General features: G+C 67.3%; 51 protein-coding genes and 1 riboswitch (2 of these 52 running past the window's edge). Of the genes, 21 read left to right on the forward strand and 30 right to left on the reverse strand.

Annotated features, from left to right (window positions below):
• The 8 genes from malQ to ACTIEY_RS05245 all read left to right on the forward strand — a co-directional run.
• On the forward strand, positions 1-744 hold the 3' end of the coding sequence (malQ, locus tag ACTIEY_RS05210) for a 4-alpha-glucanotransferase (protein WP_439518026.1). Its footprint begins 762 nt before the window's first position; the window shows 744 of its 1,506 coding nt (coding positions 763-1,506); its start codon lies off the left edge, out of view; its stop codon occupies positions 742-744.
• Positions 745-825: 81 nt separating this feature from the next.
• Positions 826-2,085 (forward strand): glucose-1-phosphate adenylyltransferase, encoded by a 1,260-nt coding sequence (glgC, locus tag ACTIEY_RS05215; protein ID WP_439518027.1) that lies wholly within the window; start codon positions 826-828, stop codon positions 2,083-2,085.
• Positions 2,082-3,602: a glycogen synthase GlgA gene (gene glgA, locus ACTIEY_RS05220; protein ID WP_439518028.1), complete on the forward strand. Its 1,521-nt coding sequence runs from the start codon at positions 2,082-2,084 to the stop codon at positions 3,600-3,602. Before glgC ends, glgA begins: the two co-directional genes overlap by 4 nt.
• A gap of 56 nt (positions 3,603-3,658) precedes the next feature.
• On the forward strand, positions 3,659-6,127 hold the full coding sequence (locus ACTIEY_RS05225; protein WP_439518029.1) for a glycogen/starch/alpha-glucan phosphorylase: 2,469 nt from the start codon (positions 3,659-3,661) through the stop codon (positions 6,125-6,127).
• Between the two features lie 39 nt (positions 6,128-6,166).
• Positions 6,167-7,645, forward strand: a complete 1,479-nt coding sequence (locus ACTIEY_RS05230; RefSeq protein WP_439518030.1) for a sensor histidine kinase — start codon at positions 6,167-6,169, stop codon at positions 7,643-7,645.
• Positions 7,642-8,286 (forward strand): response regulator transcription factor, encoded by a 645-nt coding sequence (locus ACTIEY_RS05235; RefSeq protein WP_439518031.1) that lies wholly within the window; start codon positions 7,642-7,644, stop codon positions 8,284-8,286. The genes ACTIEY_RS05230 and ACTIEY_RS05235 overlap by 4 nt, the downstream gene beginning before the upstream one ends.
• Positions 8,287-8,390: 104 nt before the next feature.
• Positions 8,391-8,882: a GlcG/HbpS family heme-binding protein gene (locus ACTIEY_RS05240; protein WP_439518032.1), complete on the forward strand. Its 492-nt coding sequence runs from the start codon at positions 8,391-8,393 to the stop codon at positions 8,880-8,882.
• The gene (locus ACTIEY_RS05245; protein WP_439518033.1) at positions 8,879-9,559 is read left to right on the forward strand and encodes an ankyrin repeat domain-containing protein; all 681 of its coding nucleotides are present in this window, start codon (positions 8,879-8,881) and stop codon (positions 9,557-9,559) included. Before ACTIEY_RS05240 ends, ACTIEY_RS05245 begins: the two co-directional genes overlap by 4 nt.
• Positions 9,560-9,840: 281 nt before the next feature.
• Here ACTIEY_RS05245 and tyrS read toward each other — a convergent pair whose 3' ends face one another.
• The gene (tyrS, locus tag ACTIEY_RS05250) at positions 9,841-11,052 is read right to left on the reverse strand and encodes a tyrosine--tRNA ligase (protein WP_439518034.1); all 1,212 of its coding nucleotides are present in this window, start codon (positions 11,050-11,052) and stop codon (positions 9,841-9,843) included.
• Positions 11,053-11,297: 245 nt separating this feature from the next.
• Between tyrS and ACTIEY_RS05255 the strand changes: the two genes are divergently transcribed.
• Positions 11,298-12,656 carry a peptidoglycan DD-metalloendopeptidase family protein gene (locus tag ACTIEY_RS05255; RefSeq protein WP_439518278.1) on the forward strand — a complete coding sequence of 453 codons (1,359 nt, stop codon included), beginning with the start codon at positions 11,298-11,300 and terminating at the stop codon, positions 12,654-12,656.
• A gap of 66 nt (positions 12,657-12,722) precedes the next feature.
• Here the strand turns inward: ACTIEY_RS05255 and erpA are convergent, their stop codons facing one another.
• The 5 genes from erpA to rplM form a co-directional block, all read right to left on the reverse strand.
• Positions 12,723-13,088 (reverse strand): iron-sulfur cluster insertion protein ErpA, encoded by a 366-nt coding sequence (erpA, locus tag ACTIEY_RS05260; RefSeq protein ID WP_439518035.1) that lies wholly within the window; start codon positions 13,086-13,088, stop codon positions 12,723-12,725.
• A gap of 110 nt (positions 13,089-13,198) precedes the next feature.
• On the reverse strand, positions 13,199-13,597 hold the full coding sequence (locus tag ACTIEY_RS05265; RefSeq protein ID WP_439518036.1) for a bactofilin family protein: 399 nt from the start codon (positions 13,595-13,597) through the stop codon (positions 13,199-13,201).
• A 20-nt stretch (positions 13,598-13,617) separates the two neighbouring features.
• Positions 13,618-14,325 (reverse strand): DUF6776 family protein, encoded by a 708-nt coding sequence (locus ACTIEY_RS05270; RefSeq protein ID WP_439518037.1) that lies wholly within the window; start codon positions 14,323-14,325, stop codon positions 13,618-13,620.
• A gap of 98 nt (positions 14,326-14,423) precedes the next feature.
• Positions 14,424-14,816: a 30S ribosomal protein S9 gene (rpsI, locus tag ACTIEY_RS05275; protein ID WP_428290282.1), complete on the reverse strand. Its 393-nt coding sequence runs from the start codon at positions 14,814-14,816 to the stop codon at positions 14,424-14,426.
• A gap of 12 nt (positions 14,817-14,828) precedes the next feature.
• Positions 14,829-15,266, reverse strand: a complete 438-nt coding sequence (rplM, locus tag ACTIEY_RS05280) for a 50S ribosomal protein L13 (RefSeq protein WP_439518038.1) — start codon at positions 15,264-15,266, stop codon at positions 14,829-14,831.
• Positions 15,267-15,472: 206 nt separating this feature from the next.
• On the opposite strand from rplM, the gene ACTIEY_RS05285 reads away from it, so the two are divergent.
• Positions 15,473-16,390 (forward strand): 23S rRNA (adenine(2030)-N(6))-methyltransferase RlmJ, encoded by a 918-nt coding sequence (locus ACTIEY_RS05285; RefSeq protein WP_439518039.1) that lies wholly within the window; start codon positions 15,473-15,475, stop codon positions 16,388-16,390.
• Positions 16,391-16,402: 12 nt separating this feature from the next.
• Here ACTIEY_RS05285 and ACTIEY_RS05290 read toward each other — a convergent pair whose 3' ends face one another.
• Positions 16,403-17,047, reverse strand: a complete 645-nt coding sequence (locus ACTIEY_RS05290; RefSeq protein WP_439518040.1) for a CAP domain-containing protein — start codon at positions 17,045-17,047, stop codon at positions 16,403-16,405.
• Positions 17,048-17,212: 165 nt separating this feature from the next.
• On the opposite strand from ACTIEY_RS05290, the gene paaA reads away from it, so the two are divergent.
• Genes paaA through ACTIEY_RS05315 form a run of 5 tightly spaced genes read left to right on the forward strand, consistent with a single transcriptional unit; the run spans position 17,213 to position 21,002 of the window.
• Positions 17,213-18,235: a 1,2-phenylacetyl-CoA epoxidase subunit PaaA gene (gene paaA, locus ACTIEY_RS05295; protein WP_439518041.1), complete on the forward strand. Its 1,023-nt coding sequence runs from the start codon at positions 17,213-17,215 to the stop codon at positions 18,233-18,235.
• Positions 18,232-18,528, forward strand: coding sequence for a 1,2-phenylacetyl-CoA epoxidase subunit PaaB (gene paaB / locus ACTIEY_RS05300; protein WP_439518042.1), 297 nt, complete (start codon positions 18,232-18,234; stop codon positions 18,526-18,528). Before paaA ends, paaB begins: the two co-directional genes overlap by 4 nt.
• The gene (gene paaC, locus ACTIEY_RS05305) at positions 18,528-19,379 is read left to right on the forward strand and encodes a 1,2-phenylacetyl-CoA epoxidase subunit PaaC (protein ID WP_439518043.1); all 852 of its coding nucleotides are present in this window, start codon (positions 18,528-18,530) and stop codon (positions 19,377-19,379) included. Before paaB ends, paaC begins: the two co-directional genes overlap by 1 nt.
• Before the next feature lie 8 nt (positions 19,380-19,387).
• Positions 19,388-19,891, forward strand: coding sequence for a 1,2-phenylacetyl-CoA epoxidase subunit PaaD (gene paaD, locus ACTIEY_RS05310; protein ID WP_439518044.1), 504 nt, complete (start codon positions 19,388-19,390; stop codon positions 19,889-19,891).
• A gap of 4 nt (positions 19,892-19,895) precedes the next feature.
• Complete coding sequence (locus ACTIEY_RS05315) at positions 19,896-21,002, forward strand: 2Fe-2S iron-sulfur cluster-binding protein (protein ID WP_439518045.1); 1,107 nt, start codon at positions 19,896-19,898, stop codon at positions 21,000-21,002.
• On the opposite strand, the gene ACTIEY_RS05320 is transcribed toward ACTIEY_RS05315, so the two are convergent.
• The 6 genes from ACTIEY_RS05320 to ahcY all read right to left on the reverse strand — a co-directional run bounded on the left by ACTIEY_RS05320 (position 20,999) and on the right by ahcY (position 28,030).
• Positions 20,999-21,421 carry a septal ring lytic transglycosylase RlpA family protein gene (locus tag ACTIEY_RS05320; RefSeq protein WP_439518046.1) on the reverse strand — a complete coding sequence of 141 codons (423 nt, stop codon included), beginning with the start codon at positions 21,419-21,421 and terminating at the stop codon, positions 20,999-21,001. The genes ACTIEY_RS05315 and ACTIEY_RS05320 overlap by 4 nt on opposite strands.
• 32 nt (positions 21,422-21,453) lie before the next feature.
• Positions 21,454-22,338, reverse strand: a complete 885-nt coding sequence (locus ACTIEY_RS05325) for an alpha/beta hydrolase (RefSeq protein WP_439518047.1) — start codon at positions 22,336-22,338, stop codon at positions 21,454-21,456.
• A complete protein-coding gene (locus ACTIEY_RS05330; RefSeq protein ID WP_439518048.1) occupies positions 22,326-24,764 on the reverse strand; it encodes an autotransporter domain-containing protein in 2,439 nt (812 codons plus the stop codon). The genes ACTIEY_RS05325 and ACTIEY_RS05330 overlap by 13 nt, the downstream gene beginning before the upstream one ends.
• A gap of 229 nt (positions 24,765-24,993) precedes the next feature.
• Positions 24,994-25,824, reverse strand: a complete 831-nt coding sequence (gene metF, locus ACTIEY_RS05335; protein ID WP_439518049.1) for a methylenetetrahydrofolate reductase [NAD(P)H] — start codon at positions 25,822-25,824, stop codon at positions 24,994-24,996.
• Entirely contained in the window at positions 25,821-26,591 is a 771-nt protein-coding gene (locus ACTIEY_RS05340) for a TlyA family RNA methyltransferase (protein ID WP_439518050.1), read from the reverse strand. The genes metF and ACTIEY_RS05340 overlap by 4 nt, the downstream gene beginning before the upstream one ends.
• Before the next feature lie 5 nt (positions 26,592-26,596).
• The gene (ahcY, locus tag ACTIEY_RS05345; RefSeq protein WP_439518051.1) at positions 26,597-28,030 is read right to left on the reverse strand and encodes an adenosylhomocysteinase; all 1,434 of its coding nucleotides are present in this window, start codon (positions 28,028-28,030) and stop codon (positions 26,597-26,599) included.
• Positions 28,031-28,099: 69 nt separating this feature from the next.
• Positions 28,100-28,187: riboswitch (S-adenosyl-L-homocysteine riboswitch) on the reverse strand.
• A gap of 55 nt (positions 28,188-28,242) precedes the next feature.
• Here ahcY and ACTIEY_RS05350 point away from each other — a divergent pair.
• From ACTIEY_RS05350 to ACTIEY_RS05360, 3 genes are read left to right on the forward strand one after another with little or no spacing between them, the layout of a single operon-like run.
• A complete protein-coding gene (locus tag ACTIEY_RS05350; protein WP_439518052.1) occupies positions 28,243-29,043 on the forward strand; it encodes an HAD-IIB family hydrolase in 801 nt (266 codons plus the stop codon).
• Positions 29,040-30,305, forward strand: a complete 1,266-nt coding sequence (locus ACTIEY_RS05355; protein WP_439518053.1) for an MFS transporter — start codon at positions 29,040-29,042, stop codon at positions 30,303-30,305. Before ACTIEY_RS05350 ends, ACTIEY_RS05355 begins: the two co-directional genes overlap by 4 nt.
• A gap of 44 nt (positions 30,306-30,349) precedes the next feature.
• On the forward strand, positions 30,350-30,730 hold the full coding sequence (locus tag ACTIEY_RS05360) for a hypothetical protein (protein ID WP_439518054.1): 381 nt from the start codon (positions 30,350-30,352) through the stop codon (positions 30,728-30,730).
• Here ACTIEY_RS05360 and ACTIEY_RS05365 read toward each other — a convergent pair.
• Together ACTIEY_RS05365 and uvrA are read right to left on the reverse strand one after the other, a co-directional pair.
• On the reverse strand, positions 30,727-31,047 hold the full coding sequence (locus ACTIEY_RS05365) for a hypothetical protein (RefSeq protein ID WP_439518279.1): 321 nt from the start codon (positions 31,045-31,047) through the stop codon (positions 30,727-30,729). The two genes, ACTIEY_RS05360 and ACTIEY_RS05365, sit on opposite strands and share 4 nt — an antisense overlap.
• A gap of 94 nt (positions 31,048-31,141) precedes the next feature.
• Positions 31,142-37,084 (reverse strand): excinuclease ABC subunit UvrA, encoded by a 5,943-nt coding sequence (gene uvrA / locus ACTIEY_RS05370; RefSeq protein WP_439518055.1) that lies wholly within the window; start codon positions 37,082-37,084, stop codon positions 31,142-31,144.
• Between the two features lie 132 nt (positions 37,085-37,216).
• Between uvrA and ACTIEY_RS05375 the strand changes: the two genes are divergently transcribed.
• On the forward strand, positions 37,217-38,350 hold the full coding sequence (locus ACTIEY_RS05375) for an ABC transporter substrate-binding protein (protein WP_439518056.1): 1,134 nt from the start codon (positions 37,217-37,219) through the stop codon (positions 38,348-38,350).
• Positions 38,351-38,366: 16 nt separating this feature from the next.
• On the opposite strand, the gene ACTIEY_RS05380 is transcribed toward ACTIEY_RS05375, so the two are convergent.
• From ACTIEY_RS05380 to ACTIEY_RS05395, 4 genes are all read right to left on the reverse strand, one after another.
• Complete coding sequence (locus tag ACTIEY_RS05380; protein WP_439518057.1) at positions 38,367-39,494, reverse strand: hypothetical protein; 1,128 nt, start codon at positions 39,492-39,494, stop codon at positions 38,367-38,369.
• Positions 39,495-39,522: 28 nt separating this feature from the next.
• Positions 39,523-39,960, reverse strand: a complete 438-nt coding sequence (locus ACTIEY_RS05385) for a universal stress protein (RefSeq protein WP_439518058.1) — start codon at positions 39,958-39,960, stop codon at positions 39,523-39,525.
• A gap of 97 nt (positions 39,961-40,057) precedes the next feature.
• A complete protein-coding gene (locus ACTIEY_RS05390) occupies positions 40,058-42,874 on the reverse strand; it encodes a molybdopterin-dependent oxidoreductase (protein WP_439518059.1) in 2,817 nt (938 codons plus the stop codon).
• Entirely contained in the window at positions 42,871-44,601 is a 1,731-nt protein-coding gene (locus ACTIEY_RS05395) for an NADH-ubiquinone oxidoreductase-F iron-sulfur binding region domain-containing protein (RefSeq protein WP_439518060.1), read from the reverse strand. The genes ACTIEY_RS05390 and ACTIEY_RS05395 overlap by 4 nt, the downstream gene beginning before the upstream one ends.
• 79 nt (positions 44,602-44,680) lie before the next feature.
• Here ACTIEY_RS05395 and ACTIEY_RS05400 point away from each other — a divergent pair, with 79 nt between their 5' ends.
• Positions 44,681-45,748 carry a substrate-binding domain-containing protein gene (locus ACTIEY_RS05400; protein WP_439518061.1) on the forward strand — a complete coding sequence of 356 codons (1,068 nt, stop codon included), beginning with the start codon at positions 44,681-44,683 and terminating at the stop codon, positions 45,746-45,748.
• Here the strand turns inward: ACTIEY_RS05400 and ACTIEY_RS05405 are convergent.
• Genes ACTIEY_RS05405 through ACTIEY_RS05425 form a run of 5 tightly spaced genes read right to left on the reverse strand, consistent with a single transcriptional unit; the run spans position 45,745 to position 48,742 of the window.
• Entirely contained in the window at positions 45,745-46,413 is a 669-nt protein-coding gene (locus ACTIEY_RS05405; protein WP_439518280.1) for a 2-hydroxychromene-2-carboxylate isomerase, read from the reverse strand. The genes ACTIEY_RS05400 and ACTIEY_RS05405 overlap by 4 nt on opposite strands.
• Before the next feature lie 20 nt (positions 46,414-46,433).
• Entirely contained in the window at positions 46,434-46,667 is a 234-nt protein-coding gene (locus ACTIEY_RS05410) for a DUF1289 domain-containing protein (RefSeq protein WP_439518062.1), read from the reverse strand.
• Positions 46,664-47,176: a YbaK/EbsC family protein gene (locus ACTIEY_RS05415; protein ID WP_439518063.1), complete on the reverse strand. Its 513-nt coding sequence runs from the start codon at positions 47,174-47,176 to the stop codon at positions 46,664-46,666. The genes ACTIEY_RS05410 and ACTIEY_RS05415 overlap by 4 nt, the downstream gene beginning before the upstream one ends.
• 2 nt (positions 47,177-47,178) lie before the next feature.
• Positions 47,179-47,820, reverse strand: a complete 642-nt coding sequence (locus ACTIEY_RS05420; protein ID WP_439518064.1) for a LysE family transporter — start codon at positions 47,818-47,820, stop codon at positions 47,179-47,181.
• Between the two features lie 13 nt (positions 47,821-47,833).
• On the reverse strand, positions 47,834-48,742 hold the full coding sequence (locus tag ACTIEY_RS05425) for a hydroxymethylglutaryl-CoA lyase (protein ID WP_439518065.1): 909 nt from the start codon (positions 48,740-48,742) through the stop codon (positions 47,834-47,836).
• Positions 48,743-48,806: 64 nt separating this feature from the next.
• On the opposite strand from ACTIEY_RS05425, the gene ACTIEY_RS05430 reads away from it, so the two are divergent.
• A complete protein-coding gene (locus ACTIEY_RS05430; protein ID WP_439518066.1) occupies positions 48,807-49,298 on the forward strand; it encodes a cupin domain-containing protein in 492 nt (163 codons plus the stop codon).
• Between the two features lie 8 nt (positions 49,299-49,306).
• Here the strand turns inward: ACTIEY_RS05430 and ACTIEY_RS05435 are convergent, their stop codons facing one another.
• The 6 genes from ACTIEY_RS05435 to ACTIEY_RS05460 all read right to left on the reverse strand — a co-directional run.
• Positions 49,307-50,227, reverse strand: a complete 921-nt coding sequence (locus tag ACTIEY_RS05435; protein ID WP_439518067.1) for a 2-hydroxyacid dehydrogenase — start codon at positions 50,225-50,227, stop codon at positions 49,307-49,309.
• Between the two features lie 35 nt (positions 50,228-50,262).
• Positions 50,263-52,281: an acetyl/propionyl/methylcrotonyl-CoA carboxylase subunit alpha gene (locus ACTIEY_RS05440; RefSeq protein ID WP_439518068.1), complete on the reverse strand. Its 2,019-nt coding sequence runs from the start codon at positions 52,279-52,281 to the stop codon at positions 50,263-50,265.
• A 9-nt stretch (positions 52,282-52,290) separates the two neighbouring features.
• Positions 52,291-52,911 (reverse strand): DUF4126 domain-containing protein, encoded by a 621-nt coding sequence (locus tag ACTIEY_RS05445; RefSeq protein ID WP_439518069.1) that lies wholly within the window; start codon positions 52,909-52,911, stop codon positions 52,291-52,293.
• A gap of 23 nt (positions 52,912-52,934) precedes the next feature.
• The gene (locus tag ACTIEY_RS05450; RefSeq protein ID WP_439518070.1) at positions 52,935-53,726 is read right to left on the reverse strand and encodes an enoyl-CoA hydratase/isomerase family protein; all 792 of its coding nucleotides are present in this window, start codon (positions 53,724-53,726) and stop codon (positions 52,935-52,937) included.
• An 8-nt stretch (positions 53,727-53,734) separates the two neighbouring features.
• Entirely contained in the window at positions 53,735-54,871 is a 1,137-nt protein-coding gene (locus ACTIEY_RS05455; protein WP_439518071.1) for an acyl-CoA dehydrogenase family protein, read from the reverse strand.
• A 135-nt stretch (positions 54,872-55,006) separates the two neighbouring features.
• Positions 55,007-56,295, reverse strand: the 3' portion of a protein-coding gene (locus tag ACTIEY_RS05460; RefSeq protein WP_439518072.1) for a carboxyl transferase domain-containing protein. It continues 334 nt past the right edge of the window; only the last 1,289 of its 1,623 coding nucleotides appear in the window; its start codon lies beyond the right edge, outside the window; the stop codon is at positions 55,007-55,009.

Consider the following 56,295-nt stretch of genomic DNA (forward strand, 5'->3'; position numbering starts at 1 on the left):
CCGGACTATTTCAGCGCCACCGGCCAGCGCTGGGGCAACCCGCTCTACAACTGGCCGGTGATGGCACAGGACGGCTATCGGTGGTGGAAGGACCGCGTGGCCCACCTGTTCAAGCAGGTGGATGTGGTTCGGCTTGATCACTTCCGCGGCTTTGAGGCGCACTGGGAAATCCCGGCCAGCGAGCCCACGGCCGTGGCCGGGCAATGGCAGAAGGGTCCGGGCCTCTCGCTCTTTGCCGAGCTGCAGCAGGAGCTCGGTCCGCTGGCCATCATTGCGGAAGACCTCGGCCTGATCACACCCGAAGTGACGGAGCTGCGCGTGGCCTGCGGCTTTCCGGGCATGCGCATCCTCCAGTTCGCCTTCGGTGGTGGCCCGGGCAACCCGTACCTGCCGCACAACCTGGAGCGCCATTGCGTGGCCTACACCGGCACGCACGACAACGACACCACGCTGGGCTGGTGGCGCAGTGCCGCCAGCCACGACAAGTCGGAAGCACGCGCCTACCTGGGCCCTGCGGTGGACACCGAGCCGCACTGGACGCTGATCACCGCTCTGTCACAGACCGTGGCCAACATCGTCGTGCTGCCCTTACAGGACGTGGTGGGCCTGGACGGCAAGCACCGCATGAACACGCCCGGGCAGGCCACCGGCTGCTGGGAATGGCGCTTCGACTGGCGCCAGATCGACCACCGCCCGGCCGAACGCCTGCTGGCCATGACCCGTGCGCACGGCCGAATACCCTGAATTGCAACGGCCTGGCCGATTCCCGTTTCAATGTCCAAGTGCGCACCCAGACGCATGGCCCCACCCCCACCGGAGACACGCATGGAAAAAACCTCGCCTCAGCAACTGGCCAAACGCACCATTGCCCTGGTGCTGGCGGGCGGGCGCGGCTCGCGCCTGCACGCCCTCACCGACCGGCGCGCCAAGCCCGCCGTCTACTTCGGTGGCAAGTTCCGCATCGTCGACTTCACACTGTCCAACTGCCTGAACTCCGGCGTGCGCCGCATCGGCGTGCTCACGCAATACAAGTCGCACAGCCTGCTGCGCCACCTGCAGCGCGGCTGGAGCTTCCTGCGCAACGAGTTCAACGAGTTCATCGACCTGCTGCCGGCCCAGCAGCGCATGGACGACGAGAGCTGGTACCTGGGAACGGCCGACGCGGTGTACCAGAACCTGGACATCCTGCGCGCCCACAAGCCCGACTACATCCTGGTGCTCGCGGGCGACCATATCTACAAGATGGACTACGCCGACCTGATTGCCGACCACGTGGCGATGGGCAAGAAGTGCACGGTGGCCTGCATCGAGGTGCCGCTGGGCGAAGCCACCGCCTTCGGCGTGATGGACATCGATGCCGACCGCAACATCGTTCGTTTCCTCGAAAAGCCGGCCCAGCCGCCCCACATGCCGGGCAATCCCGCCATGGCGCTGGCCAGCATGGGCGTGTACGTGTTCAACACCGAGCACCTGTTTGAAGCGCTCAAGCAGGATTCGGGCACCGCCGGCTCCAGCCGGGACTTCGGCAAGGACATCATTCCGGCCATGGTGGCCGCGGGGGATGCCGTGGCGCACCCGTTCGGCATGTCGTGCGTGAAGAGCTCCCCCGAAGCACCGGCCTACTGGCGCGACGTGGGCACGGTGGACGCCTACTGGGCGGCCAACCTCGACCTCACCAACACCGTGCCCGAGCTCGACATGTACGACCGCGAATGGCCGATCTGGACCTACCAGGAACAGTTGCCACCGGCCAAGTTCGTGTTCGACGACGACGGCCGCCGCGGCTGTGCGGTGGACTCGCTGGTCTCGGGGGGCTGCATCATCTCGGGCGCGCTGGTGCGCCGCTCGGTGCTGTTTTCACGGGTGCGGATCCACTCGTACGCCACGGTGGAAGAATCGGTGATCCTGCCTGAGGTCGACATCGGCCGGGGTTGCGAACTGCGCAAGGTCGTGATCGACAACGGCTGCGTGATCCCGGACGGCATGAAGATCGGCGTGGACCCGGACGAAGACGCGCGGCGCTTCTTTCGCACGCCCAGTGGCGTGGTGCTCGTCACCCGGGCCATGCTCGAAAAACTGGAATGAACCTGAAAGTCCTTTACGTCTGCTCCGAAGTCTTCCCTCTGCTCAAGACCGGGGGCCTGGCCGACGTCAGCGCGGGCCTGCCGCCTGCACTCAAGGCCCTGGGGGCCGACGTGCGCCTGCTGTTGCCGGCTTTTCCCAGCGTGGTGGAGGGCGTCTCGCCCGAAGGCCCCACGCTGCTGGTACCCGCCGGTGGCAGCCCGGGTCTGCCGGCGGGTGTCGGTCCACAGGCCACGTCGGCCCATGGTCCGACCCCATGGCTGCGCGCCGGGCGCATCACCGAAAGCGGCATGCCGGTGTGGCTGCTGCACGCACCCGGCCTGTACGAGCGCCGGGGCAATCCCTACCTGGACGCGTCGGGCCAGCCCTGGCCCGACAGCGCGGAGCAGTTCGCCTGGCTGGGCTGGGCCGCGGCCCTGCTTGGGTCCGGCCTGAACGCCGCCTGGCGACCCGATGTGGTGCACGGCCACGACTGGCACACCGGCCTGGCTTTCGCCTACCTGCGCGAACTCGCCCGCACCGGCGAGCACCGCCCGGGCACGGTGTTCACCGTGCACAACCTGGCCTACCAGGGCGTGTTCAACGTCGGACTGCGCCCGCGCCTGGGCCTGCCCGACGGCCTGTTCCACCTGCAGGGACTGGAGTTCCACGGCCACATCAGCTTCATGAAAGCCGGACTGAAATACAGCGACGCCATCACCACCGTGAGCCCGACCTACGCGCGCGAGATCACGGGCGCCGAGCAGGGCTGCGGGCTCGATGGCGTGCTGCGTCAGCGCCAGGCGCAGCTGCACGGCATCCTCAACGGCGTGGACGACGCGGTGTGGAACCCCCAGACCGATCCGCTGGTGCAGCCCGGCTTCGATGCCGAACACCTGGAGGGCAAGGCCCTGGCCAAGGCGCGGCTGCAGCAGCGCATGGGGCTGGAACCCCGGCCCGACGCGCTGCTGTTCTCGGTGGTGAGCCGCCTCACCGAGCAAAAAGGACTGCACCTGCTGCCCGAGGTCGTGGACGAACTGGTCCAGCGCGGCGGCCAACTCGCGGTGCTCGGGTCCGGCGATGCGGCCATCGAGCACGCCCTGCGCGCCTGCGCCGAGCGCCACCCAGAGCAGGTGGCGCTCACGGTGGGCTACGACGAGGCGCTGGCGCACAGCGTCATTGCCGGCGCCGACGTGATCCTGCTGCCCTCACGCTTCGAGCCCTGTGGCCTGACCCAGCTCTACGGCCTGCGTTACGGCACCCTCCCGCTGGTGCGCGCCGTGGGCGGTCTGGCCGACACCGTGGTCGATTGCAGCCTGGAGAACCTGGACGACGGCAGCGCCAGCGGTTTCGTGTTCCACGCCCTCGACGTGCCGGGTCTGCGTTCGGCCATGCGCCGAGCCTTCGCGCTCCAGCGCCGCCCCGCGGAGTGGCGCGCCGTGCAGCGCCACGCCATGGCGCTGCGCTTTGGCTGGGCGCGCGCGGCGGCCGACTACCTGCGCGTCTACGAATCGGTCACGTCCCCTGCGGTCGTCACCTGAACGGCCAGCACGTTTATTGCTTCTGCCTTCAGCATCCCCACGCACACCCCACTGCCATGCCCGACACCACGCCGACCACCGACCCCGTGCCTTTCGAATACGACCATCTGGAGAACGGCGTGGACGCCCTGCGCAAGTCCATCGCCAACCGCCTGATCTACTCGGTGGGTCGCGATCCGCGCTCGGCCACCCGCCGCGACTGGCTCTTTGCCCTGTTCCACGCGGTGCGCGACCGCATGATGCACCGCTGGCGCGAAACCCTGGCCACGGCGCAGGACAGCGACGCCAAGCGCGTGTACTACCTCTCGATGGAGTTCCTCACCGGGCGCGCGCTCACCAACGCGCTGCTCTCGGTGGGCATCCTGGACGAGGCCCGCACCGCCTGCACCCAGCTTGGCGTGGACTTCGATGCGCTGATCGACCTGGAGACCGACGCCGGCCTGGGCAACGGGGGCCTGGGACGCCTGGCGGCGTGCTTCCTCGACTCGATGGCCACGGTAGGGGTGCCCGGCATGGGCTACGGCATCCGTTACGACTACGGCATGTTCGCGCAGCGCATCGTGGACGGCCGGCAGGTGGAAGAGCCTGACTACTGGTTGATGAACGGGAACCCGTGGGAATTCATGCGGCCCGAGTTCAGCTACACGGTGCAGTTCGGCGGGCGCCTGGTGCAGTCCAACGACCAGGTGCGCTGGGTCGAGACCGACGACGTGATCGCCACCGCCTACGACACCGGCGTGCCCGGCCACGAGCTCAGCAGCGTGGCCACCATGCGGCTGTGGACCGCGCGCGCCACCAGCGGCATCAACCTCGACGCCTTCAACAAGGGCGATTACATGCGCGCGGTGGAGGCCAAGAACGCGTCGGAGAACGTCTCACGCGTGCTGTACCCCGACGACAGCACCGACCACGGCAAGGAACTGCGCCTGCGCCAGGAGTATTTCTTTGTCAGCGCCTCGCTGCAGGACATCGTGCGCCGCTTCAAGAAGCACCAGGGCGACTTTGCGATCTTTGCCGACCGCGTGGCCATCCACCTCAACGACACCCACCCGGCGCTGGCCGTGCCCGAACTCATGCGCCTGCTGGTGGATGAGCAGGGCCTGGAGTGGGACGCCGCCTGGGACACCTGCAAACGGGTGTTCAGCTACACCAACCACACGCTGATGCAGGAGGCACTGGAGACCTGGCCGGTGGAGCTGATGGGCCGCCTACTGCCGCGCCACCTGCGCATCATCTATGACCTGAACGCGATCTTCCTGGCCGAAGTGCACGAGCGCTTCCCGGGTGAAAACGAATTGCTGCGTCGCGTGTCGCTGATCGACGAGCGCGGCCAGCGACGCGTGCGCATGGCCTACCTCTCGGTGCTCGCCAGCCACAAGGTCAACGGCGTGTCGGCCCTGCACAGCCAGCTCATGGTGCAGACCATCTTTGCGGACTTCGCGCGGCTCTACCCCGAACGCTTCTGCAACAAGACCAATGGCATCACGCCCAGGCGCTGGCTTTCGCAGGCCAACCGGCCCCTGGCCAGCCTGATCGACGCGCGCATCGGCACCACCTGGCGGCGCAACCTCGACGAGCTGGCGAAGCTGCGCGCCTTCGCCACCGATCCCGAGTTCGTCAGCGCCTTCCAGGACGCCAAGGCGCAGAACAAGCGCCGACTGGCCGAGCGCATCGGCACCGAGACTGGTGTGATCGTCAACCCGAACAGCCTGTTCGACGTGCAGATCAAGCGCATGCACGAGTACAAGCGGCAACTGCTCAATGTGCTGCACGTGGTCACGCGCTACCAGCAGATCCTGGCGCATCCGCACGCCGACTGGGTGCCGCGCACCGTGGTGTTCGCCGGCAAGGCGGCGTCGGCCTATTTCATGGCCAAGCTGGTGATCAAGCTCATCAACGACGTGGCGCGCGTGGTCAACCACGACAAGCGCATCGGCGACAGGCTCAAGGTGGTGTTCATCCCCAACTACCGCGTGTCGCTGGCCGAGGTGATCATTCCCGCCGCCGACCTCTCCGAGCAGATCTCCACCGCGGGCACCGAGGCATCGGGCACCGGCAACATGAAGTTCTCGCTGAACGGCGCGCTGACCATCGGCACCTGGGACGGTGCCAACATCGAGATTGCCGAGAACGTGGGGCTGGAACACATCTTCATCTTCGGCCACCGCACCGAACAGGTGGCGGCCCTGCGCGCCAGCGGCTACAACCCGCGCCGCTACTACGACCACAACTACGACCTCAAGACCGCCATCGACCGCATCGCGGAGGGCGCCTTCAGCCCGGAGGAACCGGGGCGCTTCCACGACATCACGCGCACGCTGCTGGAGTCCGACTACTACCTGCTGCTGGCCGACTACACCGACTACCTGGCCACGCAGCACAAGGTGGACGCGCTCTACCGCAACCCGGCCGAATGGACGCGCCATGCCGTGCTGAACGTGGCCGGCATGGGTGCGTTCTCGTCCGACCGGACCATCCGCGAATACGCCAGCGAGATCTGGAACGTGAAGCCGCTGTTTCCCTGAAGGGGCGCCGCCACGAAGGCGCGTGCCAGAATCCGCCGCATGCGACGGCCCTTGCGACTCTCTGTGTGGTGGCTGCTCGGCGGGGCGGTGGTCGCCCTGGCCGGCGCAGCAGCGATCGCGCGCCAGTCGCTCGAGCAGCAGCGCGCCTTGTTCGAGACCGACGCGCGCATCGTGCACCGACTGCTGAGCCAGCAGGTGGTGCAGCACGACGCCATCCTGGCCACCCTGGCGCTCCTGCAGCCTGACGCCACAGGCCCTTCCGGCACGCCGCCCGAGCAGCGCCTTCCCGCGCTCTACCCGCAGATCCTGGCGGTGCAGCGGCGCGACGCCGACCAGGCCTGGCCCGACGCCGCCCTTGCCACCGCCGAGGCCGCTTCGCGATCCGCCCGGCGCGCCGCGCTGGCCTCCCCCGACCTGCAAAGTGGCCGCTACCGCATGGTGCTCGCGGCCACGCCCACGAGCTACGCGCTCACCATCGACCTGCGCGCCATGGTGCCCTGGGCGGAATGGCCGATGCCGCGCGAGGGCAGCCCGGTGCGGGTGTCGCTGGTGCATGCGGGGAGCGAGCATGTGATCCAGCCCGGCGACGTGTCGCGGACCACGGGCCCCGGCTGGCGCTTCGAGTTTCACAAGGTGGTGGCCGCCGAGAGCCAGCCTTTCGACGTGGTGGCCGTGCGCGAGCTGGGCGGGCGCCATCTGCCCTGGGGTCGCATGCTGGCCTGGGTGCTGGCGGTGGCGGTGTTGCTCGCCGCGCTGCGGCACCTGCAGCACTTGCGCGGCGAACGCCGCCGTGCCGAGGAGCTGCTGCGCCTGGGCCAGGTGGGGCGGCTGAACACACTCGGCGAACTGGCCGCGGGCATGGCCCACGAGCTCAACCAGCCCCTGACCGCGGTGCTGGCCAACACCCAGGCCGCGCAACGCCTGCTGCAGGACGATCCCCCCGAGATGGCCACCGCGCGCCACGCGATGGCCCAGGCCGTTGAGCAGGCCCGGCGCGCTGCCGACGTGGTGGGCCGGCTGCGCCGCGCGGTGGAGCGTCCCGACACCGACGGCCAGCGACAGGCGGTGGAGTTGGTCGACGCGGTGCGGCGTGCGCTGTACCTGCTGGAACCCGAATGCCGACGCCGTGGCGTGGAGCCCGTGCTGGAAGGTCCGCCCAGCCTGTGGGTGCAGGCCGACCCGGTGGCGCTGGACCAGATCGTGCACAACCTGATCCTCAATGCCCTGCAGGCGATGGAGCGGGTCGACGCAGCGAAGCGCAGGCTGGTGCTGACGGTGGACGCGCAGGCCCACCACGTGGAACTCACGGTGGCCGATAGCGGCCCCGGCATCGCACCCGACGTGCTGCCCCGGCTGTTCGAACCGTTCTTCTCCACGCGCGAAGGCGGGCTGGGCCTGGGGCTGAGCCTGTGCGAGTCGCTGGCCCAAGGCATGGGCGGCTCGATCACGGCCACCAACGCACCCGCGGGCGGTGCGGTCTTCAAACTGCGCCTGCCGATGAAGGAGCCCATCCCATGAGCACCGACACCCTGTCGCCCACGGTGCACCTCATCGACGACGATCAGGCGGTGCGTGAGAGCCTGTCGCTGCTGATCGGCACGGTGGGCCTGCGGGTGCAGCCCTGGAGCGACCCGCAAGCGTTCCTGCGCGATTTCGATCGCGAGGGCATTGGCGCCATCGTGCTGGACGTGCGCATGCCCGGCATCAGCGGCCTGAGCGTGCTCGACGCGCTGGTGGCGCAAGGCGTCGACCAGCCGGTGATCATGCTCACCGGACACGGCACGGTGGACATGTGCCGCCGCGCCTTCAAGGCCGGCGCGGCCGAGTTCCTGGAGAAACCGGTGAACGACGAAGCCCTGGTGGAAGCCTTGCAGAATGCCGTGCGCCAGCACGTGCGCTCGCGCCAGCGCAACGAGTCCGACCGCAGCGCGCGCGAGCGGTACGCCCAACTCTCCGAGCGTGAACGCGAAGTGCTGGGCCTGATCGTCGAAGGCCTGACCAACAAGGAGATCGGCCGCGCGCTGGGCCTGTCACCGCGCACGGTGGAGACCCACCGCGCCAACCTGTTCGCCAAGCTGCAGGTGCCGTCGCTGGCCCACCTGATTCGGCACTACGCGGCGCTGGTGGATGCGGACGCCGCGCCGGGTGGCACTGCGTAGTTCTACGGAGGCTTGCGCGTAGCCGCCCGAATGGTGATGTGAAGCGCGAATTTCTACAGTTGTCCCACGGTTGATCGAACCGTTTCACAACACCGGAGAACACCATGAAATTCATCGCCCAGGCCTCACTCCTTTCCCTGTCCGTCATCGCCACTGCCGCCAGCGCGCAGGCCGTGCGCGTGGAAAAGAACATGTCGCTGGACCTGGCCAACCAGATCGCTGCCGCCACGGTGGCGTCGTGCAGCGCGAGTGGCTACAACGTGACGGCCGCCGTGGTGGACCGCGCCGGTTCCTTGCGCGCGCTGCAGCGCGCCGACAACGCCGGCCCGCACACGGTGGGCGCCGCACAGGGCAAGGCCTACACCTCGGCCTCGGCACGCAACACCACGGCCGCGATGCTGGAGAACGTGCAGAAGAACCCGGGCGCCGCGACGCTGGTGGACATTCCGGGCTTCCTGGTGCTGGGTGGCGGTGTGCCGGTGAAGGTGGGCAACGAGGTCATCGGCGCTGTGGGCGTGGGCGGCGCGCCGGGTGGCCATCTGGACGAGCAATGTGCCAACGCGGGCATTGCCAAAGTGGCAGAGCTTCTGAAATGAAAAGCCTGCTGTTGGCACTGTCGCTGGTTTTCACCGGTGCAAGCACTCAGGCGCAGGTCGGGCCGAGCCCAGCCGAAGCGGCGGCCTACACCGGCCTGCACGCAGCGGCCTACCAGGGCGACACGGCCAAAATCGCGCGTCTGACGGCTGCAGGCTCACCCCTCAACGCCACCGACGCCCATGGACGCACCCCATTGCATGTGGCCACCTTCGCGCGTCAACGCGAGGCCATCCGCGCGCTGGCCAAGGCCGGTGCCGACATCAACCGGCTGGAGAACGACCGCTACGACGCCGTGACCATCGCTTCGGTGGCGGACGACGAGGAAACGCTGCGCGTGCTGCTGCAACTGGGCGCCAGCGCGAAGCAGACCACCAGCCGCTACGACGGCACCGCGCTCATTGCCGCTGCGCATCTGGGACACGACGGGGTGGTGCGTCAGCTCATCGCGGCGGGCGCGCCGCTGGACCACGTGAACAACCTGCACTGGACGGCGGTGATCGAGTCGATCGTGCTGGGCGATGGAGGTGCGCGGCATCAGGCGACCTTGAAAGCTCTGATCGATGCGGGAGCCAGTTTGCAATTGACGGACCGCCAGGGACAGACGCCTTTGCAACTCGCCCGTTCGCGCGGGTATTCGGTGATGGTCGCGATGCTGGAGAAAGCAGGGGCGCGGTGAGCATGTTCGCTGGCTGAGGCGGTGTGCCCGGCTCCGCGAATGTCCCCCGGTGGCCTTCGGCCCCCTCCTCCTTTATTTCGCTGCGCCGGACACACCACCTCAGCCAGCAGCCGACACCCTGGCGTTCCTATGCAGGTGCGCCAACATCTCATCAGATCGAAGAGGCTGGGCGTTCTGTGGAGCGAAATAAAGGAGGAGGACCGGCGAAGCCGGTCCGGGGGACATTCGCGGAACAGATCGCCCAGCCTCTTCGATCCCGCGAGGTCAATGCGCGAAACATCTCACCCCAATGAAACCCGAGCAAACTTCCGCTTCCCCACCTGCACCACATAAGTCCCGGCAGAGAGCTTCAAACCCTTGTCGCTGACCACCGCGCCGTCCACCCGCACGCCGCCCCCATCGACCAGGCGATTGGCCTCGCTCGAAGAAGGCGCCAGGCCGGCCGACTTGAGGAGCGACGCAATGCCCAACGGTGCGCCCGACAAAGACACTTCGGGAATCTCGTCCGGCACACCGCCCTTGGAGCGGTTGATGAAATCCTGCTCCGCCGCATCCGCCGCCGCTGCGCTGTGGAAACGCGCCGTGATCTCCTTGGCCAGCGCCACCTTCGCATCTTTCGGGTTGGCACCCTCGGCGATCGCCTTCTTCAACGACTCGATGTGCGCCAGCGACTTGAACGACAGCAGCGTGTACCAGCGCCACATCAAGGTGTCTGAAATGCTCAGCACCTTGGCGAACATCGAATTCGCATCTTCCGTGATGCCGATGTAGTTGTTCTTGCTCTTGGACATCTTGTCCACGCCGTCGAGCCCCTCCAGCAGCGGCATGGTCAGGATGCATTGCGGTTCCTGCCCGTATTCGCTCTGGAGATGGCGTCCCATCAGGAGGTTGAACTTCTGGTCGGTGCCACCGAGTTCCAGGTCGCTCTGGAGCGCCACCGAGTCGTAGCCCTGCATCAGCGGGTACAGGAACTCGTGCACGCTGATCGGCGTGCCGGCCTTGAACCGGTCGTGGAAATCGTTGCGTTCCATCATGCGCGCCACGGTGTACTTGGCCGCGAGCTGGATCATTCCCATCGAGCCCAATGGCAGGCTCCATTCGCTGTTGTAGCGAATCTCCGTGCGCGCCGGGTCCAGCACCAGGCTGGCCTGCTTGTAGTACGTCTCGGCGTTGGCCTTGATCTGCTCGGACGTCAGCGGAGGACGCGTGTTGTTGCGCCCCGAGGGATCGCCGATCAGGCTGGTGAAGTCCCCAATCAGGAAGATCACCTGGTGCCCAAGGTCCTGCAGCTGGCGCATCTTGTTGAGCACCACCGTGTGTCCGATGTGGATGTCCGGCGCGGTCGGGTCCAGCCCCAGTTTGATGCGCAGCGGCCGCCCGGTGCTTTCAGCCTGTGACAATTTTTTGACCCAGTCCGCCTCAGGTATCAATTCTTCGCACCCCCGCAGCGTCACGCTCAGCGCTTCCTTCACACCGTCCGTCAGGGGAGCCATTTTTTGAGAACTTTCGGCGTCGTTTGTGTGGGCGTTCATACGGGTAATTTCAGATGCGAAGGACGGCACGCTGGCTATACTGCGCGGCCAGGGTGACAGATTTTAGTTGGCGCGGTTTTTGCACGATAGCAAGGGCGTCTCGTCCCCCACCGAGCGATCGAGTGAACTTGTTCCGATTCGACCGCTCTTTTTTGTGTGCCATTGCTCCACAGACCGTGGGCAAGCCCTTGCCGGGAACCCTGATTTTGATCCGTTCGCTACTTCACACGCTGGCACAACTTCTTGATGCCACGAGCCAGAGCCTCGCCAGGCACCCACGCCGCATCATGGGTGGCGTCGGTGTGCTGCTCCTGGGCACGGGCGTCACCGCCTTCGGCATCGCACCGCTGGCACCAGACGCTTCCGACCTCCCGGTGCGCCAGGTCATCGAAGCCCTCGACACCTCCTCCCTGATTCAGACCCACGCCGCCAGCGATGTCGTCGCCCCGGCGTTGGTGCTGTTCCGCAGCGAGACCACCCGCCGCGACGACACCGCCCAGAGCCTGCTGCAGCGCCTGGGCGTGAACGACGGCCAGGCGCAGGCATTCCTGCGCAACGACCCCGTGGCTCGTCAGCTCGTCAATGGCCGCGCAGGACGACTGGTCACGGTGGAAACCTCGGATCGCCAGTCGCTATTGCGGCTGACCGCGCGCTGGCTGGCCTCGGATGAAGGTTCCTTCACGCGCCTCGTCGTCGAACACACGCCCTCCGGCTTTGCTGCTCGGCTCGAACAAGCCCCGCTCACCGCGTCCCCCCGGCTCGCCAGCGGCGTGATCCGCAGCTCGCTGTTCGCCGCCACCGACGAGGCAGGCATCCCCGACCCCGTCGCCATCCAGCTCGCCGAGATGTTCGCCAGCAACATCGATTTCCGCCGCGACCTGCGCCAGGGCGATCGTTTCAGCGTGGTCTATGAGAGCCTCGAGGCGGACGGCGAAAGCCTGCGCACCGGCCGCGTGCTCAGCGCCGAATTCGTCAACAACGGCCGTGAGCACGAAGCCGTCTGGTTCGACGAAGCCGGCCACAAGGGCGGCTATTACGACTTCAATGGCCAGAGCGCACGCCGCTACTACCTGTCATCGCCGCTGGAATTCTCGCGTGTGAGCAGCGGCTATGGCATGCGCTTCCACCCCATCTCGGGTCAACGCAAGGCCCACATGGGCGTGGACTACGCCGCTCCCACCGGCACACCGGTGCGAACCATCGGCGACGGTGTGGTGGAGTTTGCAGGCGTGCAGCGCGGCTATGGCAACGTGGTCTATATCCGCCACCGCAACAACCAGATGACCGTCTACGCCCACCTCAGCCGCATCGGCGTGCGCGACGGCCAGCGCGTCAATCAGGGCGAATTCATCGGCAACGTGGGCTCCACCGGGGCCTCCACCGGGCCACACCTGCACCTGGAGTTCCGCGACAACGGTGTGCATGTCGACCCGCTCGAGATCGCCCGCCAGAGCGAGTCCATCCCGGTGCCCGCCGAACTGCGCCAACGCTTCGAAGCCGTGGCCCAGATGCAGCGCGTGCAACTCGATGCGGCGGCCAGTGTCCAGCAGGCCAGTGCGCAGTAGCCGGCCAACCGGCCAAAGAAAAAGGGAGCCGAGGCTCCCTTTTTTGTTTCTGGCGGTTCGTCTGGGTCAGACGCTGAAGCTGGAACCACAACCGCAGGTCGAGGACGCGTTCGGGTTCTTGATCACGAACTGCGCGCCTTCGAGGTCTTCCTTGTAGTCGATCTCGGCGCCAACCAGATACTGGTAGCTCATGGCATCGATCAGCAAGGACACACCGTTCTTGCTCATGGTCGTGTCGTCTTCGTTGACCACTTCGTCGAAGGTGAAGCCGTACTGGAAGCCAGAGCAGCCACCGCCCTGCACGAACACGCGAAGTTTCAGTTCGGGATTGCCTTCTTCGGCGACCAGCTCGGCGACTTTGGCTGCCGCGCTGTCGGTAAAGACCAGCGGTGCAGGCATTTCGGTCTGGATGTTTTCGGCCACAGCACTCATGGATCACCTCTGGGGATGGGTGTGGCCGCAAGACGGGCCACGAAATCGAGGTGGGTGCGAATCACCCACGGACAAAGGGCTATGCTAAAGCAAATCGCCCCTGAGCGGGCTCAGCCGTTGTTTGCCGCCAGTTTCAGTGTGGGTTTGTCCTCGACACCACCGGCCATCGGCTTGAGCTGCCCGCTGATGGTGGCACCCTGGTGCATTTCCAGCGCCTTGTAGGACACATCGCCCTCGATGCGCGCCTTAGGTTGCAGCTCAAGCAGGTCGAACGCCAGCACGGGGCCCTTCACATGGCCGTTGATGATGACGTGGTCGGCGTGGATCTGCCCGGTCACGGTGGCCACTTCGCTCACCACCAACAGACTGGGCTTTTCGTCGCTGGCGCGAATATCGCCCACCACTTCGCCGTCGATGCGCAGGCCGTCGTGGAAAAGCACGTGGCCCTCGATGCGGGTGCCCTGCGCGATCAGGCTCTTGATGGGCGGCTGCTTCTTCTTGTTGAACATGGGAGGCTCCTGAGGTCGGGTTACAGGTTGAAGCTTTGCATGGACCTGACTGAACTGCCCTGCAGGATCTTGGCGGTCACATTTTTTACCACGGCCTGGGCCGGCACGTCCACCAGGCCCTCCATGCGGAGGTAGCCTTTGATGAGCACCGGTTGCGGGCTCGGCGCCTGCGTGGTCGTCCAGGGTTTGCCGGCCAGCGTGCCAACAAAGGTGATTTCGAGGGCGCCCTTGAAGTCGGGCGCGTTCTTGCTCGCCTGCATCATCAGCACCTGCCAACGCAGTTGTGTTTCAGACACACGCTCTGCCTGGAGCCCGCGGATGCTCAGCGCATCGGTGCCGGAACCCGGTATGAGGCGTTCGAAGAAGCCGAGGTCGCTGCGCAGCGCCTGGTTGTCGGCCTGCAAATGGCGGATCTGCATCAGCAGTTGTTCCTGCGTCGCGCGCTCGGCGATCAGGAGGCTCTCCGACGTGTTGGACACCGACTGCGATTCATTGAGGTTGGAACGCAGCACCTGGACTTCCCGGCGCAACTGCTGCAGTTCCTGCGCAGCGTGTCGGTCCAGACCGGCAATGTCCTTGCCGAACTCGAAGGCCCAGACCGCGAGTGCGCCGGAAAAGCCCAGCACGATCGCGCCGAGCAGCCAGCGCATGGGCCAGGGCAGCCTGCTGCGCACCGACACCATCGGTGCACTGACCGTGAGTCTTCGACGCAACAGGCGAAAACGCATTCAAACCTTTCATGTGCAAGCAAAAGAAACCCGGGCCCAGAAAGCAAAAACCGCCCCAAGTCTGACTTGAAGGCGGTTCTTGCTGGTTGCCAGGGCGCTTAGCGCTTGCTGAACTGCTTGCGACGGCGTGCCGAACGCAAACCCACTTTTTTCCGTTCCACTTCGCGGGCGTCGCGCGTGACAAAACCGGCTTGCGACAGTTCCGACTTCAGCGTGGCGTCGTAGTCGATCAGCGCGCGCGTGATGCCGTGGCGCACCGCGCCGGCCTGGCCGGACTCGCCGCCACCGTGCACGTTGACCTGGATGTCGAAGGTCTCGGCATGGTTGGTCAGCAGCAGGGGCTGCTTGGCGATCATGATGGAGGTCTCGCGGCCGAAGTAGGCCTGGATGTCCTTGCCATTGACCGTGATGTGACCACTGCCTTTTTTCAGAAACACGCGGGCGACGCTGGATTTGCGACGGCCGGTGCCATTGTTCCATTCACCAATCATCTCAAGGCTCCTTTAGGCGTTGATTTCCAGCACTTGCGGCTGCTGGGCGGTGTGCGGATGCTCCGCGCCACCATACACCTTGAGCTTCTTGATCATGGCGTAACCGAGCGGGCCCTTGGGCAGCATGCCCTTGACGGCCTTCTCGAGTGCGCGGCCGGGGTGCTTGGCCTGCATGTCGCGGAAGTTGGTGCCATAGATACCGCCGGGGTAACCCGAGTGGCGGTAGTACACCTTGTCGAGGGCCTTGGTGCCCGTGACGCGGATCTTGGCTGCGTTGATGATGACGATGAAGTCACCGGTATCGACGTGAGGCGTGTAAATGGCCTTGTGTTTGCCGCGCAAACGGAGAGCAACTTCACTGGCTACTCGTCCGAGGACCTTGTCGGTCGCGTCAATCACAAACCACTCGTGCGTCACGTCAGCGGGTTTGGCGCTGAACGTTTTGGTCATGAGTTTTCTCTGGGAGAGGTGGTTTGGCGGCTCTTTTCCACGGTCGGTCGTTCTCTGACGGAACGCTCTTAGGTGGGGTCTGGGTACTTCGCCGCGGAGCCAGCAAGTCGCTGCGAAGCCCTCGATTGTACGAAATATCCAGGCGGGCTGGCAAATGCAGCCGCCCGAGCGGTCGGATCCCGTGGCCGAACCGCTACCATCGGGCGATGTTCAGCTACCGCCACGCCTTCCACGCCGGCAACCACGCCGACGTGCTCAAGCACCTCACCTTGATCGCGACCCTGCGCCACCTGATGCAGAAGGACGCCGGCATCACGCTGATCGACACCCATGCCGGCGCCGGGCTGTACCGCCTGGACGGGGACTACACCGAGACCGGCGGCGAAGCCAAGGATGGGGTGGTCAAGCTCATGGCGGCCCTGCGACCGGCCGGCCAGGAACCTGCTGCGGCGGCCCCGGCCATTGACGATTACCTCGACGTCATCGCCAGCTACAACCCGTCGGGCACGTTGCGGGTGTACCCGGGTTCGCCGTTCGTCATCCACCACCTGATGCGTGCCGAATCGCGCGACCGGCTCAAGCTGTTCGAACTCCATCCCACCGACAGCCGCACGCTGTCGGCCAACATCGCCCAGCTGGAGGCCGGGCGTCAGATCGCCGTGGCGCGGGAAGATGGATTTGAGGGCGTGAAGCCTTTGCTGCCGCCACCGCCTTCGTCCACCGGCTCCAAGCGAGCGCTCGTGCTGATGGACCCGAGTTATGAGATCAAAAGCGACTACGGGAAAGTAAGTGCCTGCATACAAGAGTGCATGAGGCGTTTCCCGACAGGCACGTTCCTGGTGTGGTACCCGGTGATCCCGCGTCCCGAGGCCCACGACCTGCCGCGCCGTTTGAAGACCCTGTCCAACCAGGCACAACGCCCCTGGCTCCACGCCACGCTGGCCATTGGCCAGGACCCGACCCACGGCCCGGACGATCGGCCGGGTCTCACGGCGAGCGGCATGTTCGTGGTCAACCCGCCGCACACGCTCAAGCCCGTGCTGGCAGAGGCCCTTCCCCAGTTGCTCCTGCACCTCGGCCGCGGCCGGGGCAAGTCACAGGCCCTCGAATCGGGCGGCGGCTGACGCCTACCCGGCTCACTGCGGCCGGGCCAGGGCCATGGTCCAGTACTTGCCGTAGGTGCTGCCGGTCTGCTGAACGCAACTCACGCCGACGTCTCGGTACTCGGCCCGCATGATGTTGGCGCAGTGACCAGGGCTCGCCAGCCAGCCGTTCATGACCACGGTGACGGTCTGTTGCCCCGCTGCGATGTTCTCCCCGGCCCACGACCAGGCGTATCCCTCCGCGGCAATGCGCTGCGCAGGCGTGGTGCCGCTCAGGCTGGTGTGGGAAAAATAGTTGTTGGTCGCCATGTCGCGCGAGTGGCGGGCTGCCGCGGAAAACAGCCGGTCGTTCCAGGCCAACGGGCCCACCGCCGGCATGGCGGTGCTGCCGCAGGTGCGGGGGGTGGCGCGCGCGGCATTGATCTGCTGCAGCAGGCTGTTCTGGAAATCGGCCAACCCGCAACTGGTGCCCGCGTCCAGCGCGAGCAAGCCCGGCGTGGCGGTGGAGCCGGACGAACCCGTGACGCTGGTGGGTGCGCCGCTCACGCTGCCGGTGGGTGCCGCGGGCGCCGGGGCATCCGAGCCGCCCCCGCCGCCACAGGCAGTGAGGGTCAGGCAGATGGTGCCGGCGGCGATGCCGAAGGCCAGGCGGGATGACGGGGTTTTGCGTGAATCCATGCCAGCCACTTTAGGGTGCCTGGGCGCGGCGGCGGTAAGCGAATGTGCGAACGGTGGCTGGCTCCGGACAAACCCGGACCCGGCACCGGTAAATTAACCGACCGCTCGGTCGGGTAACTGGCTATACTGCCCGGAACGCGCACCGATGCCGCTCAGGAGACGCCCATGTACACCCAGTCTTTCAATGTTCCGGACAAGGCCGATGGCAAGTCGGGCCCGCTCAAGGCGGTGCCGCTGGACGAAGCCAGTGCCGCGCTTCAGGCCCATTTCGATGCGGTGATCGACGCCGACGGCAAGATCGAGCCGCGCGACTGGATGCCAGAGGCCTACCGCAAGACGCTGGTGCGCCAGATCAGCCAGCACGCGCACAGCGAGATCGTGGGCATGCTGCCCGAGGGCAACTGGATCTCGCGTGCGCCGAGCCTCAAGCGCAAGGCCATTCTGGTGGCCAAGGTGCAGGACGAAGGCGGCCATGGCCTCTACCTCTACAGCGCGGCCGAAACGCTGGGCACGAGCCGCGACCAGATGTTCGACGCGCTGCACAGTGGCCGCGCCAAGTACAGCTCCATCTTCAACTACCCCACGCTGACCTGGGCCGACGTGGGCGTGGTGGGCTGGCTGGTGGACGGCGCGGCGATCATGAACCAGATTCCGCTGTGCCGTTGCAGCTTCGGCCCCTATGCGCGCGCCATGATCCGCGTCTGCAAGGAGGAAAGCTTCCACCAGCGCCAGGGCTACGAGGCGCTGCTGGTGATGATGCAGGGCACAGACGAGCAGAAAGCGATGGTGCAGGACGCCGTGAACCGCTGGTGGTGGAAGTGCCTGGCGATGTTCGGCCCGCCCGACGCCGACAGCCCCAACAGCGTGCAGGGCATGCGCTGGGGCATCAAGCGCATCTCCAACGACGACCTGCGCCAGAAGTTCGTCGACGCCACCGTGCCGCAGGCCGAGGTCCTGGGCGTCACGCTGCCAGACCCCGATCTGAAGTGGAACGAGGCGCGCGGCCACCACGACTACGGCCAGATCGACTGGGACGAATTCTGGGCTGTGGTCAACGGCGACGGGCCCTGCAACAAGGAACGGCTGGCCACGCGCGTGAAGGCGTGGGAGGAAGGCGCATGGGTGCGCGAAGCGGCCCTGGCGCACGCGCGCAAGCAACAGGAACGCGCCATGAAGGAGGCCGCATGAACACCGCTGCACTGAAGGAATGGCCGCTGTGGGAAGTCTTCGTGCGGAGCAAGCAGGGCCTGGAGCACAAGCACTGCGGCAGCCTGCACGCCAGCGATGCGCAGCACGCGCTGCATCTGGCCCGCGATGTGTACACGCGCCGCCAGGAAGGCGTGAGCATCTGGGTGGTCCAGTCCAGCGGCATCACCGCCAGCGAGCCCGACAGCAAGGACAGCTTCTTCGATCCCGCGGCCGACAAGGTGTACCGGCATCCCACCTTCTATGAGATCCCGGACAAAGTGGGGCACATGTGATGGTCGCAGCCAAGACACACGCGCCGGTCGACTACCTGCTGCACCTGGCCGACAACGCGCTGGTGCTGGGGCAGCGCAACGCCGAATGGTGCGGCCACGGCCCCATCCTGGAGGAAGACCTGGCTCTGGCCAACAACAGCCTGGACCTGCTGGGCCAGGCGCGCCTGCTCTACCAGCACGCGGCGGCGCTGATCAATGACGACGCCGAAGAAGCGCGGCGCTTTGCGCATCTGAAGGGCGCGCGACAGGACGGCCGCGTGACCGAAGACACGCTGGCCTACTTTCGCGATGTGGCCGAGTTCCGCAACCACACGCTGCTGGAGCTGCCGCACAGCGGCCCGCTGGCCGGCACCGCGGCGGGCAACCGGGACTACGCCACCACCATCGCGCGCAATTTCCTCTACAGCGCGTTCATGGTGCTGGTGTGGGACCGGCTGCGAGCGTCGGCCGATGCGCAGCTCGCGGCCATTGCCGAGAAATCCATCAAGGAAACGCGATACCACCTGCGCCACGCCAGCGACTGGCTGGTGCGCTTCGGCGACGGCACCGCCCAGTCGCACGCCCGCGCGCAGGCTGCGCTGGACCATCTGCTGCCCTATGCGCAGGAATTCTGGATCGGCAGCGAAGCGGAAACGCAGGCGGTGAAGACGGGCACGGGCGTGGATGCGGCCAGCCTGGAGGCCGACTGGAGCGCGCTGCTGGACGACACGCTCAACGAAGCCACCCTGCAACGACCCACCGGAAAGGGCTACGTGCCGCAGGGCAAGCACGGCGTGCACTCGGAACACATGGGTTTCCTGCTGGCCGAGATGCAGAGCCTGGCCCGCGCGCACCCGGACGCGGTCTGGTGAAGACGGACATGCACGCCGATATCTGGGACGCCCTCGCCGACCTGGCCGATCCGGAGATTCCCGTGATCAGCCTGCGCGAGCTCGGCATCCTGCGCGACGTGCGCACCGGCGCCGACGGCACACCCGAGGTGGTGATCACCCCCACCTACAGCGGGTGCCCGGCGATGGGCCAGATCGAGGACGACGTGCGGGCTGCGCTCACGAACGCCGGCCATTCGGCGCGCGTGGTCACGCAGCTCTCGCCCGCCTGGACCACCGACTGGATGAGCGAGGCCGCGCGGGACAAGTTGCGCGCCTATGGCATCGCACCGCCGCAATGCGGCAGCAGCGAGCCATCGGGCACCCGTGTCCTGAAGTTCTCGCGCCAGGCGCTGGCGACGGAGACCGTCCCGTGCCCGCAGTGCGCATCGACCCACACCACCGAGACTTCGCCTTTCGGCTCCACCGCCTGCAAGTCGATGTACCGCTGTCTCGACTGCCTCGAACCCTTCGACTACTTCAAGCCCTATTGACGCCATGAGCACCGCCGCCCGTTTTCATGAGTTGCCGATTGCCCGCGTCACGCCCGAGGCGGCAGGCGCCGTGGCCGTGACGCTCGCGGTACCGCCCGAACAGCGCGCGGCGTTTGCCTTCCAGCCCGGCCAGTTCCTCACGGTGCGTGCCACCATCGGCGGTCAGGATGTGCGGCGGAGCTATTCGATCAGCAGCCCGCGCAGCCTCTACACCCACCAGGGTGAGCTCACGCTCGGCATCCGGCCGGTGGAAGGTGGCGTGTTTTCCAACTGGGCAGCATCTGCGCTGAAGGCGGGCGACACGCTTCGCGCCATGCCACCGGACGGCCGCTTCACGGTTCACAAGCCGCGCGCGTTGCACCGCGTGGGCTTTGCCGCGGGATCGGGCATCACGCCCATCCTCTCGCTCATGGCCAGCACGCTGGAAGAATCCGAGGACAGCAAGTTCACGCTGGTGTATGGCAACCGCCGCATGGGCAGCGTCATGTTCAACGAAGCGCTGCAGGATCTCAAGGACCGCTACGCCAGTCGGCTCACGCTGATCCACATCCTCTCGCGCCAGGCACAGGAAGTGCCTTTGCTCGAAGGCCGCATCGACGGCGACAAGGTGCGCGAACTCATCGGCACGCTGCTGCCGGTGGCCAGCATGGACGAGGTCTTCGTCTGTGGTCCCGAGGCCATGATCGAGGCCACCGAAAAGGCCCTGCTCGACGCTGGCGTGCGGCCCGACCGTGTGCACACCGAGCGCTTCACCTCGCCCACGCTGGAAGGGCTCTCGCCGGACCAGCGGCACGCGGTGGTGCTGGGGCACCCGGCGGTTCGCACCGAGGGCGACGTGGCCCTGACGGTGGTGCTCGACGGCAAGCCCCATGAATTGCGCATGAACCGCGATGAACGTGTGCTGGATGTCGCCCTCAACGCCGGGCTGGACCTACCCTGGTCTTGCCGCGGCGGTGTGTGTTGCACCTGCCGCGCCAAGGTGCTGGAAGGCACGGTGGTGATGGAGAAGAACTTCACGCTCGAACCCTGGGAGACCGACAAGGGATTCGTGCTGAGCTGCCAGGCCCGACCCCACACCGACCGCGTGGTCGTGAGCTACGACGAACGCTAGTCTGCGAGCACGACGACCGGCGCCACGCCGGACTGCAACAGTCCGATCGACGCCGCCGCGGCGCGGCTGAGGTCGATCACGCGGCCCCTCACATGCGGCCCCCGGTCGTTGATGCGCACCCGCACTTCCTGCCCCGTTCGCACATGCCGCACGCGCACCTGCGTGCCGAAAGGCAGCGTCCTGTGCGCAGCGGTCATGGCGTTCATGTCGAAGGCTTCACCGCTGGCGGTGCGCCGGCCGTGGAACCGTTCGCCGTACCAGGAAGCCATGCCGCGGTCGATCTCTGCCTGGCCTTGAGGTTCGGCGGATGGCGCATCGGGCAGGCCGGGCATGTCGGGCGTGGATGGTGCGCGCGTGGCACAACCACCGAGCCACAACACCGTGGCCAGCATGAGGGTGAGCGCGGGCTTGAAACTCATGCGGCCCGTTTTACCAGAACGGGCCGGACCGGTCATTCCTTCAGGTTCTGCCCGGCGAAGCGCCGGCTGAGTTGCGACCACGCGTCGGCCCAGCAGCACGCGTGATCGAATCCTGGCAACGATTCCACGTGGGGTGTGGGTGGCGTCCCCTTGCGGTCGTGACCTTCAGCGGCGCCGAGAAAGCTGGTCAGCACAGCGCGTGACACCACCGGGTCTTTCTGGCCGATGAAATGCCACTGCGGCAGATGCGCCACCCTGGCAGCCACGTCCTTTGGATTGAGCGAACCCTGCAGCGCCGACAGTCGTTGCTCCTGCGTCCACACCTCGATGTCCAGCGTGCCCGCCACGCTCACCAGCGCCACCACATCGGAGCGGCGCGCCGCCACGAGGGTTGCCACGGCGGCACCACCGGAGTACCCCACGAGCACCAGCTCGGCGGCAGCGTGCCGTTGCCTGAGTTGTTCCACCGCCTGGTCCATCGCGTCGATCACCTCGGGCGCAAAGCGGTGACTGCCCCAGTAACGGGGTCCGCACCCCTTGAATGCGGCGCCCCGCGTGTACTGGCAAGGACGGGCCAGATAGACGGCGGTCGCGCTCGCGTCGGCCATCGCCAGACGAAGGCCCAGGGGGTCGACCGGTGTGGGCGAAAACGAAGGCGTGTGCGGATCCAGCCAAGCGAGGCCATCGCCTTCGATGTAGACGGTCAATCGGCGCGTGTCGCGCAAATGGGCGGGCGCGAAGGCCTGCAGATCGAAAACAGGCCCTGGCAGCTGCGCGGACTGCCAGCCCTGCGCCTCTGCCAGCCTCTCGATGCTGGCGCTGCGCGATTCGGGCGTTGGCACCGCGCAGCCACTCATCACCGCCACCGCGGCGGCGACGATCCACCCGCGAAGGGAGTGGCAGGTCAGAAAACCCAACCCAGTCGCACGGTGGCGCTCTGGTCGCGAAGGCCCTTGCGCAGACGCACGTCGTAGCGCGCGGTGACGTCCATGCTTTCGGTGGCGCGGTAGCGGATGCCCACGCCCAGCTCCGCAACCGCCCTGGCGTGCGGAAGGCCCTCGGTGGTGAAGGCCACGCCACCACCCGTGAAGCGCGCCGTCACGGCGTTGCGCTGGCTGTTGAGGTCGTAGCCCACGGCAGCCCGTGTCAGCCATTGGGTTCGCGCAGTCAGATCGCCCTGCACGTGCGCACCCACCTTGAGGATGAGTTCCCGCGCCTTCTGCGCGTTCACCTGCAGGTTCAGCGCGCCGGCACCGGTCTCGGTGTAGCCGTCGCTGCGGAACTGTCGCCAGTCCAGCGCCACCAGCGGCTTCACAGTGATCCCGTTGATCTCATAGGCCTTGCTCACGCCAACGCCCAGGTGCCAGGCATCGCCGTCGTAGTCGCCCTCGGCGGTGCGCCCGATGAAGCCCATCGCGCGTTGCGATTCGATGTTGCTGCGGGTGTAGTCAGCCTGCCAGTCGAGTTGCAGGCCGGCCTCGTTGAGGAAGTGGCGGCCGTAACCGATCAATTGCACGCTCTCGATCTGGCTGCGGTGGCTGGCCGCGAAGTCCTGGCCATCCACCGTGCTCTTGAGATAGCCCAGGCCGAACCCCAGTCGGGTCGCGGCATTCAGGTCGCTCCGCACACCGCCCACCAGGCCGTACGTGTCCATCTCGTAGCCGCTCGCGCCATTCACCGCATCCTGGTCAACCCAGTTGCCGACCGGCTTCACCCAGAGGGTCTTGCCACCTGCCTGGGCGCCGCCGGACTGGCCGGTGGCGGCGCGCTGCTGCTCGAGCGCCGCGCCCGAACTCGCCCCGTGCATCAACGCCGCCAGCGCCGCATTGCCGTGCAGCGACGGCATGATCTGGCCGACCGCGACCGCCACGTCCCGGTTGGTGGGCAGTTGGCCCAGCGCGGTGGTCACCGCGTCCCAGTCGGTACCGGTGGTGCCACCCTGGATGTAGCCATCGAGCACCGTGGCGGCAGGCAGGCCGTTGTGAAGACCTTGCTCGGTGACCGCCGACGCGATGCCACCGCCCTGTGACGGGGATGCCACGGCAACAATCCGAAGATCCACTGCGTTGCCGTTGGTGACGGATTCGAAATTGAACAGGGCGCTGTCGTCGCTCACGTTGCTGGCGGCCGCGCTGTTGGTCAGGGTCCCGGTGGCCGCGACCACGCCGGCGAGCGTCTGTCCATTGGCCAGTGAATTGACCGTGTTGACGTCGACGACGAACGTGGCACTGGAAGTCAACTCCGCATTGCCCTGCACAGCCACGCGCCCGTGGCTGGACGTACCGCTGGCGCCCAGGCGCACGGCGCCGCTTTGCGAGTAGTTGCCGATGATGTTCGCAACCACACCCTCATCCACGCGCAACGTGCCCGCGTTGCTGAAAGCGTTGGCAGCAACGCTGTTCACGGTGACCGTGTGAGCGGAGCTGCCCACGCGCAAGGTGGCGCCGCTGGCCACGCCAAATGTGTCGCTGCTGAACGTGTTCTCGGTGGTGAAGCTCGCGCCGCTCAGCAGGTTGACCGCACCGCCTGCGTTGGTCACCGCGCCGGAGATCCGCCCGCTGGCGCCCGAGAAGTTGATGGTGGTGTTGCTGGTGCTCACGCTGCCCAGCAGCTGGCCACTGTTGTTGAGGGTGGTGAGGATGTTCGTGTTGAGGATGGCGCCTGCAGGCCCGGTGATCACGCCGGTGTTGTTCAGCACGCCCAGTGTCCCGGTGGTCTCGATGCCGTAGCCGCTGGTCAGCGCCTCGATGGTGCCGGCGTTGTTCAGCTCCACCACGTTCGAGTAGTTGAAGATGGCCGTGTTGGTCTGGCCTTCCATCCGCCCGCCGCTGCCGTTGTTGAGCAGGGTGATGATCCCTGAGTTTTCCATCGAGTGGACCTGGCCGCGCATGAGGCCGGTGTTGTCGAGCAGGTCGATCGTTCCATAGTTTCGGAACGCGTCGTAGCTGCCTTCGATCTGGCCCTGGTTGACCAGCGACACCCCGATCGGCGGCGTGCTGTTGATGTCCGGAATGCCGACCTGCACGCCATTGAAGCCCCCGCTGATGCTGCCGGTGCTGGTCACGGTGAGCTGGTCGTTGTCGATCAGTTCGCACATGGGTGAACGGGCGGTGGAGACGGTGATGACGCCCACCTCAGGGCACGAACCGGCTCCGCCGAGCACGGGCCCCGGTCCCGACAGCGCAGGACCTGCGCCGCCCATCACGGCCAGGGCCACCAAAGCGGCCCGGGTTCCTCGAATCCCGGCGGTGGAGCCACCGCCCCGGCGCTGGCGCGCAGTCTCGGGGACGGCCTGGGTTTGCTGGGTGGATGCAATGCGGACGATGGAGTAAATGTGGTTCATGGAAATGCCGGGTGCAAGAGCGCCCCGTGGGCGCGAGAAACCACGTCGTCGACAACTGGGGAAATACACGAAAGGCCTCAGAAAGGTCTTCGTTTGGGGTCAACTGGCGCGTGTTTGACCCAAGGATAGGTCACAACTTCTTACATTTCACGCACCGGGCGCGAACAAGTCAGGGTTGTGTGCACTTTGACACCATCGCACGCCGCCTGACGTGCGCGGTGACACGCCTTCAGTGGCCAGCGAGGCGGCGCATGAGCTCGGTCGTCGCGCCGCTCTGGTTCATGGTGTAGAAGTGCAGGCCGGGCACACCGGCGTTGCGCAACTGATCGCACAGGTCGGTCACCACATCCAGGCCGAAGGCCTTGATGGAAGCGGTGTCGTCACCAAAGGCCTGCAGGCGCATGCGGATCCACCGCGGGATCTCGGCGCCGCACGCGTCCGAGAACCGCATGAGCTGCGTCGAGCTCGTGATGGGCATGATGCCCGGCACCACGGGCACGTCCACCCCCTGCTTGTGCAGGTCGTCGACATACCGGAAGTAGGCATCGCTGTTGAAGAAATACTGCGTGATGCCCGAGTTGGCGCCGGCTTTCACCTTGGCAGCGAAGGCCTCGAGGTCGCTCTGCGGCGACTTCGCCTGCGGATGCGTCTCGGGGTACGCCGCCACTTCGATGTGGAAGCGGTCGCCAGTCTCGGCGCGCACAAAAGCCACGAGGTCGCTGGCGTAGCGGAACTCGCCGCCGCTGCCGTAGCCACTGGGCAGGTCACCACGCAGCGCCACGAGACGGCGGATGCCCGCGGCCGAATAGGCCGCGAGGCGCTCACGGATGCTCTCGCGCGACTGGCCGATGCAGCTCAGGTGCGGCGCAGCGGGCCAGCCCTCGGACATGATCTCGGTCACCGCCTGCAAGGTGCCGTCCTGCGTGGAGCCGCCCGCCCCGAAGGTGACGGAGCAGAACTCGGGCTGGAGCGCATACAGCTGCTGGCGCACCGCGCGCAGCTTGACCGCGCCTTCGGGCGTCTTGGTCGGGAAGAACTCCAGGCTGATTGGAAGACTCACGGTCCTCTCCTTGAATCAAGTTTCGCAAAGACAAAAAACTCGCGGTTCCCGTCACCCCCCGTGATCGGGCTTTCGAAGTAGTCACCCATCGACAGACCGTTGCCGGCACAGGCCTGTTCGATGCGTTCACGGACGATGGCGTGACTCGCCACGTCCTTCACCAAACCACCCTTGCCGATGTGCTCAGGCTGCAGCTCGAACTGCGGCTTGACCAGCATCAGCAGGCTGGCGCGCTCCGCCAGCAACGGCACGAGCGCTGGCCACACCAGCGTCTGCGAGATGAACGACAGGTCACCCACGATCAGATCGAACGGCGGCGCGCCGCCGGCATCTTCCAGTGCGTGGGCCGACACCTCGCGCGCGTTGCACTTCTCGATGCACACCACGCGCGGATCGGCGCGCAGCTTCGGGTGCAACTGGCCCTGGCCCACGTCCACACCCACCACCCGGGCCGCGCCCTGCTGAAGCAGGCAGTCGGTGAAACCACCGCTGCTCTGCCCCACGTCCAGGCACCGCAGGCCGCGCACGTCCAGTGCGGTGTGTCGCAAGGCACCCTCGAGCTTGAGTCCGCCGCGCGACACATAGCGCGTCTCGGCGGTGTCCAGCAAGCGCAGCTCGACCACGTCGCGAAGTTCTTCGCCGTTCTTGGCCACCGCCCTCCACTCGCCGCCGGGCAGCCGCCATTGCACGCCAGCGGCAACGAGCCGCTGGGCCTGCGAACGGGTGGCCGCGAGGCCGCGCTCGACCAGCAACTGGTCGACCCGCATGCCGATCAGTACCGGTACGTGTCGGGCTTGTACGGGCCTTGCTTGGGCACGCCGATGTAGGCGGCCTGCTCGTCGGTCAGCTCGGTCAGCATGGCGCCGACCTTCTTCAGGTGCAGGCGCGCGACCTTCTCGTCCAGGTGCTTGGGCAGCACATAGACCTTGCCAATGTCGTAGCTGTCGGGGTGGGAGAAGAGTTCGATTTGCGCAATCGTCTGGTTGGCGAACGAGCTCGACATCACGAAGCTGGGGTGGCCGGTGCCGCAACCCAGGTTCACCAGGCGGCCTTTGGCCAGCATGATGATCTTCTTGCCATCCGGGAAGATCACGTGATCCACCTGCGGCTTGATCTCTTCCCACGTGTACTTCTCGATCGCAGCGATGTCGATCTCGTTGTCGAAGTGGCCGATGTTGCAGACGATGGCCTGGTCCTTCATGGCGGCCATGTGGTCGTGCGTGATGATCGACTTGTTGCCGGTGGTGGTCACGAAGATGTCGGCCTTGTCGGCGGCGTATTCCATGGTCACGACCTTGTAGCCTTCCATCGCGGCCTGCAGCGCGTTGATGGGGTCGATCTCGGTCACCCACACCTGGGCGCTCAGGGCGCGCAGGGCCTGGGCCGAGCCCTTGCCCACGTCGCCGTAGCCGGCGACCACGGCCACCTTGCCGGCGATCATCACATCGGTCGCGCGCTTGATGCCGTCGACCAGCGATTCACGGCAGCCGTACAGGTTGTCGAACTTGCTCTTGGTCACCGAGTCGTTGACGTTGATGGCGCGGAACGGCAGCGTGCCCTTCGCGCTCATTTCCTTCAGGCGGTGCACGCCGGTGGTCGTCTCTTCGGTCACGCCGATGATCTGCGCGGCCTTGCGGCTGTACCAGGTCGGGTCCTGGGCGATCTTCGCCTTGATGGCGGCGTACAGGCAGGTCTCTTCCTCGCTGGTCGGGTTGGCCACCACGGAGAGGTCTTTCTCGGCCTTCTGGCCCAGGATCATCAGAAGCGTGGCGTCGCCGCCGTCGTCCAGGATCATGTTGGGGCCTTCGCCTTCGGTGCCGGCGGCGCCGAACTCGAAGATGCGGTGCGTGAAGTCCCAGTATTCGGTCAGGGACTCGCCCTTGTGCGCGAACACCGGCGTGCCCTTGGCCACCAGAGCGGCGGCGGCGTGGTCCTGGGTCGAGAAGATGTTGCACGAAGCCCAGCGCACGCTGGCACCCAACGCCTGCAGCGTTTCAACCAGCACCGCGGTCTGGATGGTCATGTGGATGCTGCCGGTGATGCGCGCGCCTTTCAAGGGCTGCTTGGCGGCGAATTCCTCACGGATGGCCATCAGACCGGGCATTTCGGTCTCGGCAATCTTGATCTCCTTGCGGCCCCAGTCGGCCAGGGCAATGTCGGCGATCGCGCAATCGGTGAAGGTGGGGTTGTTCAGACGGGCATTCATGGTTCGCTCCAGTAAGGATGGACAAACCACATCTCGCAGGGGAGCCAAAAATGAACTCATCGCACGGGATGTGGATGAGCGTCGTTGCATGGATGGTCCGAGCCTCACGCCCCGCTGCCGAACAAGTCGGTGGGACGCTGCAACGCTCCTCGGATCGCTGGATTCTAGCCGACCCAGCCGTTTCAAGGTGTATGAGAAACTGCCCGGCTTCCATGGACAAAACTCCTATCAGCCTCTGGCCCGCGCCGGCGCGCGCGCGCATCCGGGGCGTGTTGACCGACATCGACGACACCCTCACGACCGACGGCGCCATCACGCCCGACGCGCTGGATGCGCTGCACCGCCTGCGCGCGGCGGGTCTGCCCGTGCTTGCCATCACCGGCAGGCCCGCCGGCTGGAGCGAGGGCTTTGCGCTGGCCTGGCCACTGGACGCGATCGTGGCGGAAAACGGCGCCGTGGCGCTGTGGCGCGGGGAAGACGGCCAGCTCTGCCGCGCCTACCTGCAGGACGCCGGGACCCGCGCGGCCAACTTCCAGCGCCTGCAGGCGGTGGCGAAACGTGTGCTGGCCGAGATGCCGCAGGCGCGGCTGGCCGAGGACAGCCCCGGGCGCGAGACCGACATCGCCATCGACCACAGCGAGTTCGCCCACCTGGACGGTGAGGAGATCGCCCAGGTGGTGCGGATCATGAAGTCTGAGGGCCTGAACGCCACGGTGAGTTCCATCCACATCAACGGCTGGATGGGCGATCACGACAAGCTCGCCGGCGCGCGCTGGATCGTCCGGGAGCGCCTGGGCCGGGTGCTCGACGCCGAGCTCGACCACTGGGTCTATGTGGGCGATTCCACGAACGACGCGCGCATGTTCGGCCACTTTCCGCACAGCGTGGGCGTGGCCAACGTGGCCCGGTTCTGGGACGCGCTGTCGCACCACCCGGCCTACGTGACGCGCGGTGAACGCGGTGCCGGTTTTGCCGAGGTGGCAGCGGCGGTGCTGGACGCTCATCCGCCATGAGCGAGCACCCGCTGCCGGCCAGGAACGCAGGCCTGGGCGGTTCACAACCCAGCCCCATTCCCCACGCGCCGCTGGGTCTGTTCGCGATATTCGGATCCACCTTCTTCCAGCTGGTGGGTTACTTCATGCTCATGCCGCTGCTGTTGCTGCGCTTGAAGGGCGATGGTGTGTCCACCGCGCTGGCCGGCGTGTTCGTGGCCACGGGCTGGCTGGGCATCTTTGCCATGACCCCGTTTGCCTCGGCGATCACGCAGCGGCTGGGCCGGCGTCCGTCGCTCTGGCTCGCCGCCTTCGTGCCGGTGCTCGCCATCGGTGGCTTCCTGTTCAGCGATTCGCTGGCCTTGTGGTTCGTCTGCATCTTCATCGAAGGCATGGCAGCCGGCTTGCGGTGGGTGCTGGCAGAAGCCGTGGTGGCTGAGTTCTCGCCATCCCACCAGCGCGGGCGCAACGTCGGCATCTTCGAGACCATGGTGGGCACCACCTTCGTGCTCGGCCCGATGGTGCTGGCCTGGGCCGGCGCTCAGAGCGATGCGGCGTTGTGGATCGCCCTCGGCTTCACGGTGCTCGGCCTTGGCTGGAGCCTACTGATTCCGCGCGTGCCGGTGGCGGCCGATGCGCACAGCGCGCGCGTGGGGCTCTCCGGCGTGTGGCATGCGCTGCGCGCGCACCCGCTGATCATGACGGTGGGCTTCGTCGGTGGATTCTTCGAGAGCGGCCTCACGTCGATCCTGCCGCTGTATGGCCTGGCGCTGGGCCTGGGCGCCACGCTGGCGGCGCTGCTGGTGTCGGCCAGCGGCCTGGGCAGCGCCGTCATGATGCTGCCTGCCGGCGTGCTCGCCGATCGCATGGCTCAGCATCCCGAGCGGCGCTGGGGCGACGACCGCTCCGCGCGTCTGACGCTCATGCGCGTCTGTGCGCTCGTGACGTTGGCCGCGACGCTCGTCATCCCTTTCGTCGCCGGCACGCCCTGGCTCGCCGCGCCCGTGGCTTTCCTCTGGGGTGGCGCCGGCGGCTGCCTTTACACATTGGCGATGATCGACATCGGGTCGCGCGAAGAGGGCATCACGCTCGTCAACAGCACCGCGGTGCTGGTGCTGTCGTACACGCTGGGCGGTGTGATGGCGCCCGCATGGGGCGCGGCCGCGCTGCAGTGGGCCCCCACCCTCGGCTTTCCCGCCCTTTTGACGCTGGTGGCGGGGGCCGGCTGGTGGCTGTTGAGACGGGCCCGATCGGCCCCACCTGCGGGAACCCACCCGGGTTAAGCTGGTCCCACCGATTGCTCCCCGATACCAAGAGAGGATTCCCCATGGCCCTTCCCTGGCTGCTGGCCCTGAAAGTGATTCCCTGGGGCGACGTGATCGAACACGCGCCCAAGGTGCTCAACGCCGCACGCAAACTGATGGACCGCGACAGGACGGCCCTGCCCCCGGGACCGCGCGCCGAGCCGCTGGACCTGGGCCAGGCGCCGCCGAGTCTGGGCGAACTGAAAAACCGGCTGGTGGAAGCGCGCCAGTTGATCGACCAGCAGGCCGTGGTTCAGGAACAGATGGCGCAGACGCTGGCCGAACTGGCTGAACAGAATGCGCGCCTGGTGAGCGCGGTGGATGTGCTGCGCAAGCGCACACGCCTGCTGCTGTGGGCGGCCGCGCTGCTGGCCGTGGGCGTGGTCTGGGCGTTGCTGCGCTAGCTGCTGCTGGTTTCCATCGAAGCGTCGCAGCCCACGCCGGCGGCGATCCAGCGGCGCGCGAGCCGCCGCACCAGGGGCGCTGCCCAGCGCCAGCGCGCGCCCAGCAACGCTTCGGTGTGCGTGATGGCGCCACAGCGGTAGATCCGCTGCCCCGCATCCCACCTGAGTGCATCGCACGCCCCGACGCGCCTGCGCGAGATCACACGGCCGAGCGGACAAGGCTCGGCCAGGCAGCACACACCGCAGCCGTTGCACGGCGCGCCCAGCGCTGGCTTGGCCGGCGCCTCGGCGTGGATGTGGATGACCTGGTGCTGGATCAACACATGCCCCGTTCGCCCTGAGCCTGTCGAAGGGCATGCGGGCGTGGAGGGGCTTCGACAAGCTCAGCCCGAACGGAGAGAAATTCGCGCATCACGTCCGCGCCAGCACCGGCCCGAGGACCCGCCCGGTGTGCGTGTCCAGTCGCACCACCTCATCGGGCGGTGCCGCGGCCACGATGCGGCCGCCACCCGCGCCGCCCTCAGGACCCAGGTCGATGATCCAGTCGGCTTCGGCCATCACGTCCAGGTCGTGCTCGATCACCACCACGCTGTGGCCGCCGTCCACCAGGCGGTGCAGCACGCGGATGAGCTTCTCCACATCGGCCATGTGCAGGCCCACCGTGGGTTCGTCGAGCACATACAGCGTGTGCGGCGGCTTCTGCCCGCGCCGCGTGACGTCGTCGCGCACCTTGCTGAGCTCGGTCACCAGCTTGATGCGTTGCGCCTCGCCACCCGACAGCGTGGGGCTGGGCTGGCCGAGCGTGAGGTAGCCCAGGCCCACGTCCTTGAGCAGTTGCAGCGGATGGGCGATGTTCGGCATGGAGGCGAAGAATTCCACCGCCTCGTCCACTTCCATGCGCAGCACATCGCCGATGCTCTTGCCCTTCCAGGTCACGGCCAGCGTCTCGGGGTTGAAGCGCGCGCCGTGGCAGACCTCGCAAGGCACCTTCACATCGGGCAAAAAGCTCATCTCGATGGTGCGCATGCCCTGGCCTTCGCAGCCCGGGCAGCGTCCTTCGCCGGTGTTGAAGCTGAAACGGCCCGGCGCATAGCCGCGCGCCTTGGCCTCCAGCGTGTCGGCGAACAGCTTGCGCACCGTGTCCCAGAAGCCGATGTAGGTCGCCGGGCAACTGCGCGGTGTCTTGCCGATGGGCGTCTGGTCGACCTCGAGCACGCGGTCCACCACCTCGGAGCCCAGCAGCTTCTGGCAGCCGATCCAGGTGGGGCGTTGACCCTTGTCCCAGGCAGTGCGGCCTGCAAACGTGCTTCGCTGGCTCACGGCGTTGGCCACGTTGGTCAGCAGCACGTCGCGCGCCAGCGTGGATTTGCCCGAACCCGAGACGCCGGTGATCACCACCAGGCGCTGCAGCGGCACGGACGCGTCGAGTTGCTCCAGGTTGTGGAGCTGGGCGCCCTTGACCTGGAGCCAGTGGGCGCTCTCGCTGGGCGGGAGCACCGGGCGCCGGGCCTGCAACGGGTGCTTCATCGCATGCAGGAGGTAGCGTCCCGTCACCGACTCGGCATTCGCCGACAGATCGGCCACCGAGCCCTGTGCCACCACGCGCCCACCGCGTTTGCCGGCGCTGGGACCGATGTCGATGATGTGGTCGGCGCGGCGGATCGTGTCTTCGTCGTGTTCCACCACCACCAGCGTGTTGCCTTGCTCGCCGAGCTTGTGCAGTGCGTTGAGCAGAATGGCGTTGTCGCGCGCGTGCAGGCCGATGGTGGGTTCGTCCAGCACGTAGCAGACGCCCTGGAGGTTGCTGCCCAGTTGCGCGGCGAGGCGGATGCGCTGCGCCTCACCGCCCGACAGGGTGGGCGCGCCGCGGTCCAGGGTGAGGTAGTTCAGGCCCACCTCTTCCAGGAAGGCGAGCCGACTTTCGATTTCGGGCAGCAGGTCGCGCGCGATGTCGGCTTCGCGCGCGCTCATCACGACACGCCGTTCGGGCTGAGCTTGTCGAAGCCCTATCGCGCCAGGATGCCCTTCGACAAGCTCAGGGCGAACGGGGACATTCATCAGCGACCGCACCCACTGCCGCACGTCGTGCACGGCAAGGCGGGCCACATCGGTGATGCCCACACCCGCAAACCGCACGGCACGTGCCTGCGCATTCAGGCGCGTGCCTTCGCAGGTGGGGCAGGCCTCGTCCACGATGTCCTCCACCTCGGGCTCCGCAAAGCTTTGTTCGCGTCCGCGTTCCTGGTCGTCGCGCACCGAGTCGTCGAGCACCTTGCGCTGGTCGCGCGAAAGCTTCACGCCGGTGCCCACGCAGTCGGGGCACCAGCCGTGCTTGCTGTTGTAGGAGAACAGCCGCGGGTCGAGCTCGGGGTAGCTGGTGGCGCAGACCGGGCAGGCGCGCGTGGTGGAAAAGACTTCCAGCGTGCCCAGTTCGCGGGTGGACACGCCGTCGGCCAGTGCCTGGGCCAGGCCATCGAGCGGCGTGAGCACGTGCACCACCCCCTTGCCGATCTCCAGCGCCTTGTTCAGTTGCTGGCGCAGGGCGGCTTCAGCGTCGGCGCTCACCACGAAGTCGGCCACGGGCAGCTCGATGGTGTGTTCCTTGAAGCGGTCGATGCGCGGGAAACCGGTGGTGGGCAGGAACTCGCCGTCCACGCGCAGGTGGCTGTGCCCGCGCGGGCGCGCCCAGTCGGCCAGCTCGGTGTAGACGCCCTTGCGGTTGACGACCAGCGGAGCGAGCAGGCCGATGTGCTGGCCCTTGTAGCGCGAGAGGATGGCGGCTGCGATGCTGTCGGCGCTTTGCGGCATCACCGCCGCACCGTCGTGCACGCAGTGCTGCGTGCCGAGCTTCACGTAGAGCAGTCGCAGGAAATGCCAGACCTCGGTGGTGGTGCCCACGGTGCTCTTGCGCCCGCCGCGCGAGAGCCGCTGCTCGATGGCCACCGTGGGTGGAATGCCGTACACCGCGTCCACCTCGGGCCGGCCGGCCGGCTGAACGATGCTGCGCGCATAGGCGTTCAGGCTCTCCAGGTAGCGGCGCTGGCCCTCGTTGAACAGGATGTCGAACGCCAGCGTGGACTTGCCCGAGCCGCTCACGCCTGAGATCACGTTGAACTTCCCGCGCGGGATGTCCACGCTGAGGTTCTTGAGGTTGTGCTCCTTGGCATTGACGATCTGGATGGCGCTCGAATGGCGCGTCTGGCGTCGCGGGCGAACCGCCGCGCGGTAGCGTTGGGCTGCACCCGGTTCGTTCACCGCGTGCACCTCGCCCATGGACAGCGCATAGTCGCGCAGCGCCCTGGCGGTGTGGCTGGTGGGATGCTCACGCACCGCTTCGGGCGGGCCCTCGGCCACCACCAGTCCACCCGCGTCGCCACCCTCGGGGCCGAGGTCGATCAGCCAGTCGGCGGCTCGGATCACGTCCAGGTTGTGCTCGATCACCACCAGCGAATGGCCGGCGTCGAGCAGCTTGCGCAGCGAGCGCATGAGCTTGGCGATGTCGTCGAAATGCAGGCCGGTGGTGGGTTCGTCGAACAGGAACAGCGTGCCCTTGCGCGAGAGCGGCTGGCGGCTGGCGCTGGCGGACCTGGCGGCCTCGGCCAGGAAGCCCGCGAGCTTGAGGCGCTGCGCCTCACCGCCCGAGAGCGTGGGCACCGGCTGGCCGAGCTTCACGTACTCCAGCCCCACATCCACGATGGGCTGCAATGCCCGGATGACTTCACGGTCGCTCGCGAACAGGGCGGCGGCCTCGCTCACGGTGAGATCGAGCACGTCGGCCACATTGAAGTGGCGGCCTGCGCGTTCGATCTTCACTTCCAGGATCTCGGGCCGGTAGCGCTTGCCGTCGCAGTCCGGGCAACGCAGGTAGACGTCGCTCAGGAACTGCATTTCCACATGCTCGAAGCCCGAACCGCCGCAGGTGGGGCAGCGCCCGTCGCCGCTGTTGAAGCTGAACTTGGCGGGCGTGTAGCTGCGCTGGCGCGCCAGCGGCAGGTCGGCGAACAGCGCGCGCACGGCATCCCACGCGCCCACGTAGCTCACCGGGTTGGAGCGCGCGGTCTTGCCGATGGGCGACTGGTCGACGAACACGACTTCGCTCAGAAGGTCCGCCCCGAGCAGGCGGTCGTGCGCGCCCGGGCTGTCGGTGGCTTTGCCGAAGTGGCGCAGCAGCGCGGGCGCGAGCACGTCCTGGATCAGGCTGGACTTGCCCGATCCTGAAACGCCTGTGACCACCACCATGCGCTGCAAAGGGAACTCGACCGACACGTTCTTCAGGTTGTGTTCCCGAGCGCCTTCCAGAATCAGCCGCGGCGTGTTGTCGGTGACCATGCGCTTGAAGCCCATGCCCACGGTCTTGCGCGAGCCGAGATAGGCGCCGGTGAGCGTGTCGGCCGAGCGGATCGCCTCGGGCGTGCCGTCGAACACGATCTCGCCGCCGCGTTCGCCGGGGCCCGGGCCCATGTCGATCAGGCGATCGGCCGCGAGCATCACGGCCGGGTCGTGCTCAACCACCACCAGTGTGTTGCCCGCATCCCGCAGGCGCAGCATGGCGTCGACGATGCGCGCCATGTCGCGCGGATGCAGGCCGACGCTGGGCTCGTCGAGCACGAACAGCGTGTTCACCAGCGATGTGCCCAGCGCGGTGGTGAGGTTGATGCGCTGCACCTCGCCACCCGACAACGTGCGGCTCTGGCGGTCGAGCGTGAGGTAGCCGATGCCGACCTCGCACAGGTAACGCACGCGGGTGTTGATTTCGTCGAGCAGCAGGCGCAGCGCCTGGGCCTGGCCGGACGCGTCGGTGCCGACCGCCGGCAGCGCTTCGTCGAGCGTGCTGAAGAAGGCGCGCAGCCGGTCCAGCGGCATGAGCATCAGGTCGTGCAGGCACAGGCCCGGCAGCGCCTCGAGTTGCGCCCGGCTCCACTTCACCCCTTGCGGCGCGTATCGGCTTTCCGCCGGGAGCACCGCATCGGCCTGCGACTTCGTGCCGATGCGCCAGAGCAGGCTGTCGTTCTTGAGCCGCGCGCCCCGGCAGCTCGGGCATTCGGTGTAGCTGCGGTACTTGGACAGGAGCACGCGGATGTGCATCTTGTACGCCTTGCTCTCCAGGTACTCGAAGAAGCGCGCCACGCCGTACCACTGCTGGTTCCACTTGCCGTTCCATTGCGGGGAGCCGCCCTTCACCCATTGCTGCTGCTCGGGCGTGAGCTTGGCCCAGGGCGTGTCGCGCGGGATGCCGGCGGCTTCCGCGTGCCGCATCATGTCGTCCTGGCATTCCTTCCAAGCCGGCGTCTGGAACACCTTGATCGCACCCGCGCGCAGCGTGAGCTTGTCGTTCGGAATCACGAGCCCGTAGTCCACCCCGATCACGCGCCCGAAGCCCCGGCAGGCTTCGCAGGCGCCCACCGCCGAGTTGAACGAGAACATCGACGGCGTCGGCTCGGCATAACGGATGTCGCTCTCCGGGCAGTGCAGGCCGGTGCTGAACCGCCAGATCTCGGGTTCGCCTTCGCCCTGGATCGCATACACCATGAGCTTGCCCGCGCCCCGCTTCAATCCCACCTCGATGGCTTCCATCACCCGGGCGGGCTCGGTGTTGCTCAGGCGAAACCGGTCGGCCACCACGTCCAGCAGTTTCACGGCTTCGATCACCGGCTTCGCCTTCTTCTTGCCTTTGACCTCGGTGTCCGCACTGGCTTCGCGCTGCACGGTGCGCTCGGCCTGCACGCGCGTGTAGCCACTGGCCGACAGCCACTGCTCCACCTCCTCCGGTGTGGTGCTGGCAGGGAGTTCCACCGGGAACGTGACCACCAGCCGGGGATCGCCGGACGCGGCCGCGCGGGCCTGCAGTTCGGCAAAGATCGATTCGGGCGAATCGTGCCGCACCGGGGCCGCCGTTTCGCGGTCGAACAGCTCGGCTCCGCGCGCAAACAGCAGCTTCAGGTGGTCGTTCAGCTCGGTCATGGTGCCCACCGTGGACCGCGAGCTGCGCACCGGGTTGGTCTGGTCGATGGCGATGGCGGGTGGAACGCCTTCCACGCGGTCCACCGCGGGCTTGTCCATGCGGTCCAGGAACTGGCGCGCATAGGCGCTGAAGGTTTCCACATAGCGCCGCTGGCCTTCGGCGAACAGGGTGTCGAACACCAGGCTGGACTTGCCCGAACCGCTCGGCCCGGTGACCACGGTCAGTTCACCCGTGCGCAGGTCCAGGTCCAGGTTCTTCAGGTTGTGCTGGCGCGCACCCCGGATGCGGATCAGGCCAGAACCACCTTCTGTCGATTGCTCGGCCCCGTCGGCGGGAGAAGCGGTTGAAATCGCGGCCGCAGACAGCTCAGCGGGCAGGAAGGCGTCGGACATGCAGGGGCTCCAGAGGGGGAGCCGAACATTCTACGGAGGGGTGTGACAAAGCCGCGGCGCGGTACGTCATATCCACAATTTCTTACCTCGGGGCGCTGCCTAGACTCAGGCCACCTCTGGAGACCTCCCCCTATGAAAAAAAGCCACATGCATCTCAACAAGACCCTGGCCGTGCTCGGCCTTTCTGCTCTGATCGGATTCGCCTCGCCCGCCTGGGCGCAATGGCGCATCGGCATGCCCTCGGGCTTCACCGGCTCGGTGGCGGCGGGTGTGAAGGAAAACCACGAGGGCGCGAAGCTGTATTTCGACACCATCAATGCGCGCGGGGGTGTGAACGGCCAGAAGATCGAACTCATCACCGTGGACGACAAGTTCGATCCGAAGGTGACCGTGGAGGTGGCGCGCGATCTCGTGACGAAGCAGCGCGTGCTGGCCTTGTTCCTGAACCGCGGCACGCCGCATTCGCAGGCGCTGCTGCCGGTCCTGACCGAGCTCAAGGTGCCGCTGGTGGGGCCGAGCACCGGTGCGATGGTGCTGCACGAACCGGTGCACCCCTGGGTGTTCAACGTGCGTGCCACTTACCAGCGCGAAGCCGCCAAGGCGGTGGAGCACCTGGCCAGCATCGGCATCACCCGCATCGCGGTGATCGAGACCGACGATTCGTTCGGCGCGGACTCCGCCGTGGGCGCGCTCAAGGGTTTTGCCAAGGTGAACCAGAAGCCGGTGCTGCACGAGAAATCGCCGCGCGACAAGCCCGACTTCACCGATCTGGCCAAGCGGATAAACGACAGCAACGCGCAGGCGGTGCTGGTGATCGCATCGGCCGGCAACACCGCCAACGCCGTCAAGGCGATCCGCACCGCCGGCTCACGGGCTCAGGTGGTCACGCTCTCCAACAACGCCTCCGATGGGTTCATCAAGCTGCTCGGTGAGCACGCCCGCGGCGTGATCGTGACGCAGGTGTTCCCGAACGAGCGCTCGGTGGCGTATCCGCTGATCAAGGAGGCGCAGGAGTTCGCCAAGGCCAAGGGCCTGGCCGGCGTGTCGCCGGCCATGATGGAGGGCTACGCAGCCGCCAAGGTGCTCACCGAGGGCCTGAAGCGCGCCGGGCCGGGCGTGACGCCGGCCAGCCTGCGCGATGCACTCGAGGGTCTGCGCAACTACGACCTGGGCGGTCTCACGGTCAGCTATGGTCCGGCCAACCACACCGGGCTGGATTTCGCGGATCTGTCCATCATCGACGCCAGCGGGAAGTTCCGGCGTTGATCCAGGATCCCGGCAGCTACAACGCGAGTGATCGCGACGCGGATGCTGACGGCGAGCCAAGCTCGCTTCGCGCGAGAACCTGGGTGTAGTGCAGCGGGGAAGCCCGGACCGACGCCACGCTGTGCAAGCCGTCCAGGTGCGCTGCATAGGCGTCGATGACCTTGCCATAGCCGGGGACCTGCAGGTACGACTCACCCAGCGCCCCCGAAGGACGGACCACCACCGGGATGCCGGTCATTTCCTCAAAGCGGCGGAAGGCGTCGAGTCGCTCACGCACCGCCGCCTCATCGACCCGCGAGCCCCTGCCCAGGCGACCTTCAGGGGTCACGAGTTCATCGAAGTCGACGCAAACCATGGCGATATCGCGCGGGTGAAGACATCCGTCGGGGGTGAACATCCTCGCCTCGACTGGGAACCCCGCGTCGACCACGTTCCACGGAATGGGGGTGCGCTCCCGGCCTGCCAGTGCGGTCCAATGCGTCTGGAAGAAGGACCTGTTCACCCAGTCCTCGATGATGGGAAGCAGATGGCGGGGGGTGCCATCCACGGGCCGGATCCAGCCATCAGGATCCCCGGAATCGCGACTGCCGAGCGTCGCCTGGTCCAGCAGGTGCGGCTTCAGGACGAGGCAGGAATCGCCCCAGCCCTTGTGCCCGCGCAAGCTGAAGTTGAGCGCGCCGTACAGGGGCTGCTCGCGACCGAGCCTGAGCGAATCGATGGTGCGGTCCCTTCTTTCGGGCGGCAGCTCCTCGGCATTTCCGCCGCGCACGTAGGTGTTTTCGTAGACCCCCGTGGCGAAGAAAGCTTGCGACCCCGTGTACAGGTTTGCCCTGTTGCTGAGGAAGCCGATGTGCACGGGCGAGGTGCGCAGCGCCCGTTCGATGCGCCGCACGCCGAGCGCCACTTCGGCGTCGGTGGGTGGCCGCTCCCCCGGTTGGAGGGCGCGCAGCCTGGCCTGAATGGCTTGCATGAGGCCCGCATGCGTGTCTCTCCTCGTGCGCGCCAGACCTTCGTCGAACTGCTGCAGAAGCGAGCGCTGATCGGACGAGAGTGCCTTGAATGCTGGAGCGGCGCGCTGGAGCTCAGGCCATGCGGCCCTTGGCGGCAGGCGCGCTGCGCCCAGCCCGGCGATGGTGCTGGTCAACCCAGGCATCGTTGGGCGACTGCAGGGCTCAGCTCTTGACGATCAGCACCGGCACCTTGGCGTGTGTGAGAACTTTCTGCGCGACGCTGCCCAGGATCAGCGCCTTCACGCCCTGGCGACCGTGCGAGCCCATCACGATGAGGTCGCAGCCTTCCGCGTCGGCGGTCTCGATGATGCCCTCGTAGACCACGTTGCGCTCGATGGTGTCGCCTGCAAAGGGCACGCCGTCCGCCGCGCACGCGAGCTTGACGGCGTCCAGTGCCTGGGTGGCAGCGCTCTTGGCTTCGGTCAGGTAAGCCTGCAGGCCCACGGCCGAGGCGTCGCCGATGCCGATGTAAGGGAACGGATCGATCACGTACACGCCCACGATCTGTGCGTTCTGGCTTTTGGCCAGTTGCACCGCGGTGCGCGTGGCCAGCGCAGCCAGGCCGGAGCCGTCGGTGGGCAGAAGGATTTTCTTGAACATGGCATATCTCCTTGAATCGGGTTGTCTTCAGGAATGGCGCACCCGGTAAGGTGCGATGCCATCTTACCGGCCGAAGTTCAGGTGAATTTGCGCCAGCTCAAGCGGGCGTCAGGTCCGCGCTCACGTCCACCGCGCAGTACTTGAGTTCGGCGATCTTGCCCACCGGGTCCAGCGCGGGATTGGTGAGCAGATTGGCGGCCGCCTCGGCGTAGGCGAAGGGAATGAACGCGGCGTTGAGCGGCATCGCGTCGTCGACCCGCACCGCCAGCGCCACCTGCCCCCGTCGCGAACGCACCCGCGCGAGCGCCCCGGCGCTCAGGCCCAGTCGCCGCGCCGTGGCCGGGTGCAGGCTCACCACCGGGCCGGGTTCCAGCGCGTCGAGCACATCGCTGCGCCGCGTCATGCTGCCGGTGTGCCAGTGCTCGAGCTGTCGACCGGTGATCAGTACCATGGGGAATTCGGCGTCGGGCACCTCGGCGGGCGGCGTCACGCCCGCGCCCACCAGGCGCGCTCGGCCACTGTTGGTAGGGAAGCCCTCGGTGAACACCACCGGCTGGCCGGGGTCGTCCTCGCTGGCCACGGGGTAGGTCACCGCCCCTTCGCGCCGCAACCTCGTCCACGACAGGCCAGCGATGCTGGGCATGAGCGCGCGCATCTCCTCGAACACGGCGCCGATGCCAGTGTGCGCGTCGTCGGTGCCGCTGCCGTCGGCAGCCACGTCGTAGGTCCAGCCCAGCCCCAGGCGGCGGGCGAGTTGCTCGGTGATCCAGGCGTCGGCGCGCGCATCCCCGGGCGCTGGCACGGCCTTGCGACCGAGCTGGACGCACCGGTCGGTGTTGGTCACGCTGCCGGTCTTCTCGGGCCAGGCGGTGGCCGGCAGCACCACGTCGGCCAGGCTGGCGGTCTCGGTGAGGAAGATGTCCTGCACCACGAGGTGGTCCAGCCCCGCCAGCGCTTCGCGGGCGTGCGCCGCGTCGGGGTCGCTCATGGCCGGGTTCTCGCCCTGGATCAGCATGGCGCGGATCTCCCGGCGATGGGCCGCATCGATGATTTCCACCACCGTGAGGCCGCCCTCGCCCAGCAGCGTGCCGGGCGCGAGGTTCCACAAGCGCTCGGCCTTCTCGCGCGCCTGCGCGTCACCCACTTTCTGGTAATCGGGCAACACCATGGGGATCAGGCCGGCGTCGCTCGCGCCCTGCACGTTGTTCTGACCACGCAGCGGATGCAGGCCGGTACCCGGGCGGCCGATCTGGCCGGTGATGAGCGAGAGGGCGATGAGGCAGCGCGCGTTGTCGGTGCCGTGCGTGTGCTGGCTGATGCCCATGCCCCACAGGATCATGCTGTTCTTGGCCGTGGCGTAAGCCCGGGCCACCTCGCGCAGCGTGGCCGCGTGGATGCCGCAGACCGGCGCCATCGCCTCCGGCGAGAAGTCCGTCAGGTGCGCCTTGAGTTGCGCGAAATCCAGGGTGTGCGCCTCGATGTAGGCCGGGTCGGTGAGGCCTTCGAACACGATGGTGTGCAAGAGGGCGTTGAGCAGGGCGACGTCGCTGCCGGGTGAAAACCCGAGGTGTTTCCACGCGTGTCGCGCGAGCTCGGTGCGACGCGGATCGGCCAGCACCAGCTTCATGCCGCGCCGCGTGGCGTTCTTGATCCAGGTGGCGCCCACGGGGTGGTTCTGCGCCGGATTCGCACCGATCAGCAGCACGAAGTCGGCGTGCTGCACGTCGCGCAACGGGTTGGTGACGACCGCCGAGCCCAGCCCCTCCATGAGCGCGGCCACGCTGGACGCATGGCACAGGCGCGTGCAGTGGTCCACGTTGTGCGTGCCGAACGCGGTGCGGACCAGCTTCTGGAACAGGTAGGCCTCTTCGTTGGTGCCCTTGGCCGAGCCAAAGCCCGCCACGGGGCCCTGGCGGCCGCGCGCCGGGGTGCTGGCCATGGCGCGCTGGAAACCGGCGGCGGCGGCGTCCAGCGCCTCGTCCCAGCTGGCTTCGCGGAACAGCTCGCGCCAGTTGCGGCGTTCGATGGAGAGCGGATCCTTGGGCGCATCGGCGCGGCGGATCAGCGGCCGCGTCAGGCGGTCGGGGCTGTGCGCGTAGTCGAAACCGAAGCGACCCTTGACGCACAGTCGACCTTCATTGGCCGGACCGGCAATGCCTTCAACGTGCTCGATCCTGCCGTCACTCACGTGGTAGGTGAGCTGGCAGCCCACGCCGCAATAAGGACAGACCGAGTCCACCTGCTGCTGCGACGGCTTCTGGAACGAACCATTGGCCGGCGCGATGGCACCCGTGGGGCAGGCCTGCACACATTCGCCACACGCCACGCAGGTGCTCTCACCCATCGGGTCGTGCTGGTCGAAGACGATCTGCGCATGGCCACCGCGAAACGCAAGACCGAGCACGTCGTTGCCCTGCGTCTCGCGACAGGCGCGGATGCAGCGCGTGCACTGGATGCAGGCGTCGAGGTGGACCGCCATGGCGGGATGGGAGAGGTCCTGTTCGGCGGGCGCCCGTGTCGGGAAACGTCCACTCCGCGCATTCTCCAACTGCGCCCAGCGCGTCAGTTCGCTGTCGTGCTTGAGCGCCTGGGTATCGGGAGCGTCAGCCAGCAGCAGTTCCAGCACCGTCCTGCGCGATGCAGCCGCGCGCGTGCTCTGCACCTGCACCACCATGCCCGGCGTGGGCGAGCGGCAGCACGAAGGCGCCAGCACGCGCTCGCCTTCGATCTCGACCACGCAGGCCCGGCAGTTGCCCGGGCTGCGCAGGCCGTCCATGTGACAGAGGTGCGGAATCTCCACACCCACGCGCTGCGCGGCCTTGAGGATGCTCTCGCCGGGCGCGGCTTCCACCGCGCGCCCGTCGAGGGTGAATGCCACCGGCGTGGCGTCTTTCGGGAGGTCGTCGGTTTTCATGCCACGCCCTTTCCATCCACTTCGTGTGCGAAGAAACGCAACACGCTGTCCACCGGGTTGGGCGCGGCCTGGCCGAGCCCGCAGATGCTGGCGTCGCGCATCACCTGCGAGAGTTCACCCAACAAGGGTGCATCCCACACCCCGGCCTGCATGAGCTGGACCGCCTTGGTGGTGCCCGAGCGGCACGGTGTGCACTGGCCGCAGGATTCGTGTTCGAAGAAACGCATGAGGTTGAGTGCCGCATCGCGCGCGGTGTCGTGCCGGCTCATCACCACCACCGCCATCGAACCGATGAAACTGCCGTGCTCGAACAGCGTGTCGAAGTCCAGCGGCACATCGGCCAGCGACGCCGGCAGGATGCCGCCCGAGGCGCCACCGGGCAGCCATGCGTAGAGCTCGTGGCCATCGGCCATGCCACCCGCGAACTCATCCACCAGCTCGCGCAGCGTGATGCCGGCAGGCGCGAGGTGCACACCTGGTTTCTTCACGCGGCCCGAGACAGAGAAACGCCGCAAGCCGTTGCGTTCGCGCCGCCCCTGGCCGGCAAGCCACTCGCCGCCCTTCTCCAGAATGGTGGGGATCCACCACAGCGTCTCGGGGTTGTGCGCCAGCGTGGGCCGGCCGAAGACGCCTTGCACGGCCACGATGGGTGGCTTGAGCCGCGGCAGCCCCCGCTTGCCTTCCACCGATTCGATCAGCGCCGACTCTTCGCCGCAGATGTAGGCCCCTGCACCCCGACGGAGTTCGACGACCGGTGGCGTGTAACCAGGGTGCGCTGCCGCCAGCATGAGCAGGGTGGCGTCGAGCCGCTGAAGTTCGCGCGAGAGCAGTTCGCGCACGTCGTGGTATTCGTCGCGCAGGTAGATCCACACGCGGTCCACACCCACCACCTGCGCGGCGATCAGCAGGCCTTCGAGCATCTGCGGTGCCCCCGCCTGGGCGCTGCTCAGCACCTGCCAGTCCTTGAAGGTGCCCACCTCGCCTTCGTCGATGTTCACGACCATGTGGCGCGGGCCGGGTTGTGCGCGCACGGTTTCCCACTTGCGCCAGGCCGGGAAGCCTGCACCGCCCAGGCCGCGCAGGTTCGAGGCCTTGAGTTGGGCCAGCACCTGTTCGCCACTGACCTCGCCCGCCAGCAGGCGACGCAACTGCACCAGCCCCGAAGGCGCGGGGGCGGGCAACTGGCGCGGCTGTGTCTCGCCGCGCGCGAGCAGGTCCTGCACGGCGGCCACACTGGCGTGAGGCAGCTGCCGCTTTCCCACGCAGGCCGCGGGTGCCACGTGGCACTGGCCGATGCAGGGCGCCTCCTGGGCGCGCACGCTGTCATCGCCGGCCAGTGCTTGCTGCAGGTCGGCAAGCAAGGGTTCGGCCCCCGCCATGGCGCACGAGAGGCTGGTGCAGACGCGCACCACCGTGGCCGGCACCGGCGTGTCGTCGTCCACGATCTCGAAGTGGTGGTAGAAGCTCGCCACTTCGAACACCTCCACCTGGCTCAGCCGCAGGCGCTCGGCCAGCGCCGCCAGGTGCCCCTGTCGCAAGGCGCGCTCGCCGTCCTGCAGACGGTGCAGGTGTTCGATGAGCAAGTCGGCGCGTGGCGCCAGACCCGCGCACAGGGCCTCGACCCGCGCGCGCGCTTGCGGCTGCACCTGACGGCCCTTGGGCGTGTGTCGCGGGCGCGCGCGGCCCTGGAGCGTCTCCAGCGGGCGAATGGGGATGACAACGTTCATGGTTTCAGCGTAGCACCGTATGGGCGCCGTTAATATGTTCACCATTGCATGAACTCTGGCATTTCACCAGCCCTTCGCCATGTTGCGCATCACCCTGGAACCCCAATGGCTCATCCGCCCGGACGATGGTCCCGCGCTCCCCGCCAACGCGCTGCTCGACCTGCTCGCCACCGTGGAGAGTTCGGGCAGCATCTCCGAAGCAGGTCGCGAACTGGGGCTCTCCTACCGCCACGCCTGGGGCCTGCTGCAACAGGCCGAGCAGGTGTTTGGCCAGCCCCTGCTGGTGCGCGGTCGCGGGCGCGGTTCGGTGCTCACCGAACTCGGCCAGAAACTGATCTGGGCCGATGCCCGGATCGGCGCACGACTGCAACCGCTCCTGGAGTCGCTGGCCTCGGAACTGGAAGGCGAGCTGGGGCGCGTGCAACGGCGCAGGCGCGCCGTGCCACGCCTGCATGCCAGCCACGGCTTTGCGGTGGCCGCCCTGCGCGAACAACTCGCCGCGCGCCAGGTGAACGTGGACCTGCGCTACCGCAACAGCCTGGAGGCCGTGGCGGCGCTGGCGCAGGGCGACTGTGAACTAGCGGGATTCCATGTGCCACTGGGCGAGTTTGAAGCCGCGGCAGCTGCCCGCTACCTGGCCTGGCTCAAACGCGACCAGCACCTGCTGGTGCAACTCGCCGTTCGCACGCAGGGCTTGTTCGTGGCGCCCGGCAATCCCCTGCGGCTGAGCAGACTGAAGGACCTCACGCGCAAGGGTCTTCGCTTCGTCAACCGGCCCGAAGGCTCGGGCACGCGGGTGTTGACCGAACTGTTGCTGCAGCGCGAAGGCATTGCACCGCGCGCCGTGGCCGGCTACGACAACACCGAACTCACCCACGCGGCGGTGGCCGCCTTTGTCGCCAGTGGCATGGCCGACGTCGGCATCGGCGTGCAGACCGCCGCGCACCGCTTCGGCCTGCACTTCATCCCGCTGCTCAAGGAACGGTACTTTTTTGCGCTGCCAGCGGATGCACTGGAGCGCGAGGAACTCAAGCCGGTGCTGACCGTGCTGCGTTCACCGGCTTTTCGCGCGCGCGTCGCGGCCCTCAAGGGCTACGAAGCGGCCGACACCGGGCGCGTGATGTCGGTCGCCGACGCCTTCGGCTAGGTCCGTCGCACACCTTCGGGCCGCTGCGCCACGGCGTCCCAGTGCCCGTCGAACCAGGCGTCGCCGTCCAGGTACGCGCGCAGCATGGGCAGCGCGTCCTGGCCCCAGAACACGTGGCCCTCCACCACCATGGCGGGCACACCGAACAGGCCCAGGGCCAGCGCTTCGTCGGTGTTGCTGCGCAAGCGCTGCTTGACCTCGTCGCTGTCGGGCGCGGGCCAGGGCCGCTCGCGCTCGGCCATGTGCGCCTGGAGCAAGGCCTGCAGCGCGGCGAGGCGTTGTGGATCCGAGGCGTCCAGGCCGCCGTGCCACACGTGGTGGAACAGTTGCTCCGCCACGAAGCGGCTGGTCTCGCCCGGCGCCTCAGCGCTTGCGCAGGCCAAACCCAGGCGCAACAGCGGCAGCGGGTTGAAGGGATGGTTCGCGGGCATCTCCAGCGGCACGCCGTGGTGGTGACCCAGCCAGCTCACCTGCCGGTAGGTCCAGTCGCGCTTGCCGGGGATTTCCGCAGGTCCGAGCTGGCCGTGGGCCTTGAGCAGGGCGGCGAACAGCACCGGCTTGTAACGCACCAGCACACTGTGTCCCACCAGTACCTCGGGGAGGCGCTCGAAGGCCAGGTGGGCATAGGGCGAGATGGGGTCGTAGAAGAATGCGATGTCGCGCAGCGGGGGGGCCATGGCTTGCCTCAGGTGTCAGCGGGGAAGTCCTGCCGGGCCTCGATGCGCTGCCAGACCAGCAACTTGTCGGCGTCGGCCGCGCGGCTCCACTGGGCAATTTCCTCGAGCGTGCGGAAACATCCCTGGCACCAGCCCGTTACGGCGTCCATCCGGCAGATCGAGATGCAGGGCGAGGGCACACCCGGCGCAAGGCCCGATCGGCGTCGAGCGGCCTTGAGGGTGACCACGGGCGTGGGGATCATGCGGCGCGCACGGTGACGTCGCACACCGGCGCGGCGGTGAGCAGTTGCAGGGCTTGCGGTGTCAGCCGGAACACCGCATGTGGGTGGCCGGCGGCGGCCCAGATCTCGGTGAAGCGAAAGAGCTGTTCGTCGATCAGCAGCACCGGCGGCATGAGATGCGCCAGAGGCGACACGCCACCGATGGAGAAGCCGGTGCGGGCCTTGACGAATTCGGCATCGGCGCGACCCAGCTGGCTGCCCTCGCTGCAGACCAGCGCCTGCACCTTCTTCTCGTCCACGCGCAGGTCGCCGGAGGTCACCACCATCACCGCCGCATCGTCTTCCTTGCGGCGGAACACGATGCTCTTGGCAATCTGGCCCAGCGCCACGCCCAGGGCATCGGCCGCCTGCTGCGCGGTGCGCGCGGCGTCGTCGAGCATCTGGGGGGCGTGGGGATGGCTGGCGTCCTGCAACGCACGGGCCACGCGTTGCACGGTCTCGGGCAGGGCATGGAGTTCGGCGCCGCACATGATCAGGCCGCCCGCTTCACCATCAGCAGGCTGGCGCCCATGGCTATGAGCACACCGCCAAACACCCGGTTCTGCGCCCGTCGAGCGCGCGCGGTGGCCAGCCAGCGCTGCATGCGCGAAGCCAGGAACGCATAGCCATGCATCACCACCAGGTCCACCAGGATCGTGGTGACGAGCAGGATGAGCAACTGCAGCCAGAGGACACGCGCCGGGTCGAGGAACTGCGGCAGCACGGCCACCATGAACACGATGCCCTTGGGATTGGTCACGTTGGTGAAGAATCCGGTCACGAAGCGCTCGCGCGCCGACGGCAGCGCCACTTGAACCTGCGGTTCGGGTCCAGGTCCATCGGCTTCCTGCACGCGCGAACGCCACTGCTTCCATCCCAGCCAGATCAGGTAGCCGGCACCGGCGAACTTCACCACCGTGAACGCCGTGGCCGAAGCCAGCAACAGCGCACCGACGCCCACGCCAGCCACCAGCAGGATGACCGACAGGCCCAGCTGCAGCCCGGCGATGGTGGCACCGGTTTTCTTCACGCCGTAGGCCAGGCCGTGCGTCATCGACAGCACGGCGCCGGAACCGGGCGAGAGCGCGATGGCCCACGAGGCCACGAAATACGCCATCCAGACCTGCAAGTCCATGAGAGATTCCTTTTCAGCCTGCGCGCTTGGCCAGCAGGGCGCGCGCGACGCGCGAGCCACTCGGGCGACCCAGCTGTTCGCTGATGTATGCGCCCGCGTCCACCAGCGCATCGAGGTCGATGCCGGTCTCGATGTCCATGCCGTGCAGCAGGTAGACCACATCCTCGGTGGCCACGTTGCCGGTGGCGCCCTTGGCGTACGGACAGCCGCCCAGACCCGCCACGGACGACTGGAAATTCCACACACCCATCTCCAGCGCCGCCAGCGTATTGGACAGCGCCTGGCCGTAGGTGTCGTGGAAGTGGCCCGAGACCTCGTCGATGCCGAAGTGCTGGAGCGTGACCTCCAGCGCGGCCTGCACCTTGCGCGGCGTGCCCACTCCAATGGTGTCGGCCACGTCCACGCGCTGCACGCCGATGCCTTTCATGAGGCCCGCCAGATAACCCACGCGCTCCGGCGCGATGTCGCCTTCGTACGGGCAGCCCACCGTGCAGCTCATGGCGCCGCGCACGGCAATGCCCGCAGACAGCGCCGCCTGCACGACCGGTGCGAAGCGCTCGATGCTCTCGGCGATCGAGCAGTTGATGTTCTTCTGGCTGAACGCCTCGCTGGCCGCGCCGAACACCACGATCTCGTCGGGCTTGTCGAGCACTGCCGACTCGTAGCCCTTGAGGTTCGGCGTGAGCACCGAATAACGGATGCCGCTGCGGCGCTGGATGCCGCTCATGACTTCGTGGTTGTCCGCCATCTGCGGGACCCACTTCGGGCTCACATAGCTGGTGACTTCGATCTCTTTCAGGCCTGCGGCCTGAAGGCGGTGGACCAGTTCGATCTTGGTGGCAGCGGGCACCGGCTGCTTCTCGTTCTGCAAGCCGTCGCGTGGGCCGACTTCAACGAGCTGGACGCGGGTGGGTAGCTTCATGGTGGTGTCTCTGCGTTCGTGAGCCGGAAAGGGTAACGCATTGGCGCTCACTATCATCGGGCGCATGACCGATGACCGCGCCACGATCCTGAGAAAAGCCTTGCGCCTGCAGCCGCACCCCGAGGGCGGCTACTTCAGCGAGCTGTTCCGCGCTGCACAGACCGTGCACCCCTCGGACGGCCGCCCCTCCCGCAGCGCACTGACCAGCATCGACTTCCTGCTCGAGGCAGGCCAGTTTTCCGCCTGGCACCGCGTGGCTTCGGACGAGGCCTGGCACCTGCTGGAGGGCGGCCCGCTGCGCCTGTGGCTGCTGCCGCCCGACCTGTCCCGCTTCGAGCACGTCGATCTCGCGCCCGTGGACGCCGCGGGCCATGCGCCGCGTCATGTGGTGCCCGCCCACTGGTGGCAGGCGGCCGAGCCGCTGGGCGCGTTCGCCTACGTGGGCGCCACGGTGGGCCCCGGGTTCGAGTTCGCCGATTTCAGCTTTGGCCGCGACGATGCCGCGCTGTGCGGTGCACTGGAGCAACACACGGGCGGACTGGGCCGGCTGAGGTAGAGCAGGCTTCAATACCCACGCTCCCGATCCACCACGCCGGCGATGGATTCTCCGCGCTCGATCGACCGGATCTTGCCGGCGATCTGGGCAATGCTTTCCTCGCGCAGCGTGCGCGCCGAGGTGTGGGGCGTGACGGTGATCTTCGGGTGGGTCCAGAAAGCATGGTCCGACGGCAGCGGCTCGACGCGAAACACGTCCAGCGCGGCCCCGGCCAGGTGGCCCGAGTCGATCAGCGTGAGCAGGTCTTCGTCCACCAGGTGGGCGCCACGCGCCACGTTGATGAGGTAGCCACCCGGCTGCAGGCAGGAAAGCGTGCGCCGGTTGAGGATGTTCTGGGTGTCGGGGGTGAGCGGCAGCAGGTTCACCAGGACGCGGCAGGCGCCCAGGAAAGCATCGAACCCGCCGGCACCGGCATGGCACTGCACGCCTTCGATCGTCTTGGGGCTGCGGCTCCAGCCGTGCACGGGGAATTCGAACTGACGCAGCGCTCGCGCCACGCGCTCGCCCAGCACGCCCAGACCCATCACCCCCACCGGAAACTCGGCGCGCAATCTCGGTTTGCGGAACGACCACCGGCCTTCGGCCATGTCGGCCTCGTAGCCGTCGAATTCGCGGAAATGCCGGATCACCGCGTGGCACACGTATTCGGCCATCTGCACCGACATGCCGGCGTCGTCCAGCCGCACGACTTTGGTTCCCGGGGGCAGTTTCAGCTTGAGCAGGGCGTCCACGCCCGCGCCGATGTTGAAGAGGCCCTTGAGGCCAGGCTGTTCGTCCAGGAACTGCTGCGGTGGCGACCACACCACCGCGTGATCGGCCTGCGGCGCGCCGGGCGACCAGGTGCTCACGGTGGCGCCCGGCAGCGCGGTGCGCAAGCCCTCCAGCCAGGGCTCGGGGCGGGTGTCGGCGCAGCAGAAGGTGATGTGCATGCGGCAAGCTTACCGAAGCAAGGGCCGCAGCCCTGTCACGCGGTGGCCAGCTTGAGCAGCTCGGCGCCTTCGTTCACCTGGTCGCCCGGGGCGTAGAGCAACTCGGCCACAGTGCCATCGACCGGCGCTGCAATGGTGTGCTCCATCTTCATGGCCTCCATCACCGCCAGGGCCTGGCCTTTCTTCACCACGTCGCCAGCCTTCACCGAGAACGACACCACCTTGCCGGGCATGGGCGCGGTCAGTCGCCCGCCTTCGGCTGCTGCCTCGCCTGCATGGGCCAGCGCGTCGATCTCCACGATCTGGGTGGCACCCAGTGCGCAGAACACATGCACGTTCTCGTCCACCTGCCACGTCTGCACGGTCTGGCGCTGGCCGTTGAACCGAAGGTCCATGCGCGTGCCCGTGTCGGCTGCAAGCGCGTCGAAAGCGAGCAAGCCACTCACCTCGCCCACCCCGAGTTGCAGCGCGCCGTCGTGCAGGTAGCTCAGGTGCGCCAGCAGAGGCTCGCCCTGGTACTCGAAATCGAAGCGGCGCACGGTGATGCCGTGCGGGCGCCAGCCGTCGCGGCGCGAGAAGGGGTCGGCGGTTTCGTGGCTGCGCTCAGCGACCAGGGTCTGCGCCACGGCAGCGGCCACGGCGAGCGGCCGGCCCACCTTGTCCTGGTGGAACAGCACGGCGGCCTCTCGCGGGATCAGCGCGGTGTCGAGTTCGGCCTGCGCGAACGCGCGGCTGCCAACCACGTGGCGCAGGAACTGCACGTTCGTGGACAAGCCGACGATGCGGGTCTCGGCCAGCGCGGCGTCCATGCGGGCCAGGGCTTCTTCACGCGTGGCGCCGTGGACGATGAGCTTGGCCACCATGGAGTCGTAGAACGGGCTGATGGTGTCGCCTTCGCGCACGCCGTCGTCCACCCGGACCGCGCTGCGCTCGAAGGCGGTGCAAGCGGGCTTGCGATAGACCGTGAGCGTGCCGGTGGCGGGCAGGAAGTTGTTGTCCGGTGTTTCGGCGCAGATGCGCGCCTCGATCGCGTGACCATGGATGCGCAGTTCGTCCTGCCGCAGTGGCAAGGGCTCGCCGCTGGCCACGCGCAGTTGCCATTCCACCAGGTCCAGGCCGGTAATGGCCTCGGTCACCGGGTGTTCCACCTGAAGTCGCGTGTTCATCTCCATGAAGTAGAACCGCATCGCCTCGGGATGTGCGTAGCCTTCGGGCTGCTCGACGATGAATTCCACCGTGCCGGCACCGACGTAGTTCACGGCCTTGGCCGCCGCCACCGCGGCCTCACCCATGCGCGCGCGCAATTCGGGCGTCATGCCAGGCGCCGGCGCCTCTTCCAGCACCTTCTGGTGGCGCCGCTGCACCGAACAGTCGCGTTCGAACAGGTACACGCAGTGGCCCTGCATGTCGCCGAACACCTGGATCTCGATGTGACGCGGGCGCTGCACGTATTTCTCGATCAGCACCGCGTCGCTGCCGAAGCTGTTGCGCGCCTCGCGCTGGCAACTGGCGAGTGCGGCGGCGAAATCCTCGCTCTTCTCCACCACCCGCATGCCCTTGCCGCCGCCGCCCGCGCTGGCCTTGATGAGCACGGGGTAGCCGATGCGATCGGCCTCGCGCTGCAACAGGGCCGGGTCCTGGTCGGCGCCGTGGTAGCCCGGCACCAGCGGCACGCCGGCCTTCTCCATCAGCCGCTTCGACTCAGCCTTCAGGCCCATGGCTTCGATGGCGGAGGACGGCGGGCCAATGAACACCAGACCGGCTTTCACACAGGCATCGGCGAAGGCCTGGTTTTCGCTGAGGAAACCGTAGCCGGGGTGGATGGCCTGTGCTCCCGTGGCCTGCGCGGCCGCGATGATGCGCTCCCACTGCAGGTAGCTCTCCTTGGGTGCGGACCCGCCGATGTGCACCGACTCATCGCAGGCGGCCACGTGCTTGGCGCTGGCGTCGGCGTCCGAGTAGACGGCAACCGTCTTCACTCCCATGCGACGAGCGGTGGCGGCAACGCGGCAGGCAATTTCACCGCGGTTGGCAATCAGGATCTTGTTGAACATGCGGGCTTCCTAGGCGGTGGCGGTGAAGAAGGAGCGCGCGCGGCGGAACACCGCACGCAGGAACTTGAAGAGCAGCCAGGTGACGATCCACATGAGCACCACGGTGATGGCCAGCAGGACCGCGAACAGGACGGGGTGGCTCGTGGCCAGCCAGAGTGCGCCGACCACCAGGCCATCTTCGACCAAGCTCATGGCGACGTTGGAAAACGGCTCGGGCGAACTGTTGATGGCCGCTCGCGTGGTGGTCTTGGCGGCCTGGCTGGTGGCGGCCAGCGATCCGCCCAGCAGCGCGGCGGCCAACGCAACAGCGCCGCCGTCGGCGCCGAACACACCGGCGGCCAGGGCGGCTCCCGCCGGAATCCGGACCACGCTGTTGACCATGTCCCACAGCGAATCGACCACCGGGATCTTGTCGGCAAAGAACTCCACGAACAGCATGAAGCCGCTCGCGCCGAGCAGCGCCGGGTGCTGCAGCACCTGCAAACCAGTGGGGAGGTCCATCCATCCCATGGCGCCCGCGATGCCCACCAGAAACACCACCGCGTAGAGACGAAAGCCGCTGGCCCAGCCGAGGGCGCCCGCGAGCGCCAGCAGCTCGGGTGTGCCCAGGGTGGCGAACCAGTCGGCCATGCTCGTGGATCCGCGTCGGCGCGTCAGTCCGCCGGCAGCCAGGCCGGGGCGCGCTTGTTCAGGAACGATTGCAGGCCTTCACGGCCTTCGTCGCTGGCGCGCACGTCGGCGATGCGGCGCGCGGTTTCTGCGCGCAGCGCTTCGGTGATCGGCAGGCCCACCACGTCGCGCACCAGGCGCTTGCATTCCCTCGAGGCCCGGGGACCGTTCGCGACCAGCGTGCGCACCAGTTCATCCACCTTTTCGTCCAGGGCGTCGGCGCTGCAAAGCTCGTGCACGAAGCCCAGCGCATGGGCGCGGGCCGCGCTGAAGCGCTCTGCGGTGACCATGTAGCGGCGCGAGGCCTGCGCACCCATGGCGCGTGCCACGTAGGGGCTGATGGTGGCGGGCAACAGCCCCAGGCGCGCCTCGGACAGGCAGAAGGTCGCGCCTTCCACCGCCACCAGCACATCGCAGATCGCGGCCAGCCCCATGCCACCGGCGTAGCAGTCACCCTGGATGCGGCCGACCACCGGCATCGGGCACTGGTCCAGCGTCCACAACATGTCGGCCAGCTTCTGCGCATCGGCGCGGTTCTGGTCCCAGTCGTAGCCGGCCATGGTCTTCATCCAGTTCAGGTCGGCGCCGGCACAGAAGGCCTTGCCATGAGCGCCCAGCACCACGACGCGCAGCTCTTCATCCTTCGACAGTTCGCCAAACGCCGCGGTCAGGGCGGCGATCACATCGTCGTTGAAGGCATTGCGCACGTCCGGACGGTTGAGCCACACGCGCGCCACATGCGGCGAGGGTCGGGTCACATCGATCACGTTGCTCATGGGATTCCTCAATACCTCTTGGCCACTTCTTCCAGCATCACCTCGGTGGCACCGCCGCCAATGGCGAGCACACGGGCATCCCGCCACAAGCGTTCGATGGCCGTCTCGCGGATGAAGCCCATGCCGCCATGGAACTGCTGGCAGGTCTGCACCACCTCGTTGACCAGCTCGCCCGTGAGCGCCTTGAGCATGGAGACTTCCTGCACGATGTCATGGTTCTGTGTGACGCTCCAGGCGCAGTGGTACATGAACTGCCGCGCCGCGCGCACCTTGGCGTCCAGCATCGAGATGCGCTGGCGGATGGTCTGCTTGTCCCACAGCGTGGCACCAAAGGCCTGGCGCTGGCGCACGTAGTCCAGCGTGAGCTGCAGTGCCTGGGTGCAGTGGCCAATCGCCATGGCCCCGAGCGCGATGCGCTCGGTCTGGAAGTTCTTCATGACCGAATAGAAACCCTTGCCCACTTCGCCGAGCACGTTCTCCTGCGGAACGCGCACGTTGTCCAGGATGAGTTCGGCCGTGTCGCTGGAGAGCCAGCCAGTCTTCTTGAGCGCCCGGCCGACCGAGAAGCCCGGCGTGCCCTTCTCGACGATGAACATGGTCATGTCGTGGCGCGCGCTGCCGGTCTTGGCGGCGATGAAATACAGGTCGGCGTGCACGCCGTTGGTGATGAACATCTTGGTGCCGTTGAGCACCCAGTCGTTGCCCTCCTGGCGCGCCGAGGTGCGGATGCCCGCCACGTCGGAGCCCGCGCCGGGCTCGGTGATGCCCACCGCCGTGATCATCTCGCCCGACGTCACCTTGCCGAGGTATTTCGCCTTCTGCGCGGCGTTGCCCGCGTGGTGCAGGTGCGGACCGGCCATGTCGGTGTGCACCAGCACGGTGATGATGAAGCCCGCAAAGGTGGATTGCGAAAGCGCCTCGGCGAACACCAGGTTGGTCATGGCGTCGGCGTCGGCACCGCCGTGCTCGCCATCGAACGCGATGCCCAGCAGGCCGGCCTGACCCATGCGGCGCAGCACGTCGCGCGGCACCATGCCGGTTTCTTCCCAGGCGGCCGCGTGAGGCTCCACTTCGCTCGCGAGAAACCGCGCGACCTGGTCGCGCAGGAGTTCGTGGTCAGGGTTGTCGTAGATCGTCTTTGTCATGCCCATGTCTCCAGTTGTTGTGTGGTCGGCGCGCCATGTCTCATCCAGAAACACCGCGGAACCGGCTTTGCCGGGCCGCGGGTGTTGCCCCCTTCAGGGGAGTGGCGCCGAAGGCGACGCGGGGGGTGCTCACTGCTACATCCGGAAGATGCCGAATTTCGGTTCGCCGATCGGCGTGTTGAGCGCGGCCGACAAAGCCAGGCCGAGCACGCGGCGGGTGTCTGCGGGGTCGATCACGCCGTCGTCCCACAGGCGCGCGCTCGAGTAGTAGGGGTGCGACTGGTGGGCGAACTGGTCGAGCACGGGCTGCTTGAATTTCGCCTCTTCCTCAGCGCTCCAGGTGCCGCCTCTGGCTTCGATCCCATCGCGCTTGACGGTGGCCAGCACGCCGGCGGCCTGCTCGCCACCCATCACGCAGATGCGCGCGTTGGGCCACATCCAGAGGAAGCGCGGGCTGTAGGCGCGGCCGCACATGCCGTAGTTGCCCGCGCCGTAGCTGCCGCCGATGATGACCGTGAACTTGGGCACCTGCGCGGTGGCCACCGCCGTGACCATCTTGGCGCCGTGCCGCGCGATGCCTTCGCTCTCGTATTTCTTGCCGACCATGAAGCCGGTGATGTTCTGCAGGAACAGCAGAGGCACCTTGCGCTGGCAGCACAGTTCGATGAAGTGCGCGCCCTTTTGCGCGCTTTCCGAGAACAGCACGCCGTTGTTCGCCACGATGCCGATCGGCATGCCTTCGATGTGCGCGAATCCGCACACCAGCGTGGCGCCGAAACGCGCCTTGAACTCATGGAATTCGCTGCCATCCACGATGCGGGCGATGATCTCGCGCACGTCGTAGGGCTTGCGCGTGTCGACCGGAATCACCCCGTAGAGCTCCTGTGGGTCGTACAACGGCGCGCGCGGTTCGCGCAGTGCCTGGGTGGCGACCTTGCGGCGGTTGAGCGTGGCCACGGCCTGGCGTGCCAGGGCGAGCGCGTGGGCGTCGTTCTGCGCCAGGTGATCGGCCACGCCGGACAGGCGCGTGTGCACGTCGCCGCCGCCCAGGTCTTCGGCGCTCACGATCTCGCCAATCGCCGCTTTCACCAACGGCGGGCCGCCCAGGAAGATCGTGCCCTGGTTCTTGACAATGATGGTCTCGTCGCTCATGGCCGGCACGTACGCGCCACCGGCGGTGCACGAACCCATCACCACGGCGATCTGCGCGATGCCGTTGGCCGACATGTTGGCCTGGTTGTAGAAGATGCGGCCGAAGTGATCGCGGTCGGGGAACACGTCGTCCTGGTTCGGCAGGTTGGCGCCGCCCGAGTCCACCAGGTAGATGCACATCAGGTTGTTCTGTATGGCCACCTCCTGCGCCCGCAGGTGTTTCTTCACCGTCATGGGGTAGTAGGTGCCGCCCTTCACGGTGGCGTCGTTGC

Source organism: Hydrogenophaga sp., from assembly GCF_051858985.1.
Taxonomy (GTDB): Bacteria; Pseudomonadota; Gammaproteobacteria; order Burkholderiales; family Burkholderiaceae_C; genus Hydrogenophaga.

Excerpts from the sequence above, each read along its gene's own strand:
- glgC (WP_439518027.1), top strand. The coding sequence starts at position 826 with ATGGAAAAAACCTCGCCTCAGCAACTGGCCAAACGCACCATTGCCCTG.
- glgA (WP_439518028.1), top strand. The coding sequence starts at position 2,082 with ATGAACCTGAAAGTCCTTTACGTCTGCTCCGAAGTCTTCCCTCTGCTC.
- ACTIEY_RS05225 (WP_439518029.1), top strand. The coding sequence starts at position 3,659 with ATGCCCGACACCACGCCGACCACCGACCCCGTGCCTTTCGAATACGAC.
- ACTIEY_RS05230 (WP_439518030.1), top strand. The coding sequence starts at position 6,167 with ATGCGACGGCCCTTGCGACTCTCTGTGTGGTGGCTGCTCGGCGGGGCG.
- ACTIEY_RS05235 (WP_439518031.1), top strand. The coding sequence starts at position 7,642 with ATGAGCACCGACACCCTGTCGCCCACGGTGCACCTCATCGACGACGAT.
- ACTIEY_RS05240 (WP_439518032.1), top strand. The coding sequence starts at position 8,391 with ATGAAATTCATCGCCCAGGCCTCACTCCTTTCCCTGTCCGTCATCGCC.
- ACTIEY_RS05245 (WP_439518033.1), top strand. The coding sequence starts at position 8,879 with ATGAAAAGCCTGCTGTTGGCACTGTCGCTGGTTTTCACCGGTGCAAGC.
- tyrS (WP_439518034.1), bottom strand. The coding sequence starts at position 11,052 with ATGGCTCCCCTGACGGACGGTGTGAAGGAAGCGCTGAGCGTGACGCTG.
- erpA (WP_439518035.1), bottom strand. The coding sequence starts at position 13,088 with ATGAGTGCTGTGGCCGAAAACATCCAGACCGAAATGCCTGCACCGCTG.
- ACTIEY_RS05265 (WP_439518036.1), bottom strand. The coding sequence starts at position 13,597 with ATGTTCAACAAGAAGAAGCAGCCGCCCATCAAGAGCCTGATCGCGCAG.
- ACTIEY_RS05270 (WP_439518037.1), bottom strand. The coding sequence starts at position 14,325 with ATGCGTTTTCGCCTGTTGCGTCGAAGACTCACGGTCAGTGCACCGATG.
- rpsI (WP_428290282.1), bottom strand. The coding sequence starts at position 14,816 with ATGATTGGTGAATGGAACAATGGCACCGGCCGTCGCAAATCCAGCGTC.
- rplM (WP_439518038.1), bottom strand. The coding sequence starts at position 15,266 with ATGACCAAAACGTTCAGCGCCAAACCCGCTGACGTGACGCACGAGTGG.
- ACTIEY_RS05285 (WP_439518039.1), top strand. The coding sequence starts at position 15,473 with ATGTTCAGCTACCGCCACGCCTTCCACGCCGGCAACCACGCCGACGTG.
- ACTIEY_RS05290 (WP_439518040.1), bottom strand. The coding sequence starts at position 17,047 with ATGGATTCACGCAAAACCCCGTCATCCCGCCTGGCCTTCGGCATCGCC.
- paaA (WP_439518041.1), top strand. The coding sequence starts at position 17,213 with ATGTACACCCAGTCTTTCAATGTTCCGGACAAGGCCGATGGCAAGTCG.
- paaB (WP_439518042.1), top strand. The coding sequence starts at position 18,232 with ATGAACACCGCTGCACTGAAGGAATGGCCGCTGTGGGAAGTCTTCGTG.
- paaC (WP_439518043.1), top strand. The coding sequence starts at position 18,528 with ATGGTCGCAGCCAAGACACACGCGCCGGTCGACTACCTGCTGCACCTG.
- paaD (WP_439518044.1), top strand. The coding sequence starts at position 19,388 with ATGCACGCCGATATCTGGGACGCCCTCGCCGACCTGGCCGATCCGGAG.
- ACTIEY_RS05315 (WP_439518045.1), top strand. The coding sequence starts at position 19,896 with ATGAGCACCGCCGCCCGTTTTCATGAGTTGCCGATTGCCCGCGTCACG.
- ACTIEY_RS05320 (WP_439518046.1), bottom strand. The coding sequence starts at position 21,421 with ATGAGTTTCAAGCCCGCGCTCACCCTCATGCTGGCCACGGTGTTGTGG.
- ACTIEY_RS05330 (WP_439518048.1), bottom strand. The coding sequence starts at position 24,764 with ATGAACCACATTTACTCCATCGTCCGCATTGCATCCACCCAGCAAACC.
- ACTIEY_RS05340 (WP_439518050.1), bottom strand. The coding sequence starts at position 26,591 with ATGCGGGTCGACCAGTTGCTGGTCGAGCGCGGCCTCGCGGCCACCCGT.
- ahcY (WP_439518051.1), bottom strand. The coding sequence starts at position 28,030 with ATGAATGCCCGTCTGAACAACCCCACCTTCACCGATTGCGCGATCGCC.
- ACTIEY_RS05350 (WP_439518052.1), top strand. The coding sequence starts at position 28,243 with ATGGACAAAACTCCTATCAGCCTCTGGCCCGCGCCGGCGCGCGCGCGC.
- ACTIEY_RS05355 (WP_439518053.1), top strand. The coding sequence starts at position 29,040 with ATGAGCGAGCACCCGCTGCCGGCCAGGAACGCAGGCCTGGGCGGTTCA.
- ACTIEY_RS05360 (WP_439518054.1), top strand. The coding sequence starts at position 30,350 with ATGGCCCTTCCCTGGCTGCTGGCCCTGAAAGTGATTCCCTGGGGCGAC.
- uvrA (WP_439518055.1), bottom strand. The coding sequence starts at position 37,084 with ATGTCCGACGCCTTCCTGCCCGCTGAGCTGTCTGCGGCCGCGATTTCA.
- ACTIEY_RS05375 (WP_439518056.1), top strand. The coding sequence starts at position 37,217 with ATGAAAAAAAGCCACATGCATCTCAACAAGACCCTGGCCGTGCTCGGC.
- ACTIEY_RS05385 (WP_439518058.1), bottom strand. The coding sequence starts at position 39,960 with ATGTTCAAGAAAATCCTTCTGCCCACCGACGGCTCCGGCCTGGCTGCG.
- ACTIEY_RS05390 (WP_439518059.1), bottom strand. The coding sequence starts at position 42,874 with ATGAAAACCGACGACCTCCCGAAAGACGCCACGCCGGTGGCATTCACC.
- ACTIEY_RS05395 (WP_439518060.1), bottom strand. The coding sequence starts at position 44,601 with ATGAACGTTGTCATCCCCATTCGCCCGCTGGAGACGCTCCAGGGCCGC.
- ACTIEY_RS05400 (WP_439518061.1), top strand. The coding sequence starts at position 44,681 with ATGTTGCGCATCACCCTGGAACCCCAATGGCTCATCCGCCCGGACGAT.
- ACTIEY_RS05410 (WP_439518062.1), bottom strand. The coding sequence starts at position 46,667 with ATGATCCCCACGCCCGTGGTCACCCTCAAGGCCGCTCGACGCCGATCG.
- ACTIEY_RS05415 (WP_439518063.1), bottom strand. The coding sequence starts at position 47,176 with ATGTGCGGCGCCGAACTCCATGCCCTGCCCGAGACCGTGCAACGCGTG.
- ACTIEY_RS05420 (WP_439518064.1), bottom strand. The coding sequence starts at position 47,820 with ATGGACTTGCAGGTCTGGATGGCGTATTTCGTGGCCTCGTGGGCCATC.
- ACTIEY_RS05425 (WP_439518065.1), bottom strand. The coding sequence starts at position 48,742 with ATGAAGCTACCCACCCGCGTCCAGCTCGTTGAAGTCGGCCCACGCGAC.
- ACTIEY_RS05430 (WP_439518066.1), top strand. The coding sequence starts at position 48,807 with ATGACCGATGACCGCGCCACGATCCTGAGAAAAGCCTTGCGCCTGCAG.
- ACTIEY_RS05435 (WP_439518067.1), bottom strand. The coding sequence starts at position 50,227 with ATGCACATCACCTTCTGCTGCGCCGACACCCGCCCCGAGCCCTGGCTG.
- ACTIEY_RS05440 (WP_439518068.1), bottom strand. The coding sequence starts at position 52,281 with ATGTTCAACAAGATCCTGATTGCCAACCGCGGTGAAATTGCCTGCCGC.
- ACTIEY_RS05445 (WP_439518069.1), bottom strand. The coding sequence starts at position 52,911 with ATGGCCGACTGGTTCGCCACCCTGGGCACACCCGAGCTGCTGGCGCTC.
- ACTIEY_RS05450 (WP_439518070.1), bottom strand. The coding sequence starts at position 53,726 with ATGAGCAACGTGATCGATGTGACCCGACCCTCGCCGCATGTGGCGCGC.
- ACTIEY_RS05455 (WP_439518071.1), bottom strand. The coding sequence starts at position 54,871 with ATGACAAAGACGATCTACGACAACCCTGACCACGAACTCCTGCGCGAC.